58 protein-coding genes, 5 pseudogenes and 1 riboswitch are annotated in these 55268 nt (G+C 70.8%); of the genes and pseudogenes, 31 read left to right on the forward strand and 32 right to left on the reverse strand.

Features of this window, described 5'->3' with window-relative positions:
- Nucleotides 1-136 precede the first annotated feature (136 nt).
- From GEV07_06605 to GEV07_06630, 6 genes are all read right to left on the reverse strand, one after another.
- Nucleotides 137-1594: an ATP-binding cassette domain-containing protein gene (locus GEV07_06605; protein MQA02393.1), complete on the reverse strand. Its 1458-nt coding sequence runs from the start codon at nt 1592-1594 to the stop codon at nt 137-139.
- A 5-nt stretch (nt 1595-1599) separates the two neighbouring features.
- On the reverse strand, nt 1600-2190 hold the full coding sequence (locus GEV07_06610) for a hypothetical protein (protein ID MQA02394.1): 591 nt from the start codon (nt 2188-2190) through the stop codon (nt 1600-1602).
- A 90-nt stretch (nt 2191-2280) separates the two neighbouring features.
- Nucleotides 2281-2399, reverse strand: a riboswitch (TPP riboswitch).
- On the reverse strand, nt 2398-2937 hold the full coding sequence (locus GEV07_06615; GenBank protein ID MQA02395.1) for a DUF1003 domain-containing protein: 540 nt from the start codon (nt 2935-2937) through the stop codon (nt 2398-2400). Its footprint overlaps the riboswitch before it by 2 nt.
- The gene (locus GEV07_06620; protein ID MQA02396.1) at nt 2927-4189 is read right to left on the reverse strand and encodes a CBS domain-containing protein; all 1263 of its coding nucleotides are present in this window, start codon (nt 4187-4189) and stop codon (nt 2927-2929) included. The genes GEV07_06615 and GEV07_06620 overlap by 11 nt, the downstream gene beginning before the upstream one ends.
- 147 nt (nt 4190-4336) lie before the next feature.
- Nucleotides 4337-4831, reverse strand: a complete 495-nt coding sequence (locus GEV07_06625; GenBank protein MQA02397.1) for a hypothetical protein — start codon at nt 4829-4831, stop codon at nt 4337-4339.
- A 22-nt stretch (nt 4832-4853) separates the two neighbouring features.
- Nucleotides 4854-6389, reverse strand: a complete 1536-nt coding sequence (locus tag GEV07_06630) for a protein kinase (GenBank protein ID MQA02398.1) — start codon at nt 6387-6389, stop codon at nt 4854-4856.
- Between the two features lie 91 nt (nt 6390-6480).
- On the opposite strand from GEV07_06630, the gene GEV07_06635 reads away from it, so the two are divergent.
- The gene (locus GEV07_06635; protein MQA02399.1) at nt 6481-7032 is read left to right on the forward strand and encodes a sigma-70 family RNA polymerase sigma factor; all 552 of its coding nucleotides are present in this window, start codon (nt 6481-6483) and stop codon (nt 7030-7032) included.
- Here GEV07_06635 and GEV07_06640 read toward each other — a convergent pair.
- A complete protein-coding gene (locus GEV07_06640) occupies nt 7029-7436 on the reverse strand; it encodes an NUDIX domain-containing protein (GenBank protein MQA02400.1) in 408 nt (135 codons plus the stop codon). The two genes, GEV07_06635 and GEV07_06640, sit on opposite strands and share 4 nt — an antisense overlap.
- 57 nt (nt 7437-7493) lie before the next feature.
- Between GEV07_06640 and GEV07_06645 the strand changes: the two genes are divergently transcribed.
- The 5 genes from GEV07_06645 (at nt 7494) to GEV07_06665 (ending at nt 10318) form a co-directional block, all read left to right on the forward strand.
- Complete coding sequence (locus GEV07_06645) at nt 7494-8117, forward strand: hypothetical protein (GenBank protein MQA02401.1); 624 nt, start codon at nt 7494-7496, stop codon at nt 8115-8117.
- 40 nt (nt 8118-8157) lie between these two features.
- Nucleotides 8158-9018, forward strand: a complete 861-nt coding sequence (locus tag GEV07_06650) for a PHP domain-containing protein (protein ID MQA02402.1) — start codon at nt 8158-8160, stop codon at nt 9016-9018.
- A gap of 10 nt (nt 9019-9028) precedes the next feature.
- Entirely contained in the window at nt 9029-9409 is a 381-nt protein-coding gene (locus GEV07_06655; protein MQA02403.1) for a VOC family protein, read from the forward strand.
- Nucleotides 9410-9494: 85 nt separating this feature from the next.
- Nucleotides 9495-10028, forward strand: a complete 534-nt coding sequence (locus GEV07_06660; GenBank protein ID MQA02404.1) for a DUF3995 domain-containing protein — start codon at nt 9495-9497, stop codon at nt 10026-10028.
- 5 nt (nt 10029-10033) lie between these two features.
- On the forward strand, nt 10034-10318 hold the full coding sequence (locus tag GEV07_06665) for a DUF167 domain-containing protein (protein MQA02405.1): 285 nt from the start codon (nt 10034-10036) through the stop codon (nt 10316-10318).
- Here GEV07_06665 and GEV07_06670 read toward each other — a convergent pair.
- Complete coding sequence (locus tag GEV07_06670; GenBank protein ID MQA02406.1) at nt 10315-10548, reverse strand: hypothetical protein; 234 nt, start codon at nt 10546-10548, stop codon at nt 10315-10317. The genes GEV07_06665 and GEV07_06670 overlap by 4 nt on opposite strands.
- 106 nt (nt 10549-10654) lie before the next feature.
- On the opposite strand from GEV07_06670, the gene GEV07_06675 reads away from it, so the two are divergent.
- Together GEV07_06675 and GEV07_06680 are read left to right on the forward strand one after the other, a co-directional pair.
- A complete protein-coding gene (locus GEV07_06675; protein ID MQA02407.1) occupies nt 10655-11095 on the forward strand; it encodes a cupin domain-containing protein in 441 nt (146 codons plus the stop codon).
- Nucleotides 11096-11135: 40 nt separating this feature from the next.
- On the forward strand, nt 11136-11732 hold the full coding sequence (locus GEV07_06680; GenBank protein MQA02408.1) for an AAA family ATPase: 597 nt from the start codon (nt 11136-11138) through the stop codon (nt 11730-11732).
- Here GEV07_06680 and GEV07_06685 read toward each other — a convergent pair.
- Entirely contained in the window at nt 11729-12271 is a 543-nt protein-coding gene (locus GEV07_06685; protein MQA02409.1) for an MOSC domain-containing protein, read from the reverse strand. The two genes, GEV07_06680 and GEV07_06685, sit on opposite strands and share 4 nt — an antisense overlap.
- A 333-nt stretch (nt 12272-12604) precedes the next feature.
- On the opposite strand from GEV07_06685, the gene GEV07_06690 reads away from it, so the two are divergent.
- Nucleotides 12605-13810 carry a hypothetical protein gene (locus GEV07_06690; GenBank protein ID MQA02410.1) on the forward strand — a complete coding sequence of 402 codons (1206 nt, stop codon included), beginning with the start codon at nt 12605-12607 and terminating at the stop codon, nt 13808-13810.
- An 87-nt stretch (nt 13811-13897) separates the two neighbouring features.
- Nucleotides 13898-15109 (forward strand): hypothetical protein, encoded by a 1212-nt coding sequence (locus GEV07_06695; protein MQA02411.1) that lies wholly within the window; start codon nt 13898-13900, stop codon nt 15107-15109.
- Here GEV07_06695 and GEV07_06700 read toward each other — a convergent pair.
- The 4 genes from GEV07_06700 to GEV07_06715 all read right to left on the reverse strand — a co-directional run bounded on the left by GEV07_06700 (nt 15106) and on the right by GEV07_06715 (nt 19127).
- On the reverse strand, nt 15106-16563 hold the full coding sequence (locus GEV07_06700; protein MQA02412.1) for a catalase: 1458 nt from the start codon (nt 16561-16563) through the stop codon (nt 15106-15108). The two genes, GEV07_06695 and GEV07_06700, sit on opposite strands and share 4 nt — an antisense overlap.
- Before the next feature lie 83 nt (nt 16564-16646).
- A complete protein-coding gene (locus GEV07_06705; protein MQA02413.1) occupies nt 16647-16874 on the reverse strand; it encodes a hypothetical protein in 228 nt (75 codons plus the stop codon).
- A gap of 116 nt (nt 16875-16990) precedes the next feature.
- Nucleotides 16991-18853, reverse strand: a complete 1863-nt coding sequence (locus GEV07_06710; protein MQA02414.1) for a sodium:solute symporter family protein — start codon at nt 18851-18853, stop codon at nt 16991-16993.
- Between the two features lie 46 nt (nt 18854-18899).
- Nucleotides 18900-19127, reverse strand: a complete 228-nt coding sequence (locus GEV07_06715) for a hypothetical protein (protein ID MQA02415.1) — start codon at nt 19125-19127, stop codon at nt 18900-18902.
- Nucleotides 19128-19395: 268 nt separating this feature from the next.
- Here GEV07_06715 and GEV07_06720 point away from each other — a divergent pair, with 268 nt between their 5' ends.
- The 5 genes and pseudogenes from GEV07_06720 (at nt 19396) to GEV07_06740 (ending at nt 23074) form a co-directional block, all read left to right on the forward strand.
- A complete protein-coding gene (locus GEV07_06720) occupies nt 19396-20709 on the forward strand; it encodes a DUF2252 domain-containing protein (GenBank protein MQA02416.1) in 1314 nt (437 codons plus the stop codon).
- A gap of 43 nt (nt 20710-20752) precedes the next feature.
- Nucleotides 20753-21295 (forward strand): annotated as a pseudogene (locus GEV07_06725) (M48 family metalloprotease).
- A gap of 40 nt (nt 21296-21335) precedes the next feature.
- Nucleotides 21336-21695 (forward strand): M48 family metalloprotease, encoded by a 360-nt coding sequence (locus GEV07_06730; GenBank protein MQA02417.1) that lies wholly within the window; start codon nt 21336-21338, stop codon nt 21693-21695.
- Nucleotides 21696-21758: 63 nt separating this feature from the next.
- Nucleotides 21759-22730: a sigma-70 family RNA polymerase sigma factor gene (locus tag GEV07_06735; protein ID MQA02418.1), complete on the forward strand. Its 972-nt coding sequence runs from the start codon at nt 21759-21761 to the stop codon at nt 22728-22730.
- Nucleotides 22727-23074 carry a DoxX family protein gene (locus GEV07_06740; GenBank protein MQA02419.1) on the forward strand — a complete coding sequence of 116 codons (348 nt, stop codon included), beginning with the start codon at nt 22727-22729 and terminating at the stop codon, nt 23072-23074. Before GEV07_06735 ends, GEV07_06740 begins: the two co-directional genes overlap by 4 nt.
- Here GEV07_06740 and GEV07_06745 read toward each other — a convergent pair.
- Both GEV07_06745 and GEV07_06750 read right to left on the reverse strand, forming a co-directional pair.
- Nucleotides 23058-24413 carry an MFS transporter gene (locus GEV07_06745; GenBank protein MQA02420.1) on the reverse strand — a complete coding sequence of 452 codons (1356 nt, stop codon included), beginning with the start codon at nt 24411-24413 and terminating at the stop codon, nt 23058-23060. The two genes, GEV07_06740 and GEV07_06745, sit on opposite strands and share 17 nt — an antisense overlap.
- A 10-nt stretch (nt 24414-24423) precedes the next feature.
- Nucleotides 24424-25815 (reverse strand): sulfatase-like hydrolase/transferase, encoded by a 1392-nt coding sequence (locus GEV07_06750; GenBank protein MQA02421.1) that lies wholly within the window; start codon nt 25813-25815, stop codon nt 24424-24426.
- 119 nt (nt 25816-25934) lie between these two features.
- Between GEV07_06750 and GEV07_06755 the strand changes: the two genes are divergently transcribed.
- Together GEV07_06755 and GEV07_06760 are read left to right on the forward strand one after the other, a co-directional pair.
- Complete coding sequence (locus tag GEV07_06755; GenBank protein MQA02422.1) at nt 25935-26651, forward strand: FCD domain-containing protein; 717 nt, start codon at nt 25935-25937, stop codon at nt 26649-26651.
- A gap of 43 nt (nt 26652-26694) precedes the next feature.
- Nucleotides 26695-27645 carry a PDZ domain-containing protein gene (locus GEV07_06760; protein ID MQA02423.1) on the forward strand — a complete coding sequence of 317 codons (951 nt, stop codon included), beginning with the start codon at nt 26695-26697 and terminating at the stop codon, nt 27643-27645.
- Between the two features lie 28 nt (nt 27646-27673).
- Here GEV07_06760 and GEV07_06765 read toward each other — a convergent pair whose 3' ends face one another.
- The 6 genes from GEV07_06765 to GEV07_06790 form a co-directional block, all read right to left on the reverse strand.
- Nucleotides 27674-29266, reverse strand: coding sequence for a hypothetical protein (locus GEV07_06765; GenBank protein ID MQA02424.1), 1593 nt, complete (start codon nt 29264-29266; stop codon nt 27674-27676).
- 203 nt (nt 29267-29469) lie between these two features.
- Entirely contained in the window at nt 29470-30966 is a 1497-nt protein-coding gene (locus tag GEV07_06770; GenBank protein ID MQA02425.1) for a hypothetical protein, read from the reverse strand.
- A gap of 2 nt (nt 30967-30968) precedes the next feature.
- Nucleotides 30969-32057, reverse strand: coding sequence for a DUF917 family protein (locus tag GEV07_06775; GenBank protein ID MQA02426.1), 1089 nt, complete (start codon nt 32055-32057; stop codon nt 30969-30971).
- The gene (locus tag GEV07_06780; protein ID MQA02427.1) at nt 32014-33132 is read right to left on the reverse strand and encodes a DUF917 family protein; all 1119 of its coding nucleotides are present in this window, start codon (nt 33130-33132) and stop codon (nt 32014-32016) included. Before GEV07_06780 ends, GEV07_06775 begins: the two co-directional genes overlap by 44 nt.
- Nucleotides 33129-34211 (reverse strand): DUF917 family protein, encoded by a 1083-nt coding sequence (locus tag GEV07_06785; protein MQA02428.1) that lies wholly within the window; start codon nt 34209-34211, stop codon nt 33129-33131. Before GEV07_06785 ends, GEV07_06780 begins: the two co-directional genes overlap by 4 nt.
- 4 nt (nt 34212-34215) lie before the next feature.
- Nucleotides 34216-35766, reverse strand: coding sequence for a hydantoinase/oxoprolinase family protein (locus GEV07_06790; protein ID MQA02429.1), 1551 nt, complete (start codon nt 35764-35766; stop codon nt 34216-34218).
- Nucleotides 35767-35944: 178 nt separating this feature from the next.
- On the opposite strand from GEV07_06790, the gene GEV07_06795 reads away from it, so the two are divergent.
- From GEV07_06795 to GEV07_06815, 5 genes are all read left to right on the forward strand, one after another.
- Nucleotides 35945-36673: a hydrogenase expression protein HupH gene (locus GEV07_06795; protein ID MQA02430.1), complete on the forward strand. Its 729-nt coding sequence runs from the start codon at nt 35945-35947 to the stop codon at nt 36671-36673.
- Nucleotides 36674-36677: 4 nt separating this feature from the next.
- A complete protein-coding gene (locus tag GEV07_06800; protein MQA02431.1) occupies nt 36678-37232 on the forward strand; it encodes a hypothetical protein in 555 nt (184 codons plus the stop codon).
- On the forward strand, nt 37232-37555 hold the full coding sequence (locus tag GEV07_06805) for a hypothetical protein (protein ID MQA02432.1): 324 nt from the start codon (nt 37232-37234) through the stop codon (nt 37553-37555). The genes GEV07_06800 and GEV07_06805 overlap by 1 nt, the downstream gene beginning before the upstream one ends.
- Before the next feature lie 67 nt (nt 37556-37622).
- Nucleotides 37623-38954, forward strand: a complete 1332-nt coding sequence (locus GEV07_06810) for a cytosine permease (GenBank protein ID MQA02433.1) — start codon at nt 37623-37625, stop codon at nt 38952-38954.
- Nucleotides 38955-39655: 701 nt separating this feature from the next.
- On the forward strand, nt 39656-40735 hold the full coding sequence (locus tag GEV07_06815) for a methyltransferase domain-containing protein (protein ID MQA02434.1): 1080 nt from the start codon (nt 39656-39658) through the stop codon (nt 40733-40735).
- Nucleotides 40736-40750: 15 nt separating this feature from the next.
- Here GEV07_06815 and GEV07_06820 read toward each other — a convergent pair whose 3' ends face one another.
- Nucleotides 40751-41035, reverse strand: coding sequence for a cupin domain-containing protein (locus GEV07_06820; GenBank protein MQA02435.1), 285 nt, complete (start codon nt 41033-41035; stop codon nt 40751-40753).
- Nucleotides 41036-41245: 210 nt separating this feature from the next.
- Between GEV07_06820 and GEV07_06825 the strand changes: the two are divergent.
- A pseudogene (locus tag GEV07_06825) lies at nt 41246-41912 on the forward strand (response regulator).
- 15 nt (nt 41913-41927) lie between these two features.
- On the opposite strand, the gene GEV07_06830 reads toward GEV07_06825, so the two are convergent.
- From GEV07_06830 to GEV07_06840, 3 genes and pseudogenes are all read right to left on the reverse strand, one after another.
- Nucleotides 41928-42203: a hypothetical protein gene (locus GEV07_06830; GenBank protein MQA02436.1), complete on the reverse strand. Its 276-nt coding sequence runs from the start codon at nt 42201-42203 to the stop codon at nt 41928-41930.
- A gap of 281 nt (nt 42204-42484) precedes the next feature.
- The gene (locus GEV07_06835) at nt 42485-42919 is read right to left on the reverse strand and encodes a pyridoxamine 5'-phosphate oxidase family protein (protein MQA02437.1); all 435 of its coding nucleotides are present in this window, start codon (nt 42917-42919) and stop codon (nt 42485-42487) included.
- An 88-nt stretch (nt 42920-43007) separates the two neighbouring features.
- Nucleotides 43008-43874: pseudogene (locus GEV07_06840) on the reverse strand (universal stress protein).
- Between the two features lie 157 nt (nt 43875-44031).
- Here GEV07_06840 and GEV07_06845 point away from each other — a divergent pair.
- Entirely contained in the window at nt 44032-44469 is a 438-nt protein-coding gene (locus GEV07_06845) for a universal stress protein (protein ID MQA02438.1), read from the forward strand.
- Nucleotides 44426-45184: pseudogene (locus tag GEV07_06850) on the forward strand (DUF4389 domain-containing protein). The gene GEV07_06845 and the pseudogene GEV07_06850 overlap by 44 nt, the downstream one beginning before the upstream one ends.
- 7 nt (nt 45185-45191) lie before the next feature.
- Here GEV07_06850 and GEV07_06855 read toward each other — a convergent pair.
- Both GEV07_06855 and GEV07_06860 read right to left on the reverse strand, forming a co-directional pair.
- A pseudogene (locus GEV07_06855) lies at nt 45192-45818 on the reverse strand (helix-turn-helix domain-containing protein).
- A gap of 29 nt (nt 45819-45847) precedes the next feature.
- A complete protein-coding gene (locus tag GEV07_06860; protein MQA02439.1) occupies nt 45848-46318 on the reverse strand; it encodes a hypothetical protein in 471 nt (156 codons plus the stop codon).
- Nucleotides 46319-46482: 164 nt separating this feature from the next.
- Here GEV07_06860 and GEV07_06865 point away from each other — a divergent pair, with 164 nt between their 5' ends.
- From GEV07_06865 to GEV07_06885, 5 genes are all read left to right on the forward strand, one after another.
- Nucleotides 46483-47151: a response regulator gene (locus GEV07_06865; protein MQA02440.1), complete on the forward strand. Its 669-nt coding sequence runs from the start codon at nt 46483-46485 to the stop codon at nt 47149-47151.
- Nucleotides 47114-47782 (forward strand): hypothetical protein, encoded by a 669-nt coding sequence (locus GEV07_06870; GenBank protein MQA02441.1) that lies wholly within the window; start codon nt 47114-47116, stop codon nt 47780-47782. Before GEV07_06865 ends, GEV07_06870 begins: the two co-directional genes overlap by 38 nt.
- A 23-nt stretch (nt 47783-47805) precedes the next feature.
- Nucleotides 47806-48381 (forward strand): DoxX family membrane protein, encoded by a 576-nt coding sequence (locus GEV07_06875; protein MQA02442.1) that lies wholly within the window; start codon nt 47806-47808, stop codon nt 48379-48381.
- Between the two features lie 98 nt (nt 48382-48479).
- A complete protein-coding gene (locus GEV07_06880) occupies nt 48480-49037 on the forward strand; it encodes a hypothetical protein (GenBank protein MQA02443.1) in 558 nt (185 codons plus the stop codon).
- A gap of 68 nt (nt 49038-49105) precedes the next feature.
- Entirely contained in the window at nt 49106-49519 is a 414-nt protein-coding gene (locus tag GEV07_06885) for a DoxX family protein (protein ID MQA02444.1), read from the forward strand.
- Here the strand turns inward: GEV07_06885 and GEV07_06890 are convergent.
- Genes GEV07_06890 through GEV07_06905 form a run of 4 tightly spaced genes read right to left on the reverse strand, consistent with a single transcriptional unit; the run spans nt 49285 to nt 53080 of the window.
- The gene (locus tag GEV07_06890; protein ID MQA02445.1) at nt 49285-50526 is read right to left on the reverse strand and encodes a UPF0104 family protein; all 1242 of its coding nucleotides are present in this window, start codon (nt 50524-50526) and stop codon (nt 49285-49287) included. The two genes, GEV07_06885 and GEV07_06890, sit on opposite strands and share 235 nt — an antisense overlap.
- 31 nt (nt 50527-50557) lie before the next feature.
- Nucleotides 50558-51094 carry a gamma carbonic anhydrase family protein gene (locus GEV07_06895; GenBank protein MQA02446.1) on the reverse strand — a complete coding sequence of 179 codons (537 nt, stop codon included), beginning with the start codon at nt 51092-51094 and terminating at the stop codon, nt 50558-50560.
- A gap of 25 nt (nt 51095-51119) precedes the next feature.
- The gene (locus tag GEV07_06900) at nt 51120-51887 is read right to left on the reverse strand and encodes an enoyl-CoA hydratase/isomerase family protein (protein ID MQA02447.1); all 768 of its coding nucleotides are present in this window, start codon (nt 51885-51887) and stop codon (nt 51120-51122) included.
- Nucleotides 51884-53080 (reverse strand): CoA transferase, encoded by a 1197-nt coding sequence (locus GEV07_06905; protein MQA02448.1) that lies wholly within the window; start codon nt 53078-53080, stop codon nt 51884-51886. The genes GEV07_06900 and GEV07_06905 overlap by 4 nt, the downstream gene beginning before the upstream one ends.
- Before the next feature lie 199 nt (nt 53081-53279).
- Here GEV07_06905 and GEV07_06910 point away from each other — a divergent pair, with 199 nt between their 5' ends.
- The gene (locus GEV07_06910) at nt 53280-53963 is read left to right on the forward strand and encodes an FCD domain-containing protein (GenBank protein ID MQA02449.1); all 684 of its coding nucleotides are present in this window, start codon (nt 53280-53282) and stop codon (nt 53961-53963) included.
- Here GEV07_06910 and GEV07_06915 read toward each other — a convergent pair.
- A complete protein-coding gene (locus GEV07_06915) occupies nt 53960-55264 on the reverse strand; it encodes an MFS transporter (GenBank protein ID MQA02450.1) in 1305 nt (434 codons plus the stop codon). The two genes, GEV07_06910 and GEV07_06915, sit on opposite strands and share 4 nt — an antisense overlap.
- Nucleotides 55265-55268: the final 4 nt, after the last annotated feature.

Genomic DNA, 55268 nt, shown 5'->3' on the forward strand with positions numbered 1-55268 from the left:
GCGCGGGAGGGCGACGGGGTGCACCGTCATGAGGAGGCCTCCCGCGTGAGCATCGCAGCGAGCATGGTGACGGTGCGCCGCGAGGTTGCCGGATGTGAGCGAGGAGCGGAGCGCGGGAGGGCGACGGGGTGCACCGTCATGCCGCGCGCCCCTTGCCGGCGGGGACGGCGTCCGGGGTGACGATCCGGCCGCCGGCCATGTGCACGGTTCGGTCGGCGAGGGCGGTGGCGAACGCCGGGTCGTGGGTTACCGCGAGGATGCCTACGCCGTCCGCACGGACGCCGGCGAGGAGGTCGACGAGCTCGCGCCAGGTGCGCAGGTCCTGCCCGAACGTCGGCTCGTCGAGCACCAGCGCGCCCGGGCGCGACGCGAGCGCGGTCGCCACCGAGAGGCGGCGTTTCTCGCCGCCGGACAGCGTGTACGGGTTCGCGTCGGCCAGGTCGGCCAGCCGCAGCCGGTGCAGCAGCTCGTCGACCCGTTCCGTGCTCCCGGTACCGGTACGCCGCCGACGGCGCGGGCCAAGCGCCAGCTCGTCGCGCACCCGGTCGGTGAGGAACTGGTGCTCGGGCTGCTGGAACACCGAACCCACCCGGCCGGCCAGCTCCGCCGCCGGCAGCTGGATCAGCCGCCGGCCGCTGTCGTCGAGCGCGGCCCCGGCGGCCGGCCTGAGCAGCCCGGCCAGCATGAGGGCCACCGTGGACTTGCCCGACCCGTTCACGCCGAGCACCGCGACCGCCTCGTGCGCGTGCACCGACAGCGAGACGTCGGCGACGGCGGCCGTGCCGGCGCCGGGGTAGCGGAAGGCCAGCTCTTCGCCGCGCAGCAGCGCGGGGCCCGCCGGCACGGCCGAGCGCCGGTCGTCCGGCGCGAACCCCGGCACCCACACGCCCTGGTCGACCAACGTGTCGCGGTGCGCGACGAGCACCTCGTGCGGGCTGCCGTCCAGCGCGACCCCGCCGCCCGCCTCGAGCACGACTACCCGGTCGACCAGCGGCAGCCACTCCTCGATCCGGTGCTCGACGAGCACCATGGTGCTGTCCGCCGCGGCCGACACCGTGCCACGCAGCCTGGCCGCGGCCGGCGGGTCGAGGTTCGCCGTCGGCTCGTCGAGCAGCAGCAGCTGCGGCCGCCTGGACAGCGCCCCGGCCAGCGCCAGCCGCTGCTTCTCGCCGCCGGAGAGCCGGTCGGTGCCGTGCTCACGCGGATACCCGAGGCCGACGGCGGCGAGCGACTCGTCCACCCGCGGCCAGATCTCGCCCGGCGGCACCTCCAGGTTCTCCAGCCCGAACGCGACGTCGTCGCCGATGCGGCCCATCACGATCTGGGTGTCCGGGTCCTGGAAGACCATGCCGACCCGGTCGCGGGCGGCGGCGCTCGCGACGCCGTCGACCCACACGTGGCCTTCGCCGGTGCCGCTGCCGTCCGCGGACAGCAGGCCGGCCGCGGCGAGCAGCACCGTGCTCTTGCCGGCGCCGGACGGGCCGAGCAGCAGGACGTGCTCGCCGTGCCCGATGGTCAGGTCGAGGCCGCGGACCGCCCACTCCCTGCGGCCCGCGTACCGCCAACCGAATCCGCGGAACTCGAGTGCCGGCATGGCGCCTACACGTTGACTTGTTCGCGGCCCGCGCTGAACGGGCCGAGCACGCCCGTCCGCGCGAGCGCACGCACCAGCCCGACCGTGACCAGCGTGCCGATCACCAGGCTGCTGGCCGCGACGGTGCCGCCGTACGCGAGCTGCCAGCCGGTCGCCCACATCGGGTAGTAGACGACGACGTCCGCGACCGCAGGGAACAGCGCGGCGGCGACGGCCGCGAGCGCGACCACCCAGGTACGCCAGACGCGGTAGCGGAACGCCAGGTAGACCAGCTCCGCGAGCAGGCCCTGGCACAGGCCCCAGACGAGGATCAGCCCGCCGTTCCACGGCCCGCCAGGGATGGTGGAGACGAACGCGGCGACCAGCTCGGTGAACAGCGCCGCGCCCGGTTTGCGGATGAGGTACCCGCCGAGCACCCCGGGCAGCAACCACATGCCGTAGATGACGGCCTGCGCGGGCGGGAAGAAGGCGAACGCCGGACCGGTGACGCTCCACAGTGCGTTCCAGCCGACGAAGACGACGCCGAAGGCGACGGCGACCACCGCGGCCACCACGATGTCTACGGTGCGCCAGCGGTGCGGTGACTGCTCGTTCATGCATGCCCCTCTCGGACGAGGGACAGGGGTCGGTGTCTCCCCGTCGCACGCCGGCGGCGTCGGCGTACACCGACGACACAGGCGAGAACGAGAAAACCCGAAACGACTCCCTACACCGGAATGACCCGGATCAGGTTCGGAGGGTCTGCGGTCCCAGCGGACTCCACACTCTCAGCGCGCCTCACGGCGGCGCTCCCCTGTCGTTCTTCACTTGTCGTGTGAAGGGTAGCTCGAACCGGCGGTCTCCGTCTCCCGGTGCCGCTCGCGGTCGAGCTCCTCGAGCAGGCTCTTCAGCTCGGCGCGGACGAAGTCCCTGGTGGCGACCTCGCCGACGGCGATGCGTAGCGCCGCGATCTCCCGCGTCAGGTATTCGGTGTCAGCAAGGTTACGCTCCGTCGTGGTGCGGTCCTGCTCGTACTGCACCCGGTCGCGGTCCGCCTGCCGGTTCTGCGCGAGCAGGATCAGCGGTGCCGCGTAGGACGCCTGCAGCGACAGCGCCAGCGTCAGGAAGATGAACGGGTAGGTGTCGAACCGCAGCGCGCCGGGCATCACCAGGTTCCAGCCCAGCCAGATGGCGATGACAACGGTCATGTAGCCGATGAAGCGCCACGACCCGAGGAACCGCGCGACCCCGTCCGCCAGGTTGCCGAGGTGCTCGGGGTCGACGGCCAGCCTGGGCACACTGCGGCGGTACCTACGCGGCTGGTCGATACGGCTGGTGCGTTGCGCCAGTCGGTCACGCGCCATGGGCGGGCTCCTGCTCTACGTGCTGGTCGCGCCAGTCAGCGGGGAGCATGTGGTCGACCACGTCGTCGACGGTGACCGCGCCGAGCAGGTGGTCGTGCTCGTCGATGACCGGCGCCGCGGTCAGGTTGTACATGGCGAAGTAGCTGGCCACCTCGACCAGCGGCGTCTCCGGCCGCAGCGGGGTCAGGTCGCTGTCCATCACACCGGACACCAGGTCGGCCGGCGGCTCGCGCAGCAGCCGCTGGAAGTAGACCAGGCCCAGGTACTTGCCGCTCGGCGTGTCCGTCGGCGGGCGGCAGACGTAGACCTGGGAGCCGAGCGCGGGAGAGAGGTCGGGGTTCCTGATCCGCGCCAGCGCCTCCGCCACGGTCGCGTCCGGCGCGAGGATCACCGGGTCGGGCGTCATCATGCCGCCTGCGGAGTCGTCCGCGTAGCTGAGCAGCCGCCGTACGGGCGCGGCCTCCTCCGGCTGCATGAGCAGCAGCAGCTGCTCGCGCCGCTGCTCGGGCACGGCGTGCAGCAGGTCGGCGGCGTCGTCGGACTCCATCGCCTCGATCACGTCGGCCGCGCGTTCCGGGTCGAGCCGGTCGACGAGCTCCACCTGGTCCTCGGTGGAGAGCTCCTCGACGACGTCCGCGAGCCGGTCGTCGGTGAGCGCCGTGGCCACCTCGGCGCGCCGTTTCGGCGGCAGGTCGTGCAGTACGTGGGCGAGGTCGGCCGGGCGCAGCTCGTCGAACGTGGCGAGCAGGTTCTCCGCACCCTGCTCGGCGTCGCGTACGCCGAACCCGGTGACGGCATCCCAGTCGACCACGCTGGTCTCGCCGCGCCGCCAGCGCTTGCTCGGGCGCCGGACGGCGACCTTCGCGATCACCCAGTCGCGGGTGCGGGTGCGTTCCATGGCCAGGTCGAGCACGGTCACCGTCGCGCCCCCGGCCGCGGGCCAGCTGACCTTGCGGTCGAGCAGCTCGCCGAGTACGAGCGTCTCCGTGGAGCGCTGCTGGAACCTGCGCATGCTCAGCATGCCGGTGAAGATCACCGCATCGCTCTCGATGTTCGTGACCCTGGTGAGGGGGAGGAACACCAGCCGGCGCGGCTGCATCTCCACGACCAGCCCGGGTACGCGCGGCGGCCGGTTGCCGCTGCGTTGCACGGCGACGGCGTCGCGCACCTTGCCGACCTGGTCGCCGGTGGGGTCGAACACCGGCACCCCGGCCAGCCGGGCCAGGTACACGCGCGTCGGCGGGCCGCTCATGCCGCGACCGCCTCCTCCCGAGCCTGCCGTCCGGGTGCTGTGGGTGTCGCGGCCCCTGCCTCCGGCTCGCTCGTCGAGCTCCTTCGCGGGCAGCTCATGGCACGAGGTTACCGGCCGGCAGCGCGCATTTCCGGCACCTCGGTGGTGCTACTGCTTGCGGCGACGGCCGAGCATGCCGGGCAGCCGGCCCACCGTGGTGGCCGTTGTCGGCGGCGGGGGAGCGGCGCCGGAGTCCCTCGGGGTGTCGCCCGGCTGCTCGAGGACGTCGCCGGTGGGGATCAGCCGGACGATCGCCGACTCCCGTGCCCAGCGGTCCGCGGCCGTGGCGGTGTCCGGCAGGTTGAGCCGGCCGGCGACGAGGACCGGCACCACGTCGTTCCAGTCGTTCGAGCCGGGCGCGAGCCGCTCGCACCTGGCCAGCCAGGAGACCAGCCGGCTCCTGTTGTCCTTGCTCGGCACGGTGACCGCCACCTGGGTGAGCTCGAGCAGGCCGGGCAGTGGCTGTTCCAGGCCGCCGGTCACGACGTAGGCGGCGCCGTCGTGCCACACGTGCCACGCGGGCCGGTCGCCCGCGTCGGGCAGTGCCAGCCAGATCAGCCCGGCCTTCTTGGTCGCCTCCTCGACGAGGTGACTCCAGTTCATGGCAGGTCGCTCCCATCCACCCTCAGGGCAGTTTGGCCTGTTCGATGTCGATGCTGTTGAGCACGGTGTCGAACTCGGCCGGGTCACCGGTGAGGAAGACGTACGCGCCGTACTTCTTGTCGGTCCCGGTCAGTGCCGCCACGCCGTACCTGTGGTTCTTGCCGCACGACGCCGGGTACGTCCACACCTCACCGGCCTGGAACTCGCCGTTGGGCGGGAACATGTCCTCGAGCGCGTCGTCGCAGTTCTCGGTCGGTGCGTCGGGGAACGGCGAGAACTGCAGCAGCTCGCTCGGGTCCTCGTTGCCGAAGCCGCGCGACGCCACGATGGTGATGCCGACGTCGGTGAGCGCCGTACGACCGCTCTCCAGCTTGGTGGCCGAGCTGCCGCTGAGGCCGTAGTCGTACGACTCCTCGAGGATCTGGCTGCGGTCGTCCTTGTCCCACCCGCGCGGGATGTCCGCGCTCACCGCGCCGTCCTTGGACGTGATGGTCACCGGCGCCAGCTGCCAGTAGAGCAGGCCGGCGACCGCGGCGAGGACGACGGCGCAGCCGGCGGCGAGCGCGATGAACAGGGGCCGCCGCGCCCCGGCGCGCCGGCCACCGGTGTACGTCGGGTGCGGCGTCGGCGACAGCGGCCCCGCGGTCGCCGGCTGCCCGCCACCCATGACGGTGGGCGGCGCGAAGCCCGGCTGTACGTAACCGGGCGGCGGTGCCTGGCTCTGCGGCGGCTGGCTCGCGGTCGGTTGCGGGACGTTGGGCAGCGCGGTGAGCACCTCGCCGAGGCCGTCGGCGAACGACCGTGCGTCCGGCCAGCGTGCCTGCCGGTCCCTGGCGATCGCGCGCATCACGACCGCGTCGACCGCCGGCGGCAGGTCCGGCCGCACCTGGCTCGGCGGCACGACCGCCGAGCCCTGCAGCGCCGATTCCGGCTTGCGGCCGGTCAGCAGCTGGTAGGTGAGCGCGCCCAGCGAGTAGACGTCAGAGCGCTGGTCCAGGCCGCCACCGACGGTCGCCTGCTCCGGCGACATGTACCCAGGGGTGCCGGCGGCCACGGTGAACCCGGACGCGTGCGCGAACTCTTTCGCCAGCCCCAGGTCGGCGATGACCAACCGATCCCCGCTCCGGCCGCTGCGCACCAGCACGTTGGACGGCTTGATGTCGCGGTGGATCACGCCGACGTCGTGCAGCACGGCCACGCCGTGAGCGGCCTCCACCGCGTAGTGGAGCGCCTGTCCGACGGGCAGCTGGCCGGCCGCGAGCACGTCGGCGAGGGTCCCGCGGTCGGCGTAGCTCATCACGAAGTACGGCCGGCCGTCCTCCAACCTGCCGATGTCGTAGACGCGCACGACGCCGTCGGCGTCGGCGCGCCGCAGGATCCGCGCCTCCTCGAGGAACCGTTCCTGGATGTCGGTGCGTTCGAGCCAGTTCTCCGCCAGGATCTTGACCGCGACGTCCCCAAGCAGCTCCGTGTCGTAGGCGAGCCAGACGGTGGCGAAGCCGCCAGATCCGATCCGGTGCCGGATCTGGTACCTGCCAATCTGCTGAGGGGTGGACATCAGCCCTTGTCTGTCGTGTCGGCAACGCTTCGTAGTCGGCGTGGCCGGCCGCCTGTACGGTGTGAGGGCACACCTCGACTGACGGAGCCACGTGGACGGTCACGACGATATCGAAGCGCTCGCCAGGCGCGCCGCAGCCGGTGACGCGTCGGCGCTCAACTCCTTGCTGCAGGCGATCCAATCGGACGTGATGCGCAGGTGCTCCCGGTTCCTGCCGTTCCAGCAGGACGCCGAGGAAGCCTGTCAGGACACGTTGCTGAAGGTCGCCCAGAACATCACCAGGTTCGAGGGCCGCTCGAAGTTCACCACCTGGCTGTACACGGTGACGGCGAACTGTTCCCGCCAGACATACCGCTCGCTGAAGCGGCGTGCCGCCGAGCAGATGAGCGAGCTGCCCGCAGAGAACCCCGACCCGCGGCGGACGAGTGTCGTCGCCGGCTCCCGGGTGGACCTGCTCGAGGCGTTGGACAAGCTGGAGGGCCAGCGTGCCGACCTGGTGGAGCCGATGGTGCTGCGCGACATCGTGCAGATGGACTACAACGAGATCGCCGGCCAGCTCGGTATCCCGCTTGGCACGGTGAAGTCGCGTATCCACGACGCGCGCGTCTTCGTCCGGGAGCAGCTCACCGACAGCTCGGTCTAGGTCGGTTCACCGAGTACCCGCCAGTCGCGCAGCGTCTGGAGCAGCTGCTCGGTGAGGTCGAGGTCGGCCACCTCGGCGAACGGCACCCACGCGACGTCGTCGGCGTCGTCCCCGGCACGCAGCCGGCCACCGGTCGGCGTGCACGCGTAGTCGTAGATCTCGTAAGTGGTGCCGTCCAGACCGGCGCGTTCCACGGTGCCGACGAGTGCGCCGACGGCCACCTGCAGACCGGTCTCCTCGGCGAGCTCGCGGGCCAGCGCTTCCGCGTCGGTCTCGCCGGGTTCGACCCGGCCCCCCGGCAGTGACCACAGCCCGGCGCCCGGCGGCCGGCCGCGGCGGACCAGCAGCAGCCGGTCGGTGTCGGTGACCACGCCGCCCACGCATCGAACCCGCATCGCCGTCATCCTCGCACGGTCGCCGCACTACTTGACGAAAGCAGGACGACGCGACACCGTCTTTGCATGCACCGGGCGCCGACCTGCCCGCACGGCCCGCACCAGATCCATCCGCCGGGCCCATGGTCGAGCGCCTGGACGTGTCCCGAGCACGGGCACGTGCACCCGTTGCAGCCGCCGGGCCCGCCGAAGGAGGCGACCCTCGCCGCGGTCGTCGCGGCCGCCCGCGTGCCGGTGTGGCTGCCCCGCCCGATGCCGACCGCGTGGCTGCTCGCCGGCGCTACGTACGCCGGCGACGAACGGACCGGCGGCCGCGCGACGGTCGTGGCGTGCTCCGGGCCGAACCCGCTCGGTGGGCCGGCCGACCTGTTGCTGGTGGCCGAGGAGCCAGGGGTCGGGTTGGGTGCGCGGTACGCCGGGCTGTCCACGGTCGACCCGGGCGGCGACGTCGGCCTGCGGTCGACGGACGCCCAGGTGCGCGCGAACGGGCACGACGCGCCGCTGTGGTGCGTACGTGGCGACGAGGGACGTGCGGTGTACGTCGGTGAGGCGGCCGGCCTGTGGCTGTGGGTCGTGCTCGAACCGGAGGGGGCGGGCACGCTGCTCGCGGAGAACCTGATGCTGGTGGATCTGCGCACTGCACCGACGGGGGCACTCGGCTTCGGCGCGCTTTCGCCTATGTTGGCCTAGGCCCCTTCCCGCACCAGTCGCCGTCCCTGAACGAGGTTCGATGGCCAGGATCGATCTGCATGCCCACAGCACGGCGTCCGACGGCGGTGACACGCCGGCGGAGCTCGTCCGGGCCGCCGCGCGCGCCGGTCTGGACGTCGTCGCGTTGACCGACCACGACACGGTGGCCGGCTACCAGGAGGCCGGTGCCGCGTTGCCACCCGGCCTGATGCTGGTGCCCGGCGCGGAGATCTCCTGCGCGTGGCAGGGCACGAGCGTCCACCTCCTCGGCTATCTGTTCGACCCGGCGGAGCCCGAGTTCGCCGCCGAAAGGGACCGGATCAGGTCCGACCGGGTTCGGCGCGCCGAGCGGATGGTGGAACTGCTCGGCGAGCTGGGTGCCCCGGTGCGCTGGGAGCGGGTGGCCGAGCTCGCCGCCGGTGGCTCGGTTGGCCGGCCGCACGTGGCGGCGGCCATGGTGGAGGCCGGCGTCGTGCCCGACCTGCCGGCCGCGTTCACCACGGAGTGGATCGGCGCAACCGGCCGCGCGTACGTACGCAAGTACGCGCTCGACCCGGTGCGCGCCGTGCAGCTGGTGCGGGCCGCGGGCGGGGTGGCGGTGCTCGCCCACCCGCAGCCGGAGGAGCGCGAGTACCGGCTGCCGGACGCGCTGATCGCGGAGCTTGCCGCGGGCGGCTTGACCGGCGTCGAGGTGGATCACCCAGACCACAGCGCCGACACCCGTGCGCACCTGCGTGGTCTCGCGCGCGAGCTCGGGCTCGCGGTCACCGGCTCGAGCGACTACCATGGCGACGTCAAGACCACCCGCCTCGGCGAGAACCTGACGGCGGTCGCCGAGTATGAGCGGCTGCTCGCAGCCGCGACCGGCGCGCGGCCGGTCGAGGCGTCGCGGACCGCGTAGGGTGCACCGCATGGCACGCGTCACTGGCATAGGTGGTTTCTTCTTCCGGGCCCGCGAACCCGAGGAGCTCGTCCGTTGGTACGCGACCCACCTCGGGGTGGCGCCACCGCCCAGCCACGACGGCGACCCGTACTGGTGGCAACAGGCAGGGCCGACGGTGTGGGCGCCGATGCCGGCCGACGGCGACGACATCGGCGGCAGGGACGGCTGGATGCTGAACTTCCGGGTCGACGACCTGGACGGGATGCTCGAGCACTTCGCCGAGGCTGGCATCGAGATCGAGCGCGGCGTCGAGGAGTACGAGTACGGCCGGTTCGTCTGGCTGCGCGACCCGGAGAACAACCCGCTCGAGCTGTGGGAGCCGTCGCCGCAGCGGTTGCGTGAGCCCTGACGCGGCCGGCGTCGCGGGCACATTCAGGGTCGGATGGGGGCTGCGCCCCGATACCCCGGCGGTCGCGGTGCGCGAGGCTGAGGGCATGAGAACGGTGTCGAGGACGGTGACGGACGGCGGGGACGTCCCGCTTGCCGGTCGCTCGACCACCTGGTCGGCGCACGCGGCGGCGGTGTGGTCGTTCGCGTTCGCCGCGATGAGCTTCTACTGGGCGGCCGGCGGCGAGGTGGGCAGCGGCACGTTCGGCGGCACCATCGAGTCCGTCAGGGAGAGCGGCTGGTTCGTCGCCCTCGTGTGGTTCACCGGCGCGCTCAAGGCGGCGGGCGGGTTGCTCGCCCTTGCCCTTGTACGCCCGTGGGGTGCGCGGTTCCCGCGCAAGTTGCTGCTGCTGGCCAGTACGGCGGCCGGCGGCGTGCTCGCCGGCTACGCGCTGCTGAACCTTGGCGCCCGGGCCCTCCAGGCGGTCGGCGTGCTGGCCACGCCGGCGTCCATGTACTCGGCCGCCGCGTGGTGGCACCTGCTGCTGTGGGACCCGTGGTTCCTCGCCGGCGGCGTACTGTTCCTCCTCGCCGCCTGGCACGGCCGCGGCCGTGCGGCCGTCGGGGCGGCCACGCCGTGAGCACGCTGCGGTTCCCGGTACGGGTGCAGGCCGGCGCCCGCCGCACGGCCGTGGGCGGGCAACGCGACAGCCGCTACGGCCCCGCCGTGATCGTCGCCGTGACCGCCCGCGCGGTCGAAGGCAAGGCCAACGAGGCGGTACGGCGCGCGATCGCGGCCGAGTTCGGCGTCCGTCCCGCCGCCGTCCGGCTGGTCGCCGGAGAGCGCAGCAAAGACAAGCTCGTCGAGGTCGACCCCGCGCCGCCCGCGTCGAGCAAGCGGCTCGACGAGCTGCGTACCGAGGCTGTCTAGAGTTTCGTCAGTTTCGAGCTCGGCAGCGTAATGCGGCGTACGATGCCGTGGCCGAAGTCGGCATGCACTGCGGCCTGCCCTTCGACGTTGACCACCTTGCCGAGACCGAAGCGGTCATGGGTGACGCGATCGTCGATCGCGAAGGCCTCCCCGGGACCTACGTCGACCTGAGGAGTGTTGAACGGGCTTCCTGCGAGAACGCGCCGGGTGCCGGCGTATGAAGTGTTCATCAAGGTTCAGTATGCGCCTTGCTGACTAGGCGTGTCAGCACCAGGTGGTCAGCTGTTATCTGGGCGTAGCCGACGGCCGGAGCCGGACACGGCCTACGCTGAGCCGATGGCACAGCAGAACACTCGCCCCCGGTTCGCGGAGCTGCTGGAGCTCCAGCCGCACCCGGAGGGCGGCTGGTTCAGGGAGACCTGGCGGTCCCCGGTGACCGTGGAGCCCTCCGGCTACCAGGGCACCCGGGCGTCGGCAACGGCCATTTACTTCGCGCTGGGGCCCGGCGAGGAGTCCCGCTGGCACCAGGTGCGGTCCGCCGAGCTGTGGATGTGGCACGGCGGCGGTGACCTGCGGCTGCTGCTCGGCGGCAGCGGGTCGGAGCCGTCGACCGAGGTGGCGGAGCTGGTGGTCGGCCCGGTCGAGACCGGTGGGCAGCCGCAGGCGCTCGTGCCCGCCGGGGTCTGGCAGGCGGCCCGGCCGGCCGCCGACGCCGAGGTGCTCGTCTCGTGTGTGGTGTCGCCCGGCTTCGATTTCGCCGATTTCCGGATGCTCTGACCGTGGTACTCGCGGCGGTCGACACGCTACCGTCGAACCCATGATCGTCGTTACGGCTGCACTCAAGGGCGGAGTAGGCAAGACCACGACGTCCGTCTACCTGGCTGCACTGGCCTCGAGCCGGCGAGTGGCGACCCTGGTCGACGCCGACCCGCAAGCAAGCGCCGCGGAGTGGGTCGAGCAGGCGGTGGACGAACGGCTGGAGAAGGTCGAGGTCGTCGAGGCGCCGACCGACCGCCTTCTCACCAAGGCGTTGGGACGTGTCGACGTGGACGGGGTCGCCGTCGTCGACACGCCGCCTGGCAACGAACGGCTGCTGGCCAAGGCGCTCGAACGTGCGGACGTGGTCATCCTGCCGACCAGGGTCGGCGCGGTAGAGACGCCGCGAGTGGAGGCCGTGCTCGGCATGGTCCCCGAAGGCACCCCGGTCGGGCTGGTCATCTGCTCCGCGCGCACGTTCACCCGCAGCTACCAGGACGCCCTCGCCGAGTGGTCGGAAGCCGGCGTGTCGGTCTGGGGCACCGTGCCAGAACGGGTGGCGATCAGCGCCGGCCCCGCGGCGGGCCTGTGGGCGGACGGCCTGGACGCCTACCGCAAGGTGTGGCGCCGCGCCCAGGCGGCAGCGCGCCGCAGCTAGACGCGTTCCAGCGGGTGGTGCGGTGGTGGCGGCAGCGTGACCTGCACCGGGTCGCCGGCGCGTACCTCGCCGTCGGCGAGTACGACGCTCATGATGCCGGCCTTGCGGATGACGGTGCCGTCGGCGGCGCGGCCCAGCACGGCCTTCATCAGACCGTGCTGGTAGTCGTCGAGCTGTGTGCACGGGTTGCGCAGGCCGGTGATCTCGACCGTCGCGGTCGCGCCGAGCTGCAGCCGGGTGCCGGTGGGTAGCCCGAGCAGGTCGATGCCCCTGGTCGTCACGTTCTCACCCATGGTGCCGGCCGCCACGTGGAAGCCGAGGGCGACCAGCTCGTCGTGCAGCTCGCCGTGGATCAGGTGCACCTGCCGCAGGTTGGGCTGGCTGGGGTCCCTGGCCACCCTTGACCGGTGTTTTACGGTCGCGCCGTGATGCGCGTCGCCGACCACCCCGAGCCCGGCGCGCAGCTCGATGCTCGGCTGGTTGGTCTTGCTGAAGGTATGCCCGCCACTACGGCTGACCGCCGTCACCGTGCCGTACAAAGCTGTGCTCCTCGTCACGTTATGCGTCCGGTACGTTGTTCACGGTAGTCAGCCGGTGAGCAGGGCACACGCCGGTTTCCGCAGGAGGGCGGTGGGTGTCCGAGTTGTGACGCACCCGGCGAAGCGGACACGTCAGGTCAAGGGAGTTTCAAAACAAGGTAGCGTGGCGGTGGACGGCTGGCGTGCCAGCCTTGTACGGTCCTCGGGCGACCGACGCAGTACTGGCCGCCGGTTGCAGAAGCTTACGGCGCTGCTGTTCTTACCCGCTGACCTTCGTCGGTGTGATGGCGACTACAGTCGGGCGCCGAGGTCGAGGAGAGAGATTGGGCGGCGGTGCAAGACCTGACCTTGGACGACGGCACTCGACTCTTGCACGTCGGTCCACATAAAACGGGCACAACCACCGTACAGGGCGCATTCAACCTGGCGCGCGAACGGCTTGCGGAACTGGGCGTCTACTACCCGCCGGGCCGACAGCCGGTACGGGCGGCGCAGGCGATCACCGGTGGCACCGCGCCGCTGGGCGAGGACAAGCCGCAGACGAAGCACTGGAACACGCTGGTGCGCCGGGTGAACGCCGCCGCCGCGGAGAAGCGCATCGTGGTCAGCAGCGAGTTCTTCGCGGACGGCGACGACGACGCCGCGCGCCGCGTGGTGGAGGCGCTGAGCGGCGACGACCCGCTGCATGTCGTGGTGACGTTGCGGCCGTTGACGAAGATCGTCAGCTCGCAGTGGCAGCAGTACGTGCAGAGCGGCCTCCGGATGGGTTACGCGGACTGGCTGCACCAGATGTTCGAGGTGCCGCCGTACAACAGCCCGACACCGTCGTTCTGGCGGCGCCACACGCACGACCAGCTGGTCGAGCGCTGGGCGGCGGCCGTCGGCACGGAGAACCTCACCGTCGTGGTCGCCGACGAGTCCGACCCGATGATGCTGGTGCGTACGTTCGAGTCGCTGCTCGGCTTGCCCGAGCAGACGCTGGTCCCCGAGCGGGCGCGGACCAACCGGTCGCTGACCGCGGGCGAGGTCGAGCTGGTGCGCATGCTCAACGTGCAGTTCCGGGCGAGCGGCTGGCCGGAGGACCTGTACGCCAAGTTCCTGCGCTACGGCGCGATCATGAAGATGAAGGCGGAGCACGCGCCGGGGCCGGACGAGGCCAAGGTGGTGACCCCCCGGTGGGCGCTGGAGCGCGCGGCCGCCGTGGGAGGTGCGGCCGCCGCGAAGATCGCGAACTCCGGCGTGCGCATCGTCGGCGACCTCGACTCGCTGGGGGCGGTGCCGCCGGACCGCGGGGAGGACGCCACCGACCAGGGCAACGTGGTGGCGACCGCGTCGGCGGCGCAGGCTGTGCTCGGCGCGATCGGTGCGAGCGACGCGTTCGAGGAAGACGTCCAGGAGGAGGTCGCCGCCGCCCAGCTCCCGCTGCTCGAGCGGCCGGTGCGCGAGACCGATGCGAAGAGCCTGGTGCAGGTGCTGCTCAGCCGGGCGCGCCGGCGGATGCGCCGCGGCGTACGCAGGAGCCTGCGGATCAAGCGGTAAACCTCGGTGGCGCCCAGGGCGTCTGCCCGTTGTGCCCCGTTGACCTCCGTGCAGGCCGAGCCGGGGTGATCGCGGCGTCGTGACATGATGCCTTGCACGAACGTGAGGAGGCGGTTGGACGTGCGGGATCTGGTCCTTGCCCCTGGTGAGCGGCTGGTACACATCGGTCCGCACAAGACGGGGACGACCACACTCCAGGGCGCATTCCACCAGTCGCGCGAGCAGCTGCTCGCGCACGGTGTGGTCTACGCGGGCGAGTCCAGGCAGGCGATGCGTCCGGCGCTGGCGGTGAGCGGCCGGAAGGGCCTGACGCTGCGCCAACCCGAGCTGTCCGAGTGGACCGAGTTCGCCGCCGACATCGCCGCCGCCGGCGACAAGCGCGTCGCCGTCAGCAGCGAGTTCTTCGCCGACGCCGACGACGACGCGATCCGGCGGGTGGTCGAAGACCTGGGCGGCTCCCGCGTGCAGATCGTCGTGACTCTCCGGCCACTGACGAAGATCGTCGCGTCGCAGTGGCAGCAGTACGTCCAGAGCGGCCTGCGGATGCGCTACGACCAGTGGCTGAACCGGATGTTTAAGAAGCCGCCGTACCGCTCGCCGACGCCGAGCTTCTGGCGCCGGCACCGCCACGACCGGTTGGTCGAGCGGTGGGCGGCCGCCGCCGGCATCGACAATGTCACCGTGGTCGTGCCGGACGAGTCCGACCTGATGATGCTCACCCGCACCTTCGAGAGCATGCTCGCGCTGCCCGCCGGGGTGCTGGCGCCGGAGAGTGAGCGCACCAACCGGTCGCTCACCGCCGGCGAGATCGAGCTGGTGCGCCAGCTCAACCAGGAGTTCCGGCTGCGGGAGTGGCCGGAGGGGATCTACACCAGGTTCCTCCGGATGGGTGTCGTGCAGGAGATGAAGGCGGCACACCAGCCGTCGCCGAAGGAACCGCGGATCGTGACGCCGGGCTGGGCCATCGAGCAGGCGGCGGGCATCGGCGCCGAGATGGCCGAGAAGATCAAGGCGTTCGGGGTGCAGATCGTCGGCGACATCGACACACTCGGCGTCCGGCCGGCCGGCCTCGAGGACCTGCCGGCGAAGTCCGGCCGGGTGAACTCGGTGTCCGTCGCGTCCGCGGTGCAGGCCGCCCTCGGCGCGATCGTCGCCAGCGGTGCCACCGACCCCGCCGAGCCGGAGAACGTCGAACACCGCGAGATCCGCGAAGCCGACGCGAAGACGCTGGCCCAGGTCCTGGTCCGGCGGGCCCGCAGGCGGGCACGCCGAACCATCCGCCGCCGCATCGCCCGCTAGACGTTGTTCTTGACCGCTTGCTCGATCCGTTGACCGACGTCCTGGTCGATACTTCGCCAGTACTCGAATGCCCGCTGCAGGACCGGTTCGGACACGCCGTCGCTTAGATGTCCGGCGACGTTGGACACCAGCCTGCTGCGTGCCGCGTCGTCCATCACCTCGCGGACCATGGTGCCCGGTTGCCCGAAGTCGTCGTCGTCGCGGCGCAGCGTGTACGCCTTGTGCACCATCTCCCCGCTGGTGTGCCAGCCCGCGGACTCGCCGAACCGCGCCGTGTCCGCCTTCGGCCCGCCCTTGGAGTTCGGGGCGTAGACGGGATCCGACACGTTGTGGATCCGCATCGCGCCGTCCTTGCTGTAGCTGTGCACCGGCACGTTCGGGCTGTTGACGGGGATCTGCTTGTAGTTCGCCCCTAGGCGTGCGCGGTGCGCGTCCGCGTACGAGAACAGCCGGGCCAACAGCATCTTGTCCGGGCTCGGTCCGATGCCGGGCACCAGGTTGTTCGGCTCGAACGCCGCCTGCTCGATCTCCGTGTGGTAGTCGGTCGGGTTGCGGTCCAGGGTCAGCGTGCCCACCCGCACCAGCGGGTAGTCGCTGTGCGGCCACACCTTCGTCAGGTCGAACGGGTTGAACCGGTAGTCGGCCGCCTCGGCGAACGGCATGATCTGCATGTAGAGCGTCCAGCTGGGGAAGTCGCCGCGGTCGATCGACCGGTACAGGTCGCGGGTGTGGTAGTCGCCGTCCGTGCCCGCCATCCGGTCGGCCTCGTCCTGGGTGAGGAAGTCGATGCCCTGGTCGGTCTTGAAGTGGTACTTCACCCAGAACTTCGCGCCCGCGGCGTTGACCCACATGTACGTGTGGCTGGAGTAGCCGTTCATGTTCCGCCACGTCTTCGGGATGCCGCGGTCGCCCATCAGCCAGGTGACCTGGTGCGCCGACTCGGGCGACAGCGTCCAGAAGTCCCACTGCATGTCGTTGTCGCGCAGGTTCGTGTCGGCACGCCGCTTCTGCGAACGGATGAAGTGCTGGAACTTCATCGGGTCGCGGACGAAGAACACCGGCGTGTTGTTGCCAACCATGTCGTAGTTGCCGTCGCGGGTGTAGAACTTCACGGCGAAGCCCCGCGGGTCGCGCCAGGTGTCCGGGCTGCCGCGCTCGCCGGCGACGGACGAGAACCGCAGCAGCACCTCGGTCTCGGTGCCCGGCTGGAAGACCGCGGCCCTCGTGTACGCACTGACGTCGTCGGTGACGACGAACCTGCCGAAGGCACCGCCGCCCTTGGCGTGCGGCTGGCGCTCCGGGATGCGCTCCCGGTTGAACATCGCCATCTGCTCGATGAGGTAGTTGTCCTGCAGCAGGATCGGCCCGTCCGGGCCTACGGTGAGCGAGTGCTCGTCGCTCTCGACCGGGATACCGGCGTCCGTCGTCGTCGGCCTGGGTTCGGTGTCCGTCATGGCCGTTCCCCCTCTGTGTCGATATGTACCGGTATACCTCCATGACACAGCTGGTTTCTGTAATCGGTCAAGCAAACGGGTGGTCAGGCTCCGGGTAACTGGGAGCCGGCGATGTTGGCCCAGATCTGGGTGAGCATCCCCAGGTAGGTCAGCAACGCGGCGAGTGCTGCCGTGATCACCACGGCGAGGCCGCGCGGCAGACCGCGGCCGCGCGGCTCGTCGTCACCACCGCCGGACGTCCCGTCGGGCGGCACGGGTGCCCGCACCTCGCGGTCGGTTCGCGTGGGTGCCGGTTCGGTCATGGTTGGCATACGGATCCCACCTCTGGGTCACAGCACGGTGGCCAGGATGACGACCCATGCGGCGACGAGCACCAGCGCCAGGATGAGCAGCCTGTCCTCGCGCGCCATGGCGCCACCTCCGTTCTCTAGTCTCCCTCGCCGCCCGGCGTACCGCTGCCCGCGCCGGCGGGCTCGCGCCTGCCGACCTCGGCGACGACGGGGTTGAGCTCCCGGTTCACGCGCTCGATCTGCGGGCTGGTCGCACGCGAGAGCCCGGCCTTGAACGCCAGTGCCCAGATCATGACGAAGCCGAGCATCCAGAAGACGATCTGGTACGACCACACCGGTGGCAGGCCGGCGAAGCTGACGAAGTAGTTGCCGATCACCACACCGGGGCCGATGGCGAAGATGAACCACAGCGGGGTGACGACCCACAGCGCGCGTCGCCACTTGCGTTGCGTCGGCGTCGGTACGTCCACGGTGCGCAGCCAGCTGCCCATCTCCGCGCGGATGGTGAGTGCGTCCGGGCGCACCCGCTGCTCACGCCTCTTCGTCAGCAGGGTGACCACGATCGCCGTGCCGAAGCCGACGATGCCGCCCCAGCCCGCGCTGTGCAGGTTGAGCGGGTAGACCAGCCCGAAGAACGGCACGAACGTGACGAGCACAGCCACGATGCCGAGCGCCAGGCCGAGTGCGACCGCCGGGGCGGTGAACCTGCGTACGAACAGCACGTCGACCAGTGGCACGTACAGCAGGAACCCGAACGCCGTCGCCAGGCCACCGAGCAGGACGAGCGCCGCCGTGTTGGTGAACGCCACGACCATCGCCACCGTCACGATGATCAGCACGAGCAGTCGGCCCACCCAGATCTGCTCAGCGTGCCCGGCCTCCGGCCGCAGGTACCGCACGTAGATGTCCCGCATGAGCATGGCGCCGCCGGTGCCCATGTACGCGGCGCCGGTCGACTGCATGGCGGCCAGCGCGCCGATCAGGACGATGCCCGCGATCGGGCCGCCGGCGAGGTTGGAGATGATCGACGGCACGACGCCCGAGTCGCTCTCGAAGTCGACCACGCCGTCCTGGAGCAGCAGCCGGCCACCGAGCCCCTGGATCGCCGTGAAGAAGAACAACGCGAAGCCGATGAACAGCGTGGACGCGAACACCTGCTGCCAGGGGAACGGTCGCGGATCCTTGTTCGCGAAGGTCCACATGTGGAACGCTGGTGAGGCCATGATCCCCATCAGCGACATCATGTAGGTCAGCTGGAACACACCCGTCCACTTGGCGGTGCCCATGTGCGACGGGTCCCATGCCCCCGGCACTTCGAGGAACCTCGGCGCGAGCCCTTCGACCCGGCCGGAGAAGGCGTCCCAGCCGCCGAAGTGGTTCAACACGACGGCACCGATGATCACGATGCCCACCCACAGCAGCCCGGCCTGGATCGCGTCCACCCATGCGGTGCTGCGCAGGCCGCCTGCCGCCACGTAGAAGTACACGATGAAGGCGAGGAACAGGCTGCCGATCACGACCGGGACCCCGGTGGTGATGTTGAAGATCTGCCCGGCCGCCACCAGCTGCACCGCCGTGTAGAACGAGCTGAACAGGAACGCGATCAGCACGATCAGCAGCCGGATGACCTCACCCCAGCCCCGGGTGGCGCCGTAGTAGTACGAGTAGAGGTCGCCGGGCGTGACGAACTGGTAGCGCCGGCCGAGCATCCACAGTCGCTTCGCGAAGAAGGTCGCGGTGATCGGGATGGTCAGCACGTAGAACGACGCGAACGCGTACGCCAGGCCGTCGAACGCGATCAGGCCGGGGTGGCCGATGTACGTCCAGCCGCTGAACGACGTGGCCGTCGCGGCGAGGAGGAACAGCCACATCGGCAAGCCTCTGTCGGCGATCGACCACCTCGACGACGTGCGCGCCCAGAAGAACCCCTTGATCCCCCAGAAGATGCAGTAGGCCCAGTAGAGGCCCGCGAAGAGCCATACCCACCCTGCGGTCGTCATGGCCAACACTTCCTCGGTGCGTGTTGGTTGCTGCGGGGGTAGCCGCTCATCTCGAGTGACCACCCATCCGGCGTCTGCACTCGCTCGCCATCCGGGACGCCCGGACGGCGAGCACAGTGAACGCGAGGCCCCCACCGAGCCCTCCGACGAGGAGCAGCGTCTCGACGGGGAACGCCGCCGAGAAGCTGCCACGGGTGAGGAGCAGTACCCCCATCAGAAGCGCGGCGCCGAAGCCCAGCGCACCCATCAGGCTGAGCCGCGTGGACGCGCGCACAGCCTCTTCGTACGCCTGTTCCAGATCGCTTCGGCGCGATGACATCGTCCGGCCCTCTTCCGGAATCCGCACGGTCTTGAGTGAGCGAATATCAGGAATCGAGAGGGAGTGTCGAGGCACTCGGGCGAGAAATGCGCCGAGCGGTTGATTCTGTGCGGTTACCGGTCGCGATAACTCAAGGTCAAACGACCGCAGTCTTGATTCTACCGGGCCGGTCTGGTCGGCTGGTGGAGCCCGGGAAGCCGAGATGTGGATGGGCTGGTGTGGCATGGGAGACGGCGAGCGGACCGACGAGATCGTCGACTGCCTCGAGGATGCGTTCGGCACCCTGATGGAACGTGACCCGAGGGCGTTCAGGCACCGGTTCCGGCGGATGGCCGGCGATCCGTTCTCGTTCTACCGCGGCGCCGCCTGCCTGTTCTACCAGGACGTCGTGGGGTTGGCGGACCCGTGGGTGGACGAGCAGACCGCACGGGTCTGGATCCACGGTGACCTGCACGCCGAGAACTTCGGTACCTATCTCGACGGGCGCGGAGTTCTCGTCTTCGACGTGAACGACTTCGACGAGGCGTACCTCGGCCACTTCACCTGGGACCTGATGCGGTGCGCGGCCAGCATCGCGTTGCTCGGCTGGAGCAAGGCGTTCCCCGACGAGACGATCAGGGAGCACATCGGCCGGTACGTCCACGGTTACCTCGACCAGGTCGCGTACTACGTGGCCGCCGAGGACGACCGGGCCTGGGCGCTGCGCCTCGACAGCGCCACCGGGCCGGTGCTGCACACACTGCACGCCGCGCGACACGCCAGCCGGATCGGCCTGCTCGAGCGCGAGTCGGTGGTCATGGACTTCGAGCGCGAGTTCCGGCACTCCGCGCACGTCCGCGAGCTCGACGACGCCGAGCGCGCCCGGGTGCTGGCCGCGTACGACAAGTACCTGGAGACCATCCCGGTGGACAAGCGGCTGGACAGCGAGGTCGCGTATCAGGTGAAGGACGTCGTCGGCCGGTCCGGTGTCGGCATCGGCAGCGCCGGCCTCGCGACGTACAGCGTGCTCATCGAGGGCCGGAGCCAGGCGTTCGAGAACGACGTCATCCTGTCGATGAAGGAGGGCAACGTAGCCGCCCCGAGCCGGGTGGTGCGCGACGAGCGGCTCGCCGACGCGTTCCAGCACCACGGACACCGCACGGCGTTGTCGCAGCGGGCGCTGCAGGCGTACGCCGACCCGTTCCTCGGCTGGACGGACATCGACGGCACCGGGTTGGTCGTCCGCGAGCTGTCGCCGTACGAGCAAGACCTGGCGTGGCACGAGCTGACCGAGCCGGCGGAGATCGGCCAGCTCGTCGAGGATCTCGGCCGGGCGAGCGCGAAGATGCACTGCGTGTCCGACGCGGACGCCGAGGCGATCGTAGTCGAGGCGCAGGTGGAGGACCTCGTGCATGCGCGGCTGGCGGACTCCGCTGCCGAGTTCACCGCGTGGGTCACCGACTTCGCGCTGCCGTACGCCGACCGCACCCGCGACGACCACCGTCGCTTCGTGGACGCGTTCCGCGCGGGCGCCTTCCACGCGGTCGCGGCGACCTGACGCCGGCGCGCCCGGTCGGCGGGAATCCCTACAATGACCGGCCATGAGCACGGGCCCGCCACCTCCCGACGCGGCGCAGGCCGCGCGGCGGCGCAGGGGCGTCCACATCTCCACCGTGGCCACCTTGTTGCTGCGGCTGCCCGCGCTGGCGTTCAGTCTCGCCGTGCTCGCGCTGGCGGCGGCCGCGGCCAGCGGGCGGAACGAGTACGTGGTGGTCGCGGTGTGCGTGCCGTTCCTGCTCTCCGGCGCGCTCACCTTCCTCCGGCCCACCGAGGCGCTGCTGGCCAGGGTGATCTTCCGGGTGCGGCGGCCGACCGAGGACGAGGCGAGACGGCTGGACCAGGCCTGGGGGGAGGTGACCCGTGCCGCCGGCGTCGACGGGCGGAAGTACGTGCTGTGGGTCAGCGACGTGGACGCCGTGAACGCGTTCGCGACCGCCGGCCACACGGTCGCCGTCACCCGGTGGGCCCTGTGGAACCTGCCGCCGGCGCACCTGACGGCGGTGCTGGCGCACGAGCTCGGCCACCATCTGGGTGGGCACGCGTGGGCTACGCTGCTGATGTACTGGTACTCGCTGCCCGGTCGGTTCGTGATCAGGGTGACGTACTGGTGCACGGTCGTCGTCGATGGCGACCGGGCTGATCGGCCTCGCGTTCGGCCGGCCGGGACTGATCCGCCGCCCTGGCATCGTGCAGCTCCTGGTGGCCATTGGCGCCCTCGGCTACGTCGCCTACTCGCTGCACCCGGCGCTGCTTACGCTGTTCGCCGTCCCGCTGCTGGTCGCCTGGTTCCGCCGCCTCGCGGAGAGGTACGCCGACCGGGTTGCGGCGGACCTGGGGTACGGCCCGGCGCTCGCGCAGGTCTTCCAGGCCTCGCTGGCCGCCGGCGGGGGCGTGGTCCGCGGCATCAGGGGCACGCTGCCGGCCAGCCACCCGTCGCACGTCGCCAGGATCAAGGCCCTGGAGAAACGCATCCGCAGCAGCTGAACCGTCGAGCGTCACATCTCGTGCCTCCGCCGGGTCTACTGTGCGTGGGAACGGAGGTGACGGGTGAGCGAGCAGCAGTGGCTCGAGGCGAGGTTCGAGGAACACCGTCCGCGCCTGCGCGCGGTGGCCTTCCGGATGCTCGGGTCGGCCGCGGACGCCGATGACGCTGTCCAGGACGCCTGGCTGCGGGTGAGCCGGGCGGACACCAGTGCGGTGGAGAACATGGGCGCCTGGCTCACCACCGTCGTCGCACGGGTGTGCCTGAACGCACTCCGCTCCCGCACGCAGCGCCGCGAGGAGCCGTTCGTACGGGTGCCTGATCCGGTCGTCAGCGACGACTCGGGCCCCGACCCTGAGCAGTCCGCGCTGCTCGCCGACAGCGTCGGCCTGGCGCTGCTCGTCGTACTCGAGTCGCTCACCCCCGGTGAGCGGCTGGCGTTCGTGCTGCACGACATGTTCGGCGTCGCCTTCGACGAGATCGCGACCATCATCGACCGCTCGCCCGCGGCCGCGCGGAAGCTCGCCAGCCGCGCGCGGCAGCGCATCCAGGGCCAGGCGCCGGCGCCCGACCCGGATCTCGGCCGGCAGCGCGAGGTGGTGGACGCGTTCTTCGCGGCCTCCCGCGACGGTGACTTCGAGGCGCTGGTGGCGCTGCTGCACCCCGATGTGGTGTTGCGTTCCGACGGCGGCAGCGCCCGGCCGCAGCTGAACCTGGTGCTGCGCGGCCGTGAGCAGGTGTCCGCGCAGGCGTTCGTGGGCGGCCGCCTGGCGCCGTTCGTCCATCGCGTGCTGGTCAACGGTGCGGCGGGTGCTGTGGTGGCTCCGCGCGGCAAGCCGCAGTTCGTGATGGCCTTCACGGTCACCGACGGGCAGATCGTCGCCGTCGACGTCCTCTCCGACCCCCGAGCGGCTGGCGCGGCTCGACCTCCCGGCGCTGGAGGGCTGACGCGTCACATCGCCGGCCGCAGCTGTGTCGACCTAGCGAAGGGTCGCCGTTCTGAGGCGACCCCGCATCGAGAGGTTCGACGCAGATGAGCATCACCGTTACGGTCATCGTCGTCCTGGTGGCGGCATGGGTCGGGTACTCCGCCTACGCCGCCCTGACCCGGCAGTCATGGGTGGTCGACAACCTCGCCCGGTACGGCGTACCGAGCAGCTGGTGGGCCTGGCTGGGCACCGTGAAGGCGCTGGGCGCCGTCGGGCTGGTGGCCGGGCTGTGGGTGCCCGCGATCGGCATCGCAGCGGCAACGGGCCTGGTGCTGTACTTCGTCGGTGCAGTGATCACCGTGGTCCGTGCCCGGGTCTACACGCACATCCCGTTCCCCCTGCTGTTCCTGGCCCCCGTGGTGGCAGCCGGCGTGCTCACTGCGGCCGGCTGAGTGCGACTGCACCCTTCAGCGGCAGTGGCTCGGCGCGGCCGACGACGACGAGGAGCACGACGACGACGACGGCGAGAATGCCGCCGACGAGCACCAGCGGCAGGACGAACGAGCCGGCGGCCTCGTACACGAAGCCGATCAGGATCGGCACCACCGCACCGCCGACGAGCCCGCCGGCGCGCATCAGGCCGGACAGCGAGACGGCGTTCCCCGGTGTGGGAGCGACTTCGAGCGGCAGCGAGTACAGCGCGCCGGTGCAGAACGCGACGCCGGCAGAGGCGACGCTCAGCAGTACCAGCGCGGCGGCCGGGCTCGAGACGAGCGCCGCAGGTGCGATCACCGTGCCGGCGAGCAGGCCGGCCATGATCGGGGCCTTACGGGCCAGCGTCGGGCTCGTCCCGCGACGCACCAGGTAGTCGGAGAACCAGCCGCCGAGCAGGTCGCCGGCGATCGCGACCAGGCCGGGGATCGCGCCGTACAGCCCGAGCTCGAGCAGGCTGAACCCGCGCTCGTCGACGAGGTACGTGGGGTACCAGGTGATGAAGAAGAAGATGGTGGAGGTGCGGCAGAACATCACGATGATCAGGCCCCACACCGTGCGGTAACGAAACAGGTCGAGCCAGCGGACGGCTCGCTGTGCGGCTGTGTCGGTGACGTGCCCGCCGCCGTCCTCGATGTGCTGGAGCTCGCCCACCGTCACCTTCGCGTGCTTGCGGGGAGTGCGGTAGAACGACAGCCAGAAGAACGCGAACACCAGCCCCATCAGCCCGGTCACCACGAACGAGCCGCGCCAGCCGAGCCCGGCGATGAGCGCCGTCACGAGTGGGACGGCGATCGCACCGCCGAACTCCGAGCCGACCTCGTAGGTGCCGATCGCGAGAGCGCGTTCCCTGCGCGGGAACCACTGCGACGTCGCCTTGAGCGCGCAGGACGCCTGCGGCGCCTCGCCGACCGCAAGCAGGAACCTCAGCGTGAACAGCGACACCGCTCCGCGCGCGAGGGCGGTGGCCGAGGTGAACACGAACCACGCGATCGCCGAACCGAAGAACAGCAGCCGCGGGTCACCGAGCTTGTCGACGAGCCAGGCGGCGAACGGGTGCATGAAGATGAGCACGAAGGCGTACGAGCCGAGGATCACGCCCATGGTGGACGGCGAGATGCCGAGGTCGTCCTGCAGGAACGGGGCGGCGACGCCGAGGTTAGACCGGTCGATCCAGGCGATTATCGCGCCGATCAGGAGCACCGGAGGGAGTTGCCACCTGACGTTCCTGCGGAGCACCTCGCGGAACCCGCGTGGTCGCTCGTCGGTGCCGAGGAGGGCGTCGTTCTCGGTGTTCATGAGGTGCACCTCATTCCATGAACGCGGGCTGCACGTGGGTGGCGTAGTCCGGGATGCGCGGCAACCAGTGCGAGCGCCACCTCTCCTCGATCCCGTCGCGCCACGTCTCGGCGAGGTGCCGTAGCTCGTCGACGGTCTCCGGGTGGCTGTGCGCCAGGTTGACCCGTTCGCCGTTGTCGGCGGTGAGGTCGGCGAGGAACACCTCGTCCTGCGGCTCCTCGCGCTCGACCAGGCGGCCGTTGAGGACGAGCTTCCACCGGCCGCGACGTACGGCGGTCTGGTCGCCCTGCTCCCACATCAGCGCATCGTGCGGCGACGGCTCGCCTGCGGTGAGCATGCCCATAATGTCCACGCCATCGACGTGGCCGTCCGGCGGTTCGATCCCGGCCGCGTTCAGGAACGTGGGGTACAGGTCGATCGCCGCCGCGGGTTCCGACACCACCTGGCCGGCGGGGATCCGGCCCGGCCAGGAGACGATGCCTGGCACCCTGATGCCGCCCTCGAACAGGCTGAACTTGTGCCCCTTCAGCGTTCCCGCCGAGCCGCCGTAGTACGGCTGCTGGCTGCCGTCGAGCCAGTTGCGCACCTCGCGGGACGGTCCGTTGTCGGACATGAACAGGCACATGGTGTCGTCGCGTACGTGCTGGCGGTCGAGCTCGGCGAGGACGCGCCCGACGGCGTCGTCCATCGCGCTGATCATCGCCGTCATGATCTGCCGCTCTGGCGGCAGGTCGGGGAAGCGGTCCTTGTAGAGCTGCGGTGCATGCATCGGGTAGTGCGGTGCGTTGAACGGGACGTAGAGGAGGAACGGCCGGTCGTCGGAGGTGCAGGCGCGCACGAAGTCGACGGTGTGGTCGCCGATGAGCTCGGTCAGGTACCGCCCGTCGCGGTAGACCTCCTCGCCGCCGCGCCACAGGTCGTGGACCGGTGTGCCCCGGGTGCGCCTGCCGTTGACGACGATCTCGCGCTTGTCCCCGCCGTAGTAGATGTGCGAGTAGTAGTCCACCGAGCCGGCGTGGAAACCGAACGTGTCCTCGAACCCGTGGTCCTGCGGGCGGAAGCCGGGCGCGGCGCCCAGGTGCCACTTGCCGAACCACCCGGTGCGGTAGCCAGCCGCCCGCAGCACGCTGGACAGTGTCGGCACCTCGGTCCGCAGGCCGGGCGTGGTGCGGAACCCGGACAGGATGCTGCGTACGCCCGCGTTGCCCGGGTACCTGCCGGTGAGCAGGCTGGCCCGTGAGGGAGTGCAGACGGGGGAGTTCGCGTACCAGTCGGTGAGCAGGGCGCCGGAGGCGGCGAGCGCGTCCAGGTGCGGCGTCCGCACGTCCGTCGAGCCCATGCAGGACAGGTCCTCGTAACCCTGGTCGTCGCTGACGAAGACGACGAGGTTGGGTCGCGCCATTGCGTTCCTTCCGGTGTTCCTGCCGTACCACCAAAGGTCGATTGATCGTATCATTCGATCAATGGTTCGCCATGCATCGACCGCGGCGTGCGGCTGGCGGCGTACCGGCAGTTGGTCTAATGGGTGGCGTGAACGAGACGCCGTTCCTGGCCGTGCGACCGCACACGACGCACGCGCACGTCGTCGACCAGCTCGGTCTGCGCATCCTCGCCGGTGAGGTGACGCCCGGCGTGGCGCTCCCCACCGAGGCGGTGCTCGCCGGCCAGCTCGGCGTGAGTCGCGGTGCGCTGCGCGAGGCGGTGAAGGCGCTCGTCGCCAAGGGGCTGCTCGAGGTGCGCCCACGCACCGGCACCAGGGTGCGCCCACGCGACGCGTGGAACTTCCTGGACCGCGACGTGCTGCGCTGGCAGCGCGAGGCGGACGAACAACGGCTGCTGCGGAACCTGACCGAGCTGCGGCATGCGGTCGAGCCGGAGGCCGCCAGGCTGGCCGCGGACCGGGCTACCGACGCCGAGCTGGACGAGCTGCGCCGTACGTACGCCACCATGGAGAGTGCGGCGGAAAGCGGCGACATGCCGACCTTCAACGAGGCGGACGTGGCGTTCCACCGCACGTTGCTCCGTGCCGCGGACAACGACCTGTTCGGGTCGCTCGAGCAGGCCATCGAGGTGTCGCTGCGCGACAGCTTCACCACGTTGTCCGCCAAGCCGGGAGCTCCCGACGCGACCCTGCCGCTGCATCGCGCGGTGCTGGACGCGGTCCTCGCGCGCGACGGCGAGCTGGCCGCTGCTGCCGCGTACCGGGTCGTGTTCGGCGCACGCGACGCTCGCTGGTAGCGAACGGGGGACGACGACAGGCGCGTCGGACGTTGTCACTGGCATGGGCGAGGACGACGCGCTTGACGCGTACTCGCGGATCGTGTCGGGTATCGCAGACCTGACGCCGCGGGTGGCGAGCGTGCGCGTGGAGCACCGCACCCGCAGCGGCCGGCGCGGCGAGGGTGCGGGGTCCGCGGTGGTGTTCACCGCGGACGGCTTCCTGCTCACCAACGCGCACGTCGTCGGCGGCGCGGACGGCGGGCAGGTCGCGTTCGACGACGGCACGAGCATGCCGTTCACCGTCGTCGGCGCCGACCCGCTCTCCGACCTCGCCGTCATCCGGGCGAGCGGCGCGACGCCGGCGCCCGTGGTGCTCGGCGATGCGGACCGGCTGGTGGTGGGGCAGTTGGTGGTCGCCATCGGCAACCCGCTCGGGCTAGCCGGGTCGGTGACGGCGGGAGTCGTCAGCGCGCTCGGCCGGTCGTTGCCCACCCACGACGGGGCGGTGGCGCGGGTGGTGGAGGACGTCATCCAGACCGACGCGGCGCTCAACCCGGGCAGCTCGGGCGGTGCACTGGCCACGTCGAGCGGCGAGGTGGTGGGGATCAACACCGCGGTGGCCGGCCTCGGCGTCGGCCTCGCGGTCCCGGTGAACGCGACCACAAGAAGGGTGACGACCGCGTTGCTACGCGACGGGCGGGTGCGCCGCGCGTACCTCGGGCTTGTCAGCACCCCAGCGCCGCTGCCGCGGGCGCTCGCGGAGAGGTACGGCCAGCGCAGCGGTCTGCGCATCGTCGAGGTGGCCAGGACCAGCCCGGCCGAGCGCGCCGGCCTGCACGCCGGCGACCTGATCCTCACCGCCGGGAGGCAGCCGGTGGAGGACGCGCAGGGCCTGGCGCGCCTGATGTTCGCCGACGCGATCGGTCGGCCGCTGCCGCTGACGGTGTTGCGCAACGGCGCCCTCGTCGACGTGATCGCGGAGCCGGTCGAGCTGCCGCGCCGGCTGGGCTGATGGTCACCGGCCCAGCCGGGCGTGCGGGTCAGTCCAGGTCGCGGGCCAGTCGTCCGGTTGGGATCAGGGCGCCCTTTACGCCGGGGGACGCTGCGCTCCAGGTCTGGCTGCCGGACGGGTTGGGGCCGAACTCGTTGGTTGCCAGTACGTGGAACAGGCCGGTGTTCGACAGGCTGCCGCCGTCTTCGAACGGGACGCCGATCAGCAGGTTGTCGATGCCGCCGTTCTGCACCGGCAGCGCGCTCAGCGAGATGCCGAACCGGTCGCCGACCTCTGCGGCACCGCCGATGCCGGCGACGTCCTGGTGGAACCTGACGTCGCCGTCGGGACCGAGGCCGTCGGTGGCGCCGAACAGGACGTTGACCGCGCCGACGTTGCCGCCGAAGCCGATGCCGTCACCTGGCACGCCGACCGCGAGGTCGAGCGGGATGCCGCCGTCGAGGCGACCCATCTGTAGGGCGGCGCCGAACTCGTCGCCTGGCCTTGCGGCACCGTTGACCCCGGGTGTCGCCTGGGAGATGGCCAACGGGTCGTCGCTGAACTCCGTGTTGAGCCCGGACTCCGAGCTCTGCAGCAGGTTCACCGCGCCACGCTCGCCGTTCTCGCCCGGCACCCCGACGGCCAGGTCGTCGTAGCCGAAACCGGTCGTGTCGCCGGCCGCGAGCGCGGCGCCGAACTGGTCACCGGCCTCCGGGACCCCGGGGACGCGGGGCGTGTTCTGTGAGAACGCCCGGATCCCGCCGGCGATCCCGTCGCCCGCGAACACCTCGACCATGCCCGCGGAGCCGTTCTCGCCTGGCACCCCGACCGCCAGGCAGTCGCCGCGGAAGAAGCCGAACGCCAGCGCGGCGCCGAACCGGTCACCGCTCTCCGGCACCCCGGGCACCCCCGGTATCCCTTGGTGCAGGGCCTTGGCGTCGGTGCCCTGGTCCAGGCCCGCGGTGTCGCCGTAGAGCAGCCAGACCGCGCCGTCGTCGTGGCCGCCGCCGATGGCTTCGCCCGGGCCGCCGACGGCGAGGTCGGTGATGTCGTCGCTGGTGCCGTTGAAGCTGCCGGCCGCCAGTGTGGCGCCGAACCGGTCACCGGACTCCGACTCGCCGGGCAGGGCGTCCCCGGCCTGGCTGAGGAAGACGTTCCCGGCAGCCGTCAGGCCAGACCCGAGCGAGCCGTAGAGGATCGTGACGGCGCCGGAGCCGTCGTTCTCCCCGGGCGCCCCGATCGCGGCGTCGGCGCAGAGGTCGCCGTTGAAGTCGCCGACGGCGACCGCGGCGCCGAACGCGTCACCGTTCTCGGCCGTGTCGAGGACGCCGGCGGTGTCCTGCGTGAACACCTGGTCGTCCGGCGCGCTGCCGACCGCGTCCGCGGTGAGCCCGTCGGCGGTGCCGTACAGCACGTGCACGCCGCCGGACGAGCCGCCGCGGCCGGGTTCGCCGACGACCGCGTCGGCGTGCCCGTCACCGTTGAAGTCGCCTGCCAGTGCGTTTCCGGTCGCCGGGTCGCTCGGTGGGCAGGCAGCAGCCGCCGCCGGGGTCGCGAGACCGACGAGCACTGCGGCCGCGCAGGCGAGTGCGCCGAGTGCTGCGGTAGCCGATACGGAGAACGAGCGCGTGGACCTGGTCATGGCGACTCCCAACGCCTCGGGAGCACACCGCGCGGTGTGCCACCACGTCGCGGCTCCACGCGAGGATTATCTGCCGACCCCTGTGGCCACGAGACGCGTTTCGCACAGCACCAGGATCGTGGCGGCGCCGCTCCCGCTGCGTGTTCGGGCGAGGTCGACGGGCACTGCCTGGTGCCCAGCGGTGCGCTGGAGTAGCCGTCGAGTCACCAGCCGGGTACGTCGAGCGCGCGGCAGGCGAGCTGGAACGCGAGCCGGACGTCCGGGTCGGCGAGGTCTACGGACAGCGTGCGGGTGACCCGGCCGAGCCTGGCGTTGACCGTGTTGCGGTGCACGCCCAGGCGGTCCGCCGTCGTGGTGACCGAGTTGCCGCTGTCCAGGTACGTCGCGAGCGTGTCGAGCAGCGTCGCGTCCGCGGCCAGCGGGGCCAGCGCCGACTGGGCGAACGCCCGGGCGGTGGACGAGCCGAGCAGCTCGCCGACCAGCCGGTGGATGCCAAGTGCGTCGGTGGCCGCGACACCACCCGACCTGACGTCCACCCCGCGGGCGACCTCCCGGGCCTCCTCGAGCGACTCGACCAGACCCACCGGTCCCTCGCGGGCGCTGCCCACCCCGATCCGCAGCGGCGTGTCGTCACCTGCGGCCCGTACGCACCGGCGCAGCCGGGTGAGCAGCCGGTGCAGGAAGTCGGGCACCGGCGCGTAGTCGCTGGTGAGCCAGCCGGCCCAGGAGTCTCCCCACCGGACGACGACGGTCGGGATGTCGACGCCGCGCAGCGCCGCCACCAGCCGGTCCCGGTCGGCCTCGGTCAGCTCCGTGGCGGCGGCGAAGTACAGGCCGACGTGCCAGCCGTCGAGCCGCCAGCCCATCTCCGCGGCGCGCCGGCGGATCGCGGACGTGGCCGCGCCGTGCTCGTCCAGCAGCTCGGCCAGCAGCCTGCTCTGCTGGTGGTGGTCCTGCTCCAGCTCCCACCGCCGGACGAGGAACCAGCCGCGCAGGTACAACACCGCCAGCTGGGCGAGCGCGACCGCCTGGTCGACGAGCACGTCCGGCGGACGGCCCAGCTGGATGAGCAGCCACTGCCGGCTCGGCCCGGGGATCGGGCACGACACGACGACCGCGCCGCCCGGCCGGCGATGAGTCTGCGCCACCTCCAGGTCGGTGCGCAGCTCCGGCGCCGACTCGCCGACCTGCGCCCGGTCGCCGAGGGTCGGCCGGGTGCCGAGCTCGCGTTCCAGGTCGGCCAGGACGCCCTCCGGGGTCGCCGACCCGTCCCGCCACCGGTGTGCGCACCTGAGCACCCGCTCGGCGCGCTCGATCTCGGGCGCCGCCACCAGCCGCTGCAGCGTGGTGACCACCTCGAGGATGCGGTGCGGCGGCGTGACGAGCAGCGGGAGCCGCAGCCGGTCGGCGATGTGCAGGCTCGCCACCGTCGGACCCGGCGTGGACTTGGGCAGCACGATGCCCGCGGCCCCGGCGAGGGCCGCCCGGCGGATCAGCGCGTCCAGCCGCCAGCTCGACACGTCCCCGGACACGCAGACGAGCAGCTCCCGGTCGCCCACCGCCTCGGCGGCGATGTCGACCAGCCGGACGCTCGTGACCGGCGTGCCCCCGGGTGTACGGCTGACCAGGTGCAGGTCCTCGAGGCCGGGCAGGCCGGCGAGCAGGTCCGCGTGCTCTACCAGGGGACGTTGCGGCGCCACGGTCACTCCGCCGGCACGGTCGTGCGGCAGGCGGGGATGTCCAGCGCGAACGCCGCCGGCTCGACGTAGCCCAACGCGTCCGGGTGCCACCACCCGACGGCACCGGGGAGAGCGGTCACCCGGACGTTGCGGCCGCGCCGCAACGTCTCCACCGCGAGCACCTCGCGGGAGTCCACGTCCCAGACGAGGATCAGCTCGGGGACGGTCGCCGCTGGCTCTCCGTCCACGACGGCGGCGAGCCACTCGCTCTCCGCCTCCAGCCGCAGCACCCCGCCAGGCGGGTCGCTGAGGTCGACGACGACCGTGGTCACGGGCATCCTCCTGCCGGTACGTGGTGCGCCTCGGGTGATCTCGACGACCCTGCCCTCGCCGAGTGGCATCCCGTCGAGCGCGGGGAGCTGGTCGATCGGCGCACCGTCGCGCAGCCGGTGCACGTCGCGGCCGAACGCCAGGGCGCGGGTGACCGAGCCGGGGTGGCACGCGCCGGTGACCAGCTCGGTGGTGAGCGGCTGGCAGGCGAGCACTGCCCACCCGCCCATCGGGGTGAGTGCGGCCCGCACGATCATCTCCAGCATCGCCGGTGTCATCCGGTCGAGCACCAGCTGCCGGCCGTGCACGTCTCCGACGACGGCCGGGCACGGCGTCCACCCGTGCGCCACCGGGAGCAGCTGCTGGAGCTCGGGCAGCGCCCGGCCCATCAGGTCCGCGTCGACGAGCGGCACCCCGAGTGCCGCGGCCGCCCACACGGCGGCCACGCCGTTGAACCCGCCGATCTCCATCGGGACGAGGGCGTCGGGGACGGCGTCGATCCCGGACCAGATGTCCAGCAGCTCGGCGCCTGACGGTGGCCGCTCGGAGAGCAGGCTCGTCGCCCCGACGAACCCGAACGGCACGACACGCGCGTCCGCCGCCAGGCTCGCGGGCGGCACCACCTGCACCTCCGCGTCGGCGGTCAGCAGCCGGGCGAGGCTGGCGCAGGCTATGCCTGGGTCGCCGCCACCTCCCGAGCCGTAGACGCGGACGCCCTGCCCGAGGACCTCGACGTCGTCACGCCGGATCCGGAAAGGGGACGGGGTTGCGTTGCTCGACAGGGACGAACTCCTCCGCTAGACCGAACGCTTGCGGTCCGAAGATACGCAAGGCTTCCGGTGTGCGCATGCTCGCCGGGGTGGAGATGCCGAAGACGACCACGCGCTGGCCGAACCTGAGCCCCTCCGTGGTGATCGGCTCGCCGGTCTCGCTGTCCAGCACGGAGACCAGGTCTGGGACCAACGCCCTGGTGGTGCCGTTCACCCGGCAGACGAGGTTCTCGTTCTGGAACGAGATCTCGCAGACGTCATCGTCCTCGAACCCGCGGATGGTGACCTCGCCGCGGACGAAGCCGCCCTCCGTGCGCCTGGCGACGTCGGTGATCTTGCCGCGGAACAGCTCCATGCCGTGCGAGTAGAGGGTGTCGCTCAGCTCCAGGCGTAGCGCCTCGAACGGGTTGCGGTGCTGCTCGCGGGCGAGCCGCAGGCACCGGCCGAGCCGCAGGCCGAGGCTGATCGTGCGCGGGATGGCGGTGCGTTTGATCTCCGTGCCGCGCATCGGGTACTCGGCGATGTGCGACGCGCCGCCTAGCCGTACGGTGACGCCGCGGGAGAGCCACTCCATCTGGTGGGCGTTCATGCCGGTGTCGATGACGATGGTGGAACCGTCGGCGGCGGCGATGGACATCGGGCAGCTGGAGACGCCGTACACGTAGAACGTCTCCATCTGCAGCTCGGGGAACGCCCGGCCCATGCCGTCCGCGTCCACGCACGGCAGCCCGGTCATGGCGGCGGTGAACAGCGGCATCATCGAGTTGATGCCGCCGCACTCGATCGGCATGGTCGCCTCGGCCTTCTCGCCGAGCCGGTCCTCCAGCGTGCGCAGCGCGAGCACGGGTTCCCTGCCGTGCGAGATCTTCTCCAGCATGATGGTCGGCGCGCCCATCATGGCCGTCGGGATGACCAGGGCGTCGTCGTCGACCTCGTCCGGGTCGAGCATGGTGATGCCGTCCCCGTCGCCGAGCGCGCTCGCCACCAGCAGCCGGCCGATGTACGGGTCGCCGCCGCCGCCGGTGCCGAGCAACGTCGCGCCGCGGGCGAGGTCGGGCAGGTCGGCGGCGGTCAGCGTCCAGCTCATGCGTTCTCCGCCACGGCGATCGACCGGTACTCGACGTCCAGCCCGAACGCGGACGGGCCGACGAGGGCGAGTCCCGCGGGGGACTTCCACCGCGGGTCGCACGGGGCGGCGCCGACGATGACGCGCAGGCCGTACCTGAGGCCCTCCGTCGTGACGGGGGTGGCGGACTCGGACTCGAACAGGCAGATCAGGTCGGGCACGACGGCGCGGGCGACGCCGTCCACGGTCGCGACCAGGTGCTCGTTCTGGAACTGCAGCTCGAGCGTGCTGCCCTCGTACCTGCCGGTGCCGGTGAGGGTGGCGCTGCCGCGGGCGAAGCCGCCGGTCGTGCGGCGCGACACGTCGACCACCTTGCCGGTGAACAGCCGCGTGCCGTCCACCACGCGCAGGGCGGCGTCGACCGGGTCGTGGTGGTGCTCCCGCGCCGCGCGCACGCTCGCGCCTACCTCACGGCACAGCGACAAGCTGCCGCCGACCAGGTAGTCCCGCGCGAGCTTGCCGTCGAGCGGGTAGTTCGACAGCACGCTGGAGCAGCCCATCTCGATGGTGATGTTGCGGGCGAGCCGTTCCGTCCAGACGTTGTCGACGGTGTCGAGCACCGCGCTGTTGCCCTTGTCGTCGGCGAGCGCCATGGGCGTCGCGGAGACACCGCCGATGGTGGGCAGCACCATCTGCAGCTCGGGGAACGCACGGCCCATCCCGTCGGCGTCGACAAGCGGCAGCCGCATCTGGGCGGCCGCGGCCACCGGGATCATCGAGTTGATGCCGCCGGCCTCGATCGGGAGCAGGTGGGTGGCGTTCCGGCCAAGCCGCGCCTCCACCATCCGCACGACCGTCTGCAGGTCGTCGCGGCCGGGGATCTTCTCCACCATCACCGTCGGCGCGCCCATCATGGCCACCGGCAGGACGAGCGCGTCGTCACCCACCTGGTCGAGCCCGACCAGCTCGACCGGGCCGTACTCGCTGACCGCCTGCTGCGCGAGCAGCCGGCCGATGTACGGGTCGCCGCCGCCCCCGGTGCCGAGCACTGCCGCACCGAACGCGAGGTCGGTCAGGTCCTCTCCGCTGAGTTCGCTCATTCGCTCAGCCTCCGAGCACCAGGTCGCCGACGGCCTTGACGCGGATCCGGGTCGCGTTGCCGGGTAGGTACGCGATCGGCACCTCGTCCACGTCGATGATGTCCACCGTGCTCGGGTCGGCGCCCGCGGCGACGGCGCGTTCGCGCGCCTCCTCCTTCGCCTGCGCGACGACCTCGCCGCGCTGGCCGGGCTCGACCGGGAACACCCGGTCCACCTCGCCGCCGACCTGGGCGATGGCCGCACCGATCGCGTTCGCTACCGCGTAGTGCTCCGGGCGGTGCACCTGGCTCGCGACGTCGAACTCGTCCGGCACGAGGAAGCTCCCGCCGCCGACGGCCACCACGGGGATCGGGTCCTCGGACGTTCGCATCCGGTCGACCACGTCGCTGGCCATCCGGGTGGCGGTCGCGATGGTCTCGGCCAGCAGCTCCGCGGACAGGTGACCGACCCTGGTGCGGTCGCCGACGTCCACGAGCCCCGCGGCGACGGCCACGTCGGTCGTGGTCAACGTGTCGCCGCCGAAGACCAGCGCCTTCTCCTGCAGCCGGTAGCCCACCGAGTCCGGGCCGATGGTCAGCGCGTTGCCGTCCTGGCGGACGATGCTGCCGCCGCCGAGGCCGATGCTGATCACGTCCGGCATCCGGAAGTTGGTGCGGATGCCCGCGACGTTCACCTCGGTGCCGGCCTCCCTGGGGAAGTTCTTCACCAGGATGCCGACGTCCGCGGTCGTACCGCCCACGTCCACGACCGCGCAGTCGGCGAGTCCGGAGAGGAACGCCGCGCCGCGCATCGAGTTGGTCGGTCCGGACGCGAACGTGGCGACCGGGTAGCGGCGGGCGAAGTCGACGTCCATCAGCGTGCCGTCGTTCTGCGACAGGTACAGCCGCCCTGGTATCCCTGCCGCGCGCACGGTCTCCGCCAGGCTGTCCAGGATGGTCGGCGCGAGCTCGCGCAGCGCGGCGTTGATGATGGTCGCGTTCTCCCGCTCCAGCAGCCCGATCCGGCCGACCTCGTGGGAGAGGCTGACCATCACGTCGGGCAGCTCGGACTGGACGATCTCCGCGGCCCGGATCTCGTCGTCGGCGGAGACGGGGGAGAAGACCGACGAGATCGCGACGCTGCGGGCGCCGCCCGACTTGAGGTCCCTGGCGACCTCCCGGATCTCGTCCTCGTCGAGCGGCGAGATGGCGCGCCCGTCGAACTCGACGCCGCCGTGGCAGAGGTAGTGCCTGCCGGACATCGCGGTGACCAGGTGCTCCGGCCAGTCGGTGAACGGGGGCAGCGCGGCGGTCGCGGGCAGGCCGAGCCTGATGGCCGCGGTCGGCGCCAGCCGGCGTGCCTCGACCAGAGCGTTGGTGAAGTGCGTCGTGCCGATCATCACCGCCTTGACCTGGCTCATGTCCACGGCGGCGGATCGGTCGAGCTCGCGCAGGGCGGCGACGATACCGCTGGTCACGTCCTCGGTGGTGGCCGTTTTCGTGGTGGCGACCACCTGGTTCCCGTCCATGTAGACGGCGTCGGTGTTGGTGCCTCCGACGTCGATACCTATGCGCATCGGCGCCCCTTCGCATCCGGTCCGGTGTGACGGCACTGCCGACCCTAGGAAGAGCCCGTATGGATGTCACGCAGCAATGTGACCACTCGAGGGAGGGCAACTGGGCAACCTGCACATTGTCCATTTCGCGATTGGACCCTAATGTCTCCGCAACAACTCCCGACGCGAGGAGGGGCCTGTGCGACTCACGGCGATCTGCCCGATTCTCGGTGAGGGCTTCCATGCCGAGGTGGAGAAGGAAGCCGCCGCCTGGATCCCACCCGACGTCGAGCTCGAGGTGCGCTCGGTGGAGTACGGCGTCGAGTCCATCGAGTCCGAGTACGACGAGGTGCTCTGCTCGCCGCCCATCCTGGAGCAGATCGAGGCGGCCGCCGCTGACGGCACCGACGGCGTGTTCGTGAGCTGTTTCGCCGACCCCGGGGTCGCCGCGGCCCGTGAGCGGGTGGACGTGCCGGTGGTGGGCGGCTTCGAGCCGTCCGTGCTGACCGCGCTCTCCCTCGGCGACCGGGTGGGGATCGTGACAGTGCTGCCGAACGTCGTCCCGACCATCAGGGCGGCGATCCGGCGACACGGGCTCGCCGAGCGCTGCGCGTCCGTACGGGTGGTCGACATCCCCGTGCTCGGTCTCACCGACCGCGCCGAGATGCTGAACCGGCTGCACGACCAGGCGCGCGCCGCGGTCGACGCGGGCGAGGTCGACGTCATCGTGCTGGGCTGCACGGGCATGTCTGGTGCCGCGGCGGAGCTGCAGGACCGGTTGCCGGCGTCCGGGCCGGCGGTTCCCGTCCTCGACCCGACAGGCGCGGCGATCGGGTGGCTGCTGCACCTCGCGCGGCTGGGCGTCTCGTCCAGCCGGACGACGTACCTGCCGCCGCCGGACAAGAAGCGCACCCGACCGGGCGGCTAGGGCGATGACGGCAGCCAGCGCTGGCCACGACGGTGTCGAGACGCTGATGCGTCGGCGCCGGATGCACCGCGAGTTCGACGACCGCCCGGTTCCGCGGGACGTGCTGGACAAGATGGCGTGGGCCGCGGCGCGCGCACAGCAGGCCCGTTCCGGCGTACGGCACATCGTGGTCGTGGACGACCCGGCCGTGCTGGCGACGGCCAGGCAGGTGCTGCCTGGCTTCATCAACAACGCGCCGGCGATGCTCGTCCACTGCACGGACGTGGTGCAGGCGGCCGAGGTGCTCGGCAGCCGCGGGGTGGAGGTCACCACCCGTCTCGACGCCGGCGCCGCCTGCGCCCACCTGGCGCTGATGGCCCAGACCCTCGGCCTCGGCGTGTGCACCGTGACCAGCTGGACCGAGCCCGCAGTGCAGGCACTGCTCGGCCTGCCGCACCACATCCGGCCGGACGTCACCGTCGCCGTCGGCTACGTCGCGCCGGCGCCGCCGCCGGCCGCCCGCGGGTTCCGCACGGAGTACCACCTCAACCGGTTCGCGGACGGGGGTGGCGGCGACTGATGTCGGAGAACCTCGACCAGGAAGTCTTCGCGATCATCACGCATCTGGTCAGCAGTGCGCCGACCAGCCTGCAGGAGACGCCGAGCCTTGCGGCGTTCCGGATGGTCGACGCCGCACACCGGTTGATGGAGTTGGTGGAAGGTAGCGACGCGTTCCAGGACGACGAGTTCCTGCGGTCCGCGCGAGCGGACTATGCCGCGAACTTCAACCTCGTCATGACGGACCCGGACAAGTTCGACAGCTGGCTGGCGGAGTACGTCCAGTCGTTCACGCGGGAGGCCCTGCGTCGCGCCAGAGCGGGCGCGCACGTCCCGGACGCGTGATCGCGGCCAGCTCGCGCGCCGTGGTGCTCGCGGCGCCGGCACGGGGGCACCACACAAGGAGGTCACCATGGATTCCTCGAAGGCCGACCGGCTGTTCCAGGACTACAGCACCGAAGAGGTGCCGCCGGAAAAGACCAGGACGTGGCTGTCCATGGGCCTGGTCTGGTCCGGCGTAGGCATCAGCCTCGGTCTGCTGCTGACCGGGGGCACCGTCGCCCAGGGACTGACCATCAAGCAGGCCGCCGTGGCCGGCGTCCTCGGTGGCATCATCCTCGCCGTCATCAGCACGCTCACCGGGATCGTCGGCGCCCGCGCCCACCTGTCGACCGCCATGGTCAGCCGGTTCGCCTTCGGCAACCGGGCGGTGCTGTTGATCGCCATGCTCCAGGCGCTCGGCGCGTACGGCTGGTTCGCCGTGCAGCTGGGTCTGTTCTCCCGGGCGGCGAGCACCGCGTGGGAGTCGACGACCGGGCTGCAGTGGTCCGACGGGCCGTTCATCGTCATCGGCGGCCTGCTGATGATCGCGACCTCCATCGTCGGCTACCGCGCGCTGGACAAGCTCAGCAAGGTGGCGGTGCCGCTGATGCTGCTGTTGATGGCCGCCTCGGTGTGGCGCATCTTCTCGGACAGCTCGGTCACGGAGATCCTCACCCTGCGCGGCGGCGGCCCTGCGATCACGCTCGGCACCGGCATCTCGCTGGTCGTCAGCTCGTTCGTCGTCGGCGCGGTCATCGCCCCGGACGTGTCCCGCTACGCGAAGTCGCCGAAGCACGTGGTGGGTGGTGCCGTGCTCGCGTTCGCGGTAGTCACCCCGACGGTCATGGCCGTGGGGTCGTTGATGGCTCTCGAGACCGGCACCTCGGACATCGTGAACATCCTGCTCCGCCTCGGCTGGGGCGCGCTGGCGCTGGTGCTGCTGATGCTCGCCCAGTGGACGTCGAACGACAACAACCTGTACTCCGCCGCCCTCGGCTTCGTGGTCGTACTCAGGAAGTGGAAGAAGTGGCAGCTGACGGGGATCGCCGGTGTCATCGGGATCGTGCTCGCGCTCGCCGGGATCTACGACAGCTTCACGACGTTCCTCACCGTGCTCGGCGTCTTCGTCCCGCCGATGGCCGGCGTCATCGTCATCGACTACTACGTCACGCGGAAGACGGTGTACCGCGGTGGTTTCGAGACGAACGTCGTGCCGGTCCGGGTGCTCTCCCTGGTTGCCTGGGCGGTCGGTTCCGCAGCCTCCGCGCTCACCAGCTACACCGCGCTGAGCCTGACCAGCATCCCCGCCGTCGACGGCCTGCTCGTCGCGGCGATCCTGCAGGTGTTCTTCGGCAGGTTCCTGGAGAAGGGCTCCGCCGTGCAGGAACCCCGACCGGAGAAGGGATACGAGTACGCCGGTTGACCGGGTCAGCCGTTGCGCCAGACCTGCCCGAGGCGAACGCCGGACAATCGCCACCGCAGCCCCTGCCCGTTGTCCGGTGTCTCGTGCAGGACGACGTGGAACGGCCGACCGGGGCGATCCACCTCTCGCCGACCTCGACCGGCTCGGACCACTCCTGGCCGGCCTTCTCGAGCAGCCTGAGCAGGATTGCCCACTCGTCGGCGGCGCTTGGCTCGCACAGCTGCCCTTGTAGCGGGGCGGAGGACTGCCGTTGCGCCTCTCGATCTCATCGAGGACCGTACACGGGGAAGGCGACCTCGGAGAGGAACGAGTCCTCGCCAGAGCCGTTAGGCGCGGCCCGACCTGCCGAAGTACTCGCCGGTGGACTGCACGGCGTTGGGAATCACGTTCTCCAGGCCGCTGACGGTGATGCCCACCGGTCACCCCCGCGGCCGGTGGTGGGGCTGCTCGGGCGGGTCCACGTGGTCGGACTCCGACGCGGCGGCGTCGAGCGAGTGGCGAAGCCACGCAGCCGCGCGTCGTCAGCCTCCTCCTCGCCGCCGTTCAGGTATGTATTGGCCTCCCAGAGACTGGTCAGCCATAGGTCAGGACGCGGCGCGGGCGTTGTCAGGGTGGCGTACCGGCGCTGTCAGTGGTGCGCCGAAGCTGTCGGGAGCAAGGCTGGAGGGTCGGCACCAGAACCTGACCGCGGAGGGACCGCCATGACCACAGAAGTCGTTCCCGACCTGGATCCCGGTAAGGTCGAGGAGTTCGGGGGCTGGCTGTTCGAGACCTACAGCCGGTCGGTGCTGACACTGATGATCGACGTCGGCCATCGGACAGGCCTCTTCGAGGTCGCCACTCAGGGGGCAGCCACCAGCGCCGAGCTCGCCGAGCGTGCGGGCCTGCAGGAGAGGTACGTACGCGAGTGGCTCGGCGCACTGACCACCGCCGGCGTGTTCACCTACGAGCCCTCGGCAGGGACCTACGCGCTGCCCGCGGAGCACGCCGTCGGCCTCGCGGGCGCCGGTTCGACGAACCTGGCCCCGATGAGCCTGGCCACCGCGCTGCTGGGCAACAACCTCGACGGCATCGTCGCGGCGTTCCGCGACGGCGGCGGCGTGCCGTACGAGACCTTCCGGCCGGAGTTCACCGCGGTCATGGACGGCATGAGCAGAGGCTTCTTCGACGGGCAGCTGATCGACGGCGTGCTCCCGCTGACCGGCGACCTGCCGGCGCGGCTCGCCACGGGGATCCGGGTAGCGGACATCGGCTGCGGTACCGGCCATGCCGTCAACCTGCTCGCCGCTGCCTACCCGGCCTCCACCTTCGTCGGCTACGACCTCGCCACCGACGCGATCGAGCAGGCCAGGCAGGAAGCGGCGCGGATGGACCTGCCGAACGCGCACTTCGAGGTGCACGACGTCGCACAGCTGACGACCGTGCCCCCGTTCGACGCGGTGTTTGCCTTCGACACGATCCACGACCAGGCCGACCCGGCAGGCGTGCTCCGCGCCGTGCACAGGGTACTGGTCGACGACGGTACGTTCGTGGTGTTCGACACCAAGGCGTCCAGCAAGCTGGAGAACAACATCGGCAACCCGTTGGCGCCGTTCCTCTACTCGGTGAGCACCCTGCACTGCATGACGGTCTCGCTGGCGGTCGGCGGTGCAGGGCTGGGGACCTGCTGGGGCGAGGAGCTGGCCCGACAGCTGCTCACCGAGGCCGGCTTCGAGGTGCTGTCGGTCAGCGACGTGCCCGACGACCCGATGGACGTCGTCTTCCTGTGCAAGAAGCGGTGACTCGCGAGTCGAGGGCTACTTGAGCTCGATCTCCACGAACGCCAGCCAACGGTCGCCGGCGTTGACGGCCTCGTGCTCGGCGCCGGCCGCACGCGTGTACGACTCGCCCTCGGTCAGCTGCGACTGGGTGACCGCCCCTCCGGGGGTGTGGATGTCGGTCTGACCGTCGGTGATCGGCACGACGATGTAGTCGTGTTGATGCACGTGCGGGCCGGTGCTCGTGCCCGGTTCGAAGTCCCAACGCGTGACGCGGATGCGCTCGTCGTCGTGCTGAACCGTCGCACGTGCTGTGGTCGTCATCGGGGCCTCCTGAACGTTTGAGCATCGCCGAACATGCGCGTCCAGGCTAGATCCTTGCTGCAGCGGTTTCTCCGGCCGGGCTGTGGGTAGGGGGCGGGGCGGATATGACGGGACGGGGTGTTCGCATGGTGTGGCTGACGTTGGCGATGACCCCACTGTTGCTACTCGGCGTCATCGGCATGGGATGGCTCGAACACCATCTGTTCGGCGATGACAGGAACCAACAGTGACGTAGCCGTCGCGGTCTTCCTGCTCGACGATCACGAGGTGGTTCGGCAGGGGGTTGAGAACCCTCGTGGACAGTGAGCCGGACCTGACGGTGGTCGGCGAGGCAGCGACGGCATCGCAGGCACTGGCCCGGGTGCCGGCGCTGCGCCCGGACGTCGCGATCCTGGACGTGCGGCTACCGGACGGAGATGGGGTGAACGTCTGCCGTGAGCTGCGGGACCGGTTGCCCGCGCTCGCGTGCGTGATACTCACCTCGTACCACGATGACGACGCGCTGATGCACGCCGTGCTCGCGGGGGCCGAGGCGTATCTGCTGAAGGAGGTCAGCGGCAGCAGCATCGTCGACGCGGTGCGGACGGTCGCGCGCGGCCAATCCCTGCTGGACCCACGAGCTACCGCGCGGCTGCTCCACCGGTTGCGGGAGAGCGCGTCGAAGAAGGACCCGCTGGCCGAGTTGAGCGGCCAGGAGCGCCAGGTGCTCGAGCTCATCGCGCACGGCTTGACCAACCGGCAGATCGGCGAACAGCTGTCCCTGGCGGAGAAGACGGTGAAGAACTACATCTCCAACATCTTCAGGAAGCTCGGCATTGAAAGGCGCACCCAGGCAGCGATCATCGCCACGGAGCTGCGGGAGCGCCGGTCGGAGTAGCAGCGTCGATCTCGGTCACGACCCGCCAGCCGCGCGTCGGTCGTCGGCGCCGCGGAGAACGTCGAGGCCCTGCTGGTACTCGGCGGCGTCGATCTCGCCACGGGCGAACCTGGCGGCGAGGAGCGCCTCGGCAGCAGACCCGGTGGGTGTCGTTTCCTGGGCGGAGCCGGAACCGAGCACGTGGCGCACGAGCGCGATGATGCCGAGGACGGCCACTGCCCAGAACGTCACCATGGTGACGGCCATCATGCCGACCATCCAGCCAGCCGGCCCGAATCCGAACCAGTGCATACGCGCGCCTCCTCCAGAGTCTCCACGTCCCAGTGGACGCCGGCGCGTCGGCCGACGCCAGAGCCCTCGTGGGTGCATGCGCGAGGACCAACGTCCCCGGGTAGTGGGTAACCATGGAACGGGACGCGAGGGTGCTGCTCGGCCAGCTCCAGCAACAGGTGAGCGACCACGCGGTTGCCGTGCTGCGGGCGGCGTCGGCGAACATCGCCAAGCACGCGCGCGTCGTCGGGATCGCGGCAGGCGGCCGGCCCCAGGTCGGAGAGCCTCGGCGGGTCGAGGAGTCAGAGGCAGGCCCCGTCGCCCACCGGCACCAGGCGGAAGCCTGTGACGAGGTGTGGGTCGATCCTGATCACCTGGTCCATCCGGCCGAGGACCCAGGGATGGAGGATCGCGCCGTACCGCTCGATGGCCACCGGGTCGTCCACCAGACTAGCCACACCGGTGACGACGACGCTCCAGCCCAGCCGGCGATGCTCGTCGAGCGCGTCCGCCTCGTAGGCGACCACCGCGCCCGGTCCGGCACCGACGGCCGGCACGATCGCCGCGCCCTCGTGGCTGCGGATGATGACCGCACCCTCGTCGACCACGTGGTTGACGACGCGCACGGCGGGTAGGGCCCGGAGGCTGAACACGATGCGCCCCACAGGGACGGTCCCGAGCAGCTCGAGGGACTCGCCGTACGACAGCTCCTTCAGCTGCCGCTGGGTCGTGTCCATACGCGCTCCTGTGTCCATGCCGCCATGATCTGCCTCAGGGCCGAGGGCCACCAGGGCGAATGGTCCCGACCGTACGGTCGAAGGGTCGTCAGCGGATGATCGCGACGGGACAGCCGGCGTGGTGGATCAGCGCTTGGCTGACGGAACCGAGCAGCATGCCCGTGAACCGCCACGGCCCCGCGACCCGACGACGACGAGCTCCGCGCCGGTCGACGCGCGGACGAGCGTGTGGGCAGCTCTGGCGTGCACGACCCGGCGCTGCAGGTCGACGTCGGGGTACTTGGCGCTCCACCCGCTGAGCTGCTCGGTGAGCAACCGGGTCTCCTCCTGTCGACAGCGTCGACGTCGTACACCAGCGGCAGCATGTCGCCGGGGCCACGGACGTCGGCGCGGTCCAGCGGTTCACGGCCGTCAGGCCCACCCCACGCAGCGATGCCTCCTCGAACGCGAACGCGACCGCCTGCTCGGACTGTGGTGACCAGTCCACACCGACCACGACACGGTGCGCCGACGGTCCCTGTTCTGTGGTTCTCGGGCGCACTACGACGACGGGGCAGGCGGCGTGTGCGGCGACGCCGACACCCACGGAGCCGATCAGCAGGCCGCTGAAGCTGCCGAGACACGGTGCCCGACCACCACGACGCCGGCGTGCCGTGACTCGGCCACCAGGGTCGGTACCGGGGTGCCGGTGATCACCTCGCCGGACACGGTGACGTCGGGTGCCGTGGCAGCGGCGTCGCCGACGTACCTCTTCGCCTCGTTCGAAAAGGCACCGTCCGGCGGCCCGTAGTCGGACGGACCGAGCGGCACGTCCACGAGAGGCCAGGCGAAGACATGCACACCCGCAGCGGCAGGCCCGCAGCGCCGCCTCGCGGGCTGCCCAGGCGACTGCGGGGTGGCTGTCCGCCGAACCGTCCACGCCGACAACGACGGGGCGACGTGCTGACCGGGCCATGTTCGCTCCTCGGTGCCGATTTGCGTGACATCTGCAGTACACCGCGACCGGCCGGGAGCCGACAGAGGTTTCCTGCGCGGTAGCGGAGGACCCTGCCGATCGCGGCCGGCTGCGACGAAGCTCGGAAGCCTGTGCAAGCAGGGAAGGAGAATGAATCATGAGCGGTGACGAGAGCCCGCGGATCGTGGTCGGTATCGACGGGTCGGAGCCGTCGAAGCGGGCGTTGCGCTGGGCGGTACGGCAGGCGGAGCTGCTCGGCGGCCGCGTGGATGCCGTAGCCGCATGGGAGTACCAGGACGCCTATGTCTGGCTGCTCGACACCAGCCGCGTCCGGTACGACGACGAGGCGAACGCGATGCTGACCAAGACGATCGAGGAGGTGCTCGGCAGCGAGCCGGTGGTCGAGGTGCGTCCGCAGGTGCGGCACGGTGACCCGGCGACGATGTTGCTCGAGGTGGCCGATGGTGCGGCACTGCTGGTCGTCGGTAACCGCGGGCACGGCGCGTTCGTCGGTGCGTTCTTGGGCTCGGTGAGCTTCCGGTGCGTCCACCATGCGAACTGCCCGGTGGTCGTCGTGCACGGCAGGGGTGACTGAGGTGGCTGCGCGGTACCCCGTCCGCGTGGAAGCGCGGCTGGACGGTGAGCTGTCGCGGTGGCTGTGGCTGGTGAAGTGGTTGCTGGCGATCCCGCACTAAGTCGTGCTGTTCTTCCTGTGGATCGCGTTCCTCGCCGTGAGCATCGCCGCGTTCTTCGCGATCTTGGTGACCGAGCGGTACCCGCGGAGCCTGTTCGCCTTCAACGTCGGTGTGCTGCGCTGGTCGTGGCGAGTGACGCACTACGCGTACGGGGCGCTGGGCACCGACAGGTACCCGCCGTTCTCGCTGGACGAGGAGCCGGACTACCCGGCCAGCCTGTACGTCGACTACCCGCAACGGCTGTCGCGCGGGCTCGTCCTGGTGAAGTGGTGGCTGCTCGCCATCCCGCATTATCTGGTCGTCGGGCTGTTCGTCAGCGGCATCACGTTCGGGGACCGCGCGGCGGACACGGCGGGCGAGGCGTCCTCGTGGAGTGGTCCGGGCCTCATCGGCCTGCTCGTGTTCTTCGCCGCCGTCGCGTTGCTGTTCGTTGGCTTCTACCCGCGTGGCCTTTACGACCTGGTGACCGGGCTCAACCGCTGGGTGCTGCGGGTGACCGGCTACGCGGCGCTGATGACCGACACGTACCCACCGTTCCGCCTCGACATGGGCGGCGCCGACACCGTGGTACCGGGTGCGGCCGCAAGCGCCGAGTCGGTGGGCGAAGGCGGCTAGCCGCCGCTCACCGGTCGATCCGGCGGCCGCCGATGCGGCTGGGGTCGATCATCAGGTACAGGTGCCGGTCCTCTTCGCCGGCCCACGGTTCGAGGATCGCGCGCATGCGGGAGACCACCGCCGGGTTCGCGACCCGGCGGGCCTGCCCGCTGAGCAGGACGCTCCACCCCTGGTGCTGCGCCCCGTCGAGGGAGTCGACCTCGAACGCAACCTGGCGATCGAGCTGGCCGGCGAGAACGCTGCCCTCCGCGGTCCGGATGACGACGGCACCCTCGTACATGGTGAAGTTCACCGGTACCGCCTCCGGGCCGTGCTCGGACACGAACACCACCCTGCCGATGCCGCCGTCCGCTAGCAGCCGCATGCACTCGCCGGCCTCCAGCCGCCGGAACCGTGGCTCGCCCGGGCTCCTGCCCGTGACGCCAGGTGGGCGTTCGACGGTGGCGCCGAGCAACGCGTCGACGGTCGTGTCCAGTGCCGCCGTCAGGCGCAGCAGCGTCCCGGCGGTGAGGGTCGCGTGGTAGCGCTCCACGTAGTCGAGGTACTCCGGCGCCATGCCGGTGCGGACCGCCACCTGCTCGCGCGTCAGCCCGAGCTCGCGGCGACGGAACGCGACCCGCCGGCCCAGGTCGCCTGGCGCGTTGTGGCTGTTGGCTGCTGCTCTCACGACACTGCCTCCGTATCGCTTCCCGATTGGGTACGCAGGTAGAGGTCCATCAGGCGGACGCGCGTGGCCTGCAACCGGTTGAGCACGACGGCGAGGAACCGCTGCGTCAGGTCGTAGCCGAAGTCGGGGTCGTCCTGGCACATCGCGCGCACCGCGCGCCCGTCCAGCTCGAACCCGTGCACCGTGCGATGGACGACCGCGCCGAAGCGCCACTGGTACGGCGGGAAGAGCCAGGACCAGCCGAGTACGTCGCCGATGCCGAGCGACTCGACGGTCAGCCTCGGGGCCCCCGGGACGATCAGCTCGAGCTCGACCAGACCGTTCTCCAGCAACCAGAACCTGTCCGCCGTGCCGCCGATGTCGAACAGTCGGTGGCCGGCCGGGAACTCGACGTGGGTCGCCGCGGCGGCGAGCCGGTCGAGGTCGGGTTGGGTCAGGCCGCGCAGGAACCCGTGCCGGCCGAGCATCGACCCAGTGACGTCGTTCGTCATCCTCCTCGCTCCCTCCGTATGCCCCGAGCATCGCCTGCCGGCTCCAGCTACGGACAGTGCCGTTCGGACGCGTCGGACCGGGCCAGAAGTCCCTACTCGCCACGGTGCGTCACGGCTAGCGTGAATTCGTGACTGAGACGCTGATCCGGGTGTTCCTGCTCGACGACCACGAGGTCGTCCGGCAGGGCGTGCGTGCGGTGCTCCAGGAGGAGCCCGACATCGAGGTCGTCGGCGAGGCGGGCACGATCGCGCAGGCCTTCGCGCGGGTGCCCGCGCTGCGTCCCGACGTGGCCGTCCTGGACGTTCGGCTGCCCGACGGCAGCGGTGTGGAGGCCTGTCGGGACCTCCGCGCGGAGGTGCCGGGACTGTCGTGCCTGATGCTCACCTCGTTCGCGGACGACGACGCGTTCGTGCAGGCCGTCCTGGCGGGGGCGTCGGGGTACCTGCTGAAGGAGGTACGCGGCGTCAGCATCGTCACGGCGGTCCGTACGGTCGCGGCCGGCCAGTCGCTCCTCGACCCGGCGGTGACGGCGAAGCTGCTCGACCGGCTCCGCGCCGACGCGGCCAAGAAGGACCCGCTCGCCGGGCTCAGTGGTCAGGAGCGCCAGGTGCTCGAGCTGATCGGCGAGGGGCTCACCAACCGCGAGATCGGCAACAAGGTGTTCCTCGCGGAGAAGACGGTGAAGAACTACATCTCGAACATCTTCGTCAAGCTCGGTATCCAGCGCCGCACCCAGGCGGCGATCCTCGCCACCCAGCTACGCATGGAACGTGACGATCGACCGCACAGTGCCGGCCATCTCTCCTGAGGAGGCAGGAATGCTACGCGTTCTCGTCGCCGTGGCTTCCAGGCACGGAGGCACCGACGGTATTGCACGAGCGCTCGCGGCAGCTGTCCAGCGCACGTTCGACACGTCCGGGGTCGAGGCGGAGGTCGACTGCACCTCCCTCGTCGACGTGCCGTCGGTCGAACGCTACGACGCCGTCGTGCTCGGCAGTGCCGTGTACATGGGCCGCTGGCTCAGCACCGCGCGACGGTTCGTCGACGCCCACGCGGCCGAGCTGGCCGTACGCCCGACGTGGTTGTTCTCCAGCGGTCCCATCGGGTCGCCGCAGAAACCCACGGACGATGCTGTCGACGTTGCGCACCTCGTCGACATCACCCGCGCGCGGGCACACGAGACGTTCCCCGGCAGGCTGCAGCGCAACGACCTGCGGCTCGCGGGAACGGGTAGTCGTCCGCGCGTTGCACGCAGCCGAGGGCGACTTCCGCGACTTCGCCGCGATCGACGAGTGGGGGACCACGATCGCTCGCACGCTGGTCGCCGAACAGACACAGCCAAGGTCCTCCGCAGCTGGGACCTTCGGCAGTACCCGCAACTCCGTCATCGAGTGACGATCGATTCGGGACTCACTCACTCGATGGAGGAAGGAAAATGAGCATGGAATTCAAGCCCACGCGGATGGAACCGCAGCCGCCGGTGCAGGAACCGGCCCCTGCGTCGATCGAGCGAGAGGCGAAGCCGACTGGCGGATGGGCGCTCGCGGTGCTGCGTATCGCTACCGGGTTCATCTTCCTCTGGGCGTTCATCGACAAGACCTTCGGGCTCGGGTACGCGACGCCGAGGGAGGGTGCCTGGATCCAGGGTGGCGAGCCCACCAAGGGCTTCCTCTCGGGCCTGGAAGCCGGCCCGTTCCGCGAGATCTTCCAGAACATGGCAGGCGCCGGCTTGGCCGACTGGCTCTTCATGGTCGGGCTCCTCGGCGTCGGTGTCGCCGTCATCCTCGGCATCGGGCTGCGGATCTCCGCAGTCGCCGGGTCACTGATGATGTTGCTGATGTGGGTTGCGGAGTGGCCGCTCGCCCGTTTCGGTGCGGCCGGCGACCCGACCATGTCGACCAACCCGATCGTCGACTACCACATCATCTACGCCCTCGTCCTGATCGCCTGCGCCGTCGCATACGCCGGCCGCACGTTCGGGCTCGGGCGCCGCTGGGAGAAGCTCGGCTTCGTCGAGCGCAACCGGTGGCTGGTGTGACGCGCCCGTAGCAATCGGGGGCGTGCGCGTCACAGTCCGAGCGGGGAGGAGTCGGGGCCACGACTCCTCCCCGCGCCTGTACCTCCAGGAGGCGAGCGATGGTCGACGACAACCCTATGAGCCGGCCCTGCGACAGGTTGCGGGCGACTGCGCGCGTCTGGCTGGTCGTGATCCTCCTCGCCGGATGCGTGGGTGCTGTGTTCGCGGGGTGGGCGGCATACGACCAGCAACGTGCCATCGACCGGCTGGATGCCAAGTACGGCTACCGCGTCGATGCGCGGATCGTCGCCCGTATCTCTTCTTCCGGTGCACAGGACAACGCGGTCGTCCCTCATACCTACCGGCTCGCGTGGCGCGACGCAGCGGGGCGCCGCCACGTGGGGACCTTCGCCTCGATGACGACGAGCACCCGGAACGGCAGCATGCCCCTCTGGATCGACCACCGCGGCGAGGCGTCGATGACTCGACACACCGGCCGACAGGCAACGGCCGTCGGCGTTCTCACGGGAGTCTCGCTGGCCGCGGGTGCCGCCGCGGTAGGCACTGTCGCGTACCTGGCGTTCGTGTTCGTACTCGACCGCAGGCGAGCCGCCGCGTGGGCGGCGGAGTGGGCCGTGGTCGAGCCGCGCTGGCGGCGCGAGGTCCTCGACCTCTGAGGCGTGACAGCGCGGTGCCGTTGGGCAAGGATGGAATGGTCTCCGGAGAGAGGAGGGCCACGATGTCGATGGACGACAGCGCGGTCGCGCAGGGCAGCGGGCGTCGGTCTGCGGCGAACATCGTGATCTGGGTGCTCCAGGTGCTGCTGGCCGCCTACCTGTTGATCTTCTCCGCCCTTCCGATGGCCACCGGTCAGGAGTACATCGTGGAGACGTTCGACCGGGTCGGCTACGGTCAGTGGTTCCGCTACTTCACCGCTGTCGTCGAGTCTGCGGGTGCCATCGGCCTGCTGGTACCGCGGCTCGCCGGACTGGCCGCGCTCGGTCTGGTCGGCGTCATGATCGGTGCGGTCACCACGGAGCTGGCCGTCCGGAGCCCGTCGGGAGCGGTGTTGCCCGCAGTGCTCGGAGTGCTGTTCTGTGTGGTCGCCTGGTACCGGCGGGGCGACGTGAAGGCGTTCGTCACGATCTTCAGACGCTGACCGGCTTGCGCCAGCAGCACGAGCGCCCCCGGCAGGCTGGCGACGAGGGCGAGCACGCCGTACACCACCGCAGTGGCGACTCCGTGCGACGCGCCGAGCCCCGCCGCACCGAACGCCAGCGCACACCCGGCTTCCCTGGGTCCCCACCCGCCGATGTTGGTCGGCACTCCCATGGCGAGCAGTGCCAGCAGGAACAGCGGCAGGAGCTGCGTCACCGGTGCGGTCACGCCGGCGGTTCGTGCGGCGACGAGGAACATCGCGAGGTGACCGACGACGGTCGCCACGGACAGGATCACGACGCTCGGACAGGTGCGACGGCACAGCATCGTCACACGCGCTTCCGTGAACGCAGCGGCAACGCCGCTGCGCAGTCTGGAGTCGTTCTTGCCGTACCTCGCCCAGATGGCGGCCGCGACCGCGCAGGCGACGCCACCGGCCGGTACGGCCAGCAGCCCCGGGCTCGGGTCGAGCTTGTCGGCCGTCAGCGCGAACAGGGTGGGGTGCGCGAGCAGCGACGCTATCGCTATGACCACCAGCACGACCGCACCTGCCGTGCGCTCGAGTACGACGGCGCGCACGCCCCTGGCCGTGTTCCCCGCGAGCCGCCCGTGCCGCACGCCACGGTCGACGTCACCGAGCACGCCCGCGGGTAGCACGGCGTTGAGCAGCAGTGCGCGGTAGTAGCCGGCGATCGCTGTCGGCAGCGGCAGCGGCAGGTCGAGCCGGTGCGCGATCACCTGCCAGCGGATCGCGGTGCATATCGTGGTGAGCCAGCCGATCACGAGTGCAGCCAGCAGTGCCTGGGCGTCGATGGTGCCGAGCCCGCGGACGAACGCTTCCGTCCCCAGGCGCCAGCCGAGCACCACGAGGATCCCGATGCCGATGAGGCCCCGTAGCCACGGCCAGAGCCGGCGTGCCGATGCCCTGGGTCTCGATTCCGTTCGGTTGTTGGCTGGCGGATCGTAGGCCGTCGGCACGTGCGTGGTCCTCGTCTCGGCTCGCGTCATCGTGCCGACCAAGCGTATCGCGGTGCCTCGGTCAGACGGGGCGGGCGGTCGAGCCGTGTTGCTCGGCCCGCGTGACGTACTCCTGCCAGCCGTCGGCGACCCGGGCGCGTTCCTCGGCGGTGAGCTCCCGCTTCACGGTCGCCGGTATCCCGGCGACGAGCGAGCCCGGTGGTATCTCGGTGCCCTCGCGGACGACCGCCCCGGCGGCCACGAGCGAGCCCGCGCCGACCTGTGCGTCGTTGAGCACGGTGGCGCGCATGCCGATGAGGCAGTCGTCGCCGACGACGGCGCCGTGGATGACCGCACCATGACCGACGGTGACCCTGGCACCGATCCGGGTCGGTAGGCCGGGGTCGCAGTGCACGATGGCACCGTCCTGCAGGTTGGAGTCGGCCCCGACGCTGATTTCTTCGGTGTCGGCGCGCAGCACAGCGCCGTACCAGATGCCCACCCGCGGACCGAGCTCCACCGACCCGACGACCGTCGCCCCCACAGCAACGAACGCGGACGGGTCGATGCTCGGCTCCCGCCCATTGACGGCAAGCACACTGGCGCGGTCGTTGGTCATCCCTGGATCCTCCTGCCGGTAGGCATCATTGGCCAGCGAACCGTGGTGTCTCCTTGCGGAAGAACGCGGCGATGGCCTGCTTGTGGTCGTCGGTGTCCGACAGTGCGGCGAAGTGGTCGAGCTCGCGCGTGTACGCGTCCGCGAAGGCGAGGTCGGCGGCCTCGTGCAGCGCAGACTTGGCGCGGGCGACGGCGAGCGGTGCACGGGACGCGATCTCGGCTGCGATGCGCTGTGCTTCGGCCCGTTCCTCGCCTGCGGGCACCACCCTGGTCGCCACACCGAGACGGCCCGCCTCGTCGCCGGTGAACGTGCGCCCGGTCAGCACGATGTCCTTGGCCGCGGCGAGCCCGGTGAGGCGTACCAGCCTGCTGGTGCTCACGACCAGACCCACCTTCACCCCTGCGGCGCACAACTTGGTGTCGGCACTGACGACGCGGATGTCGGACGCCAGCGCGAGCTCGAACCCACCACCCATGCAGTAGCCGTGCACGGCGGCGACCACCGGGCAGTCGAGTTCTTCCAGCTGATCGTAGACGGCGTTGTCCTCGGCGAGGAACTGGCGAACGGTCGCCGGAGTCAGCTGCTCCTCCTCGCGGAGGTCGGCGCCGGCGCAGAACGCGCGGTCGCCCGCCCCGGTGACGACGACCGCCCGAATCCCGCCGTGGTCGCGCACCTGGCCGAGTACGCCGAGCAGGCAGTGCCGGACGTCGGCGGTGATCACGTTCACCGGTGGGTTGTCGATGGTGATCGTCGCGACGTGCCCGTCCACCGAGAGGCGTGCCTCGCCGCTCATCCGACGACACCCGCGGAACGCAGCTTGGTGATCCCCTCGGCGTCGTACCCGAGCTCGCGGAGGACGTCGTCGGTGTGCTCGGCAAGCTCCGGTGCCGGCGTGCGTACCGTCGCCGGGGTTGCGGAGAACTTGACGACCGGACCCACCGTTCGCGTCGAACCGGCGCGTGGATGCTCGACGTCGACGACCATGTCGCGTGCCGCGGTGTGCTCGTCGGCCAGCGCCTCTGGCACGGTGTTGATGGGGCCCGCAGGAATACCTGCCTCCTCGAACAGCGCGAGCCAGTGGCTGCGGTCGTGCTCCTTCGTCCGTTCCTCGACCAGCGGGACGAGCTGGTCGAGGTTGCGCATCCGGTCCGCGTTGGTGCCGAACCGCGGGTCGGTGGCCAGGTCGCTGCGCCCGATCACCGCACAGAACTTCGGCCACTGGCGTTCGCCGTCGGCGCCGACCGTCACGTAACCGTCGCGGCACGCGATCGCCTGGTACGGCGCGCTCAGCCGGTGCGCGGACCCGGTCGGCTGTGGAGTGCGGCCGGTGTAGAAGTACTCGGTCGCCTCCCACACGGACAGCCCGAGGCCCGCCTCGAACAGCGACGTCTCGACCCGTTGCCCGTTGCCGGTGCGGTCCCGCGCGACGAGCGCGCCGAGGATCCCGTAGACGGCGAACAGCCCGGCACCCAGGTCGGTGATCGGCGGGCCGGTCTTGACCGGCGGTCCGCCAGGCGTGCCGGTGACGCTCATGATGCCGGACATGCTCTGCGTGATCAGGTCGAGCCCGCCGCGTGCCGCGTAGGGCCCGGTCTGCCCGAAGCCGGAGATCGAGCAGTACACCAGCCGGGGGAGCTTGGCGGAGAGTTGCTCGTAGTCGAGCCCGAGGCGCGTGGCCACGCCTGGCCGGAAGTTCTCGACGAGCACGTCGGCGGTGGCGAGCAGCTCGTGCACCAGGTCGAGCCCGCGCTGCTGCTTGAGGTCGACGCTGACCGAGCGCTTGTTGCGGTTCACCGTCAGGAACGCGCCGCTGGTCTGCTGGTCGATGGCCGGATCCATGGCGCGGCTGAGGTCGCCGCGCCCTGGCACCTCGACCTTGACCACGTCGGCCCCGAGGTCCGCGAGCAGCATCGTCGCGAACGGTCCGGCGAGCACCTGGGTCAGATCCACGACCCTGATCCCGGCCAGTGCGGATTCGTCGCTCATGTCTTCCTCTGCAGATCTAATGTAAGACCATTGTTTTACATTACCAGTTGCTACCATGGAGGTGGCCGTCGCGTCGTGCAACGGCCGTGCCCGTCCGACGAGCTCCGATAGGGTGAGTGAACCCAATGATGCTTCCGCCGAGGAGTCGACCGTGAGCCTGCGGCTGGAACCACTCGACCGAGCCAAGACCTACGAGCTCGTGGTCCGCCGTATCCAGGAGGAGATCCTTGCGGGGCGCCTCCGTCCGGGCGACCGGCTTCCTGGAGAGCGTCAGCTCAGCGAGGTGCTTCAGGTCAGCCGTCCGTCGGTCCGGGAGGCGGTGCGAGTTCTCCAGGCCCTGGAGATCGTGCGCAGCCGCCCAGGCACCGGGCCGGACTCCGGGCTGATCGTCTCCACCGAGCCGGTGCGTGCCCTGTCCGATCTGCTGCGGCTGCACGTCGCGCTCACCAGCTACAGCGTCGCGGACGTACTGCAGGTGCGGATGTCGCTGGAAGACCAGGCCGTGCGCCTGCTCGCCGCGAGCGAGGACGTCGACACCACCCGGTTGCGCGAGCTGCTCGCGGAGATGTCCGTGCCCGGGCTCGACCCGGACACCTTCCACCAACTCGACACCGACTTCCACCTCGAGCTGGCCCGCGCGACAGGCAACGATCTCCTCGCCGACCTGATGCAGGCGCTGCGCGAGGCAGTACGCCAGACCATGCTGGACGCGTTCCTCGCCCACCCCGACTGGGACAGCTGGGTCGACGAACTGGTCGACGAGCACAGGGCGATCTTCGCCGCCGTCAGCGACGGCGACGGCGAGACCGCCGCCCGGCTGATCCGCGAGCACATCGGCGGGTTCTACGCCGCGCTGCAATACGGTGCGGAAGCGTCCCGCTAGCCGGCGGTGTTCACCGTCGCGGGTGCGACGCTCTCGTCCAGGTGGTGTGCCCGGTTGCGCAACCCGTAGACGCACAGGGTGGACACCGTTGCGACGGCCATGATGTACGCACAGATCAGCCACGGGCTGTTGCCACCCCAGATCAGCAACGTCGTCAGGATCAGCGGGGTCAGTCCGCTGGACACGATGCTCGCGAACTGGAAGACGACCGAGATGCCGCTGTAGCGGATGCGCGGCTCGAACAGCTCGGCGTAGAGCGCGCCCTGCGGCGCGAACATCATCGGGTAGGCGACGCCGAACACCACGACGAGCACCAGGGGCACCGCGATCCCGCCGACGCCGAAGAGCAGGAAGGCGGGGACTGCCACCACGCCGAGCAGTGCAGCTCCCGTACCGAACGTGCGGGTGCGGCCGAACGAGTCGGACACCCGCCCCCACGTCGGGATGAAGAGCACGCACACCGCTGCCGCGATCATGACGGCCGTCAGTGCGTCGTCCTCGGGGAAGCTCACCACGTCGGTCAGGTACGCGATGGAGAAGACCGCCCAGGTGTTGAAGCCGACGCCCTCGGCCCACTTGGTGCCCATCGCGAGCAGGATGGTGCTCTTCTTGGCGGAGACCACGAGGTCCTTCAGCGGCGCCTTCGCCACCTCTCCGGACTCCTGCAGCGCGCGGAAGGCCGGGCTCTCCATGATCTTCAGCCGGATCACCAGCCCGACGGCCACGAGCACTGCGGAGAACAGGAACGCCACCCGCCAGCCCCAGGCCTGGAACGCCGCACTCGTGGTCGCCCAGTTCAACAGCGAGAAGGCACCGGTCGCGAGCAGCAGCCCGACGGGCACGCCGATCTGCGGCCAGCTGCCGTAGAGGCCGCGCCGGCGTTTCGGCGCGTACTCCACGGCGAGCAACACCGCGCCGCCCCACTCGCCCGCGATGCCGATGCCCTGGAAGATCCGCAGCACGGTCAACAGCAGCGGTGCCCAGATACCGATGGTCGCGTACGTCGGCAGCAGGCCGATGAACGCGGTGCCCACGCCCATGATCATCATCGTGGTCACGAGTGCGGACTTGCGGCCGATCCGGTCGCCGAAGTGCCCGAAGAGCAGGGCACCGATCGGCCGGCCGAGATAGCCGGTCGCGAACGTGCCGAACGCGATGAGCGTCCCCACGATCGGCTCGCTGGCCGGGAAGAAGGCCTGGTTGAACACCAGGCTGGCAGCGAGGCCGTAGATGAAGAAGTCGTACCACTCGATGGTGGTGCCGATGGCGCTCGCGAAGGCTGCGATGCGGCGTTCCCGCACCGAC

This window comes from Streptosporangiales bacterium, from assembly GCA_009379825.1.
Lineage (GTDB): Bacteria > Actinomycetota > Actinomycetes > Streptosporangiales > WHST01 > WHST01.

Coding starts and splice junctions, on each gene's coding strand:
- GEV07_06830 (MQA02436.1), bottom strand. CDS start 42,203: ATGCACTGGTTCGGATTCGGGCCGGCTGGCTGGATGGTCGGCATGATG.
- GEV07_06900 (MQA02447.1), bottom strand. CDS start 51,887: ATGAGCGGCGAGGCACGCCTCTCGGTGGACGGGCACGTCGCGACGATC.
- GEV07_06895 (MQA02446.1), bottom strand. CDS start 51,094: ATGACCAACGACCGCGCCAGTGTGCTTGCCGTCAATGGGCGGGAGCCG.
- GEV07_06765 (MQA02424.1), bottom strand. CDS start 29,266: ATGACCAGGTCCACGCGCTCGTTCTCCGTATCGGCTACCGCAGCACTC.
- GEV07_06755 (MQA02422.1), top strand. CDS start 25,935: ATGGGTGGCGTGAACGAGACGCCGTTCCTGGCCGTGCGACCGCACACG.
- GEV07_06890 (MQA02445.1), bottom strand. CDS start 50,526: ATGACGCGAGCCGAGACGAGGACCACGCACGTGCCGACGGCCTACGAT.
- GEV07_06740 (MQA02419.1), top strand. CDS start 22,727: ATGAGCATCACCGTTACGGTCATCGTCGTCCTGGTGGCGGCATGGGTC.
- GEV07_06750 (MQA02421.1), bottom strand. CDS start 25,815: ATGGCGCGACCCAACCTCGTCGTCTTCGTCAGCGACGACCAGGGTTAC.
- GEV07_06780 (MQA02427.1), bottom strand. CDS start 33,132: ATGAGCTGGACGCTGACCGCCGCCGACCTGCCCGACCTCGCCCGCGGC.
- GEV07_06675 (MQA02407.1), top strand. CDS start 10,655: ATGGCACAGCAGAACACTCGCCCCCGGTTCGCGGAGCTGCTGGAGCTC.
- GEV07_06710 (MQA02414.1), bottom strand. CDS start 18,853: ATGACGACCGCAGGGTGGGTATGGCTCTTCGCGGGCCTCTACTGGGCC.
- GEV07_06670 (MQA02406.1), bottom strand. CDS start 10,548: ATGAACACTTCATACGCCGGCACCCGGCGCGTTCTCGCAGGAAGCCCG.
- GEV07_06845 (MQA02438.1), top strand. CDS start 44,032: ATGAGCGGTGACGAGAGCCCGCGGATCGTGGTCGGTATCGACGGGTCG.
- GEV07_06650 (MQA02402.1), top strand. CDS start 8,158: ATGGCCAGGATCGATCTGCATGCCCACAGCACGGCGTCCGACGGCGGT.
- GEV07_06815 (MQA02434.1), top strand. CDS start 39,656: ATGACCACAGAAGTCGTTCCCGACCTGGATCCCGGTAAGGTCGAGGAG.
- GEV07_06630 (MQA02398.1), bottom strand. CDS start 6,389: ATGTCCACCCCTCAGCAGATTGGCAGGTACCAGATCCGGCACCGGATC.
- GEV07_06645 (MQA02401.1), top strand. CDS start 7,494: ATGCACCGGGCGCCGACCTGCCCGCACGGCCCGCACCAGATCCATCCG.
- GEV07_06800 (MQA02431.1), top strand. CDS start 36,678: ATGACGGCAGCCAGCGCTGGCCACGACGGTGTCGAGACGCTGATGCGT.
- GEV07_06625 (MQA02397.1), bottom strand. CDS start 4,831: ATGAACTGGAGTCACCTCGTCGAGGAGGCGACCAAGAAGGCCGGGCTG.
- GEV07_06730 (MQA02417.1), top strand. CDS start 21,336: ATGGCGACCGGGCTGATCGGCCTCGCGTTCGGCCGGCCGGGACTGATC.
- GEV07_06655 (MQA02403.1), top strand. CDS start 9,029: ATGGCACGCGTCACTGGCATAGGTGGTTTCTTCTTCCGGGCCCGCGAA.
- GEV07_06705 (MQA02413.1), bottom strand. CDS start 16,874: ATGCCAACCATGACCGAACCGGCACCCACGCGAACCGACCGCGAGGTG.
- GEV07_06700 (MQA02412.1), bottom strand. CDS start 16,563: ATGACGGACACCGAACCCAGGCCGACGACGACGGACGCCGGTATCCCG.
- GEV07_06790 (MQA02429.1), bottom strand. CDS start 35,766: ATGCGCATAGGTATCGACGTCGGAGGCACCAACACCGACGCCGTCTAC.
- GEV07_06610 (MQA02394.1), bottom strand. CDS start 2,190: ATGAACGAGCAGTCACCGCACCGCTGGCGCACCGTAGACATCGTGGTG.
- GEV07_06835 (MQA02437.1), bottom strand. CDS start 42,919: ATGGACACGACCCAGCGGCAGCTGAAGGAGCTGTCGTACGGCGAGTCC.
- GEV07_06880 (MQA02443.1), top strand. CDS start 48,480: ATGGTCGACGACAACCCTATGAGCCGGCCCTGCGACAGGTTGCGGGCG.
- GEV07_06605 (MQA02393.1), bottom strand. CDS start 1,594: ATGCCGGCACTCGAGTTCCGCGGATTCGGTTGGCGGTACGCGGGCCGC.
- GEV07_06905 (MQA02448.1), bottom strand. CDS start 53,080: ATGAGCGACGAATCCGCACTGGCCGGGATCAGGGTCGTGGATCTGACC.
- GEV07_06860 (MQA02439.1), bottom strand. CDS start 46,318: ATGCTCGGCCGGCACGGGTTCCTGCGCGGCCTGACCCAACCCGACCTC.
- GEV07_06805 (MQA02432.1), top strand. CDS start 37,232: ATGTCGGAGAACCTCGACCAGGAAGTCTTCGCGATCATCACGCATCTG.
- GEV07_06680 (MQA02408.1), top strand. CDS start 11,136: ATGATCGTCGTTACGGCTGCACTCAAGGGCGGAGTAGGCAAGACCACG.
- GEV07_06785 (MQA02428.1), bottom strand. CDS start 34,211: ATGAGCGAACTCAGCGGAGAGGACCTGACCGACCTCGCGTTCGGTGCG.
- GEV07_06660 (MQA02404.1), top strand. CDS start 9,495: ATGAGAACGGTGTCGAGGACGGTGACGGACGGCGGGGACGTCCCGCTT.
- GEV07_06820 (MQA02435.1), bottom strand. CDS start 41,035: ATGACGACCACAGCACGTGCGACGGTTCAGCACGACGACGAGCGCATC.
- GEV07_06695 (MQA02411.1), top strand. CDS start 13,898: ATGCCTTGCACGAACGTGAGGAGGCGGTTGGACGTGCGGGATCTGGTC.
- GEV07_06620 (MQA02396.1), bottom strand. CDS start 4,189: ATGAGCGGCCCGCCGACGCGCGTGTACCTGGCCCGGCTGGCCGGGGTG.
- GEV07_06745 (MQA02420.1), bottom strand. CDS start 24,413: ATGAACACCGAGAACGACGCCCTCCTCGGCACCGACGAGCGACCACGC.
- GEV07_06885 (MQA02444.1), top strand. CDS start 49,106: ATGGACGACAGCGCGGTCGCGCAGGGCAGCGGGCGTCGGTCTGCGGCG.
- GEV07_06615 (MQA02395.1), bottom strand. CDS start 2,937: ATGGCGCGTGACCGACTGGCGCAACGCACCAGCCGTATCGACCAGCCG.
- GEV07_06640 (MQA02400.1), bottom strand. CDS start 7,436: ATGACGGCGATGCGGGTTCGATGCGTGGGCGGCGTGGTCACCGACACC.
- GEV07_06720 (MQA02416.1), top strand. CDS start 19,396: ATGGGAGACGGCGAGCGGACCGACGAGATCGTCGACTGCCTCGAGGAT.
- GEV07_06875 (MQA02442.1), top strand. CDS start 47,806: ATGGAACCGCAGCCGCCGGTGCAGGAACCGGCCCCTGCGTCGATCGAG.
- GEV07_06760 (MQA02423.1), top strand. CDS start 26,695: ATGGGCGAGGACGACGCGCTTGACGCGTACTCGCGGATCGTGTCGGGT.
- GEV07_06810 (MQA02433.1), top strand. CDS start 37,623: ATGGATTCCTCGAAGGCCGACCGGCTGTTCCAGGACTACAGCACCGAA.